Raw genomic sequence first — 57,671 nt, 5'->3', positions numbered from 1 at the left:
GCACCGGCAATTTCATGCTGCTGAACACCGGCACCACACCGGTGTTCAGCAAGCACGGCCTGCTCACCACGGTGTGCTACCGCCTCGGCGAGGCGGACGCGGTGTACGCCTTGGAGGGCTCCATCGCGGTCACCGGCTCGCTGGTGCAGTGGTTCCGCGACAACTTGGGCATCATCTCCGCCGCCGACGAGATCGAGCCGCTCGCCCGCAGCGTGGACGACAACGGCGGCGCGTACATCGTGCCCGCCTTCTCCGGGCTGTTCGCGCCCCGCTGGCGCCCCGACGCGCGCGGCGTGATCGCCGGGCTCACCCGTTTCGTCACCAAAGCGCACCTGGCCCGGGCGGTACTGGAATCCACCGCCTTCCAGACCCGCGAGGTGGTGGACGCGATGCGCGCGGACGCCGAGTCCCAGCGACTCGGCCTGGAACTGACCACGCTGAAGGTGGACGGCGGGATGGTCGGCAACGACCTGCTCATGCAATTCCAATCCGACATTCTCGACGTGCCCGTGGTACGGCCGGTGGTCAACGAGACCACCGCACTCGGTGCCGCGTACGCGGCCGGGCTCGCCGTCGGCTACTGGTCGGGCACCGACGACATCCGCGACAACTGGACCGCGGACAAGACCTGGACCCCCACCATGCCGGACGCGGACCGGGACGCGCACTTCGCCGCGTGGAACAAGGCGGTCGAGCGCACCTACGGCTGGGTGGACTGACCACGCCGGATCCGACGGCGACGACCACACGCGTCCACCGATGACATCGCACGGCGCGGTTGCCGCCGTGGACCCGTTCTCGCCGTAGATCCGGAGACAGAGATCGGGCCGGTTCGATATCGAACCGGCCCGATCGAGGTAGCCGTGATTCAGTTCCCGGCCGACGATTCGATTAGCTCGGATGACACCACGTCGTCACCGGCTGGCAGTGGTGTGCCGAAGCGACACCCGGCACCAGCGAAATCATGCCGGCGGCAATCACAGCGCTCGCAAGGAATTTCACGATCATCGAATTACTCCCCTCCTATTGGATGTCCGCAACCCTATCGGGCGAACCCACGCGCAGGCAACCGAAAGCCTTTGTGTGCGAGGCTATTCACCTATCGCACGCGCCAAGCGCGCGACCGCCTCCCGAAGCGTCGCCGCCTCGGAGGTGGTGAAGCACAGGCGCATCGAATTGCGGTGGCCGCCGGCCACCGCGAACGCATCGCCGGGAACGTAGGCGACGCCGAGATCGATGGCGTGGGGCAACAAGTCCACCGTGTCGGTCCCGTCGGTGAAGTCGACCCACACGAACATGCCACCCGCGGCCTCGGTGCTCACCAGCCGGTCGCCGAAGCGCGCGCGCAGCTCGTCCACCAGGACCCGGGCTCGCGCACCGTAGACGCGCCGGATCCCCTCCACCTGCGCCCCCAGCCAGTCGGCGTCGGCGAGCAGATCGGCGGCGATCTGCTGCGTCAGGGCCGAACCGCACAGGTCCGCGCCCTGCTTCAGCAACTCCACGCCCCTGCACACAGCGTTCGGCGCGGTCATCCAGCCCACCCGCAAGGTCGGGGCCAGCGTCTTGGACACACTGGACAGCCGGATCACGTTGGGCGAATACGTCGCGATCGGCTCCGGCGACGGCCGATCGAACCACAGCTCGCCGTAGGGATCGTCTTCGATCACCCAGAATCCGTACCGGTCGGCGAGTGCGGCGAGTTCACGTCGACGCTGTTCGCTCATGGTGACACCGCGCGGATTGTGGAAATTGCTCACCGTGTGCACCAGTGCGGGCCGCTCGCCGCTGCCGAGCAGGTCGGCCAGCTCGTCGACCCGCATGCCCTCGGCGTCCAGCGCGACCGTCACGATGCGCGCTCCGGCGGCGCGGAACACTTGCAACGCGCCGACATAGGCCGGATCCTCGACCACGACCAGCGCGCCCGGATCCAGCAGCACCTCGGCGAGCAGCGACAGCGCCTGCTGCGAACCGTGGGTGACGAACACCTCCTCGAGCGGCACCGGCCGCCCCAGCCGTACCGTCTCGCGCGCCGCGAGCACCTCACGCAGCGGGCCCCAGCCCGCCGACTCGGTGTACTGCAGCCGCGCGCGGTCGGCCAGCGCCGCCTCGGCCGCCTGCGCGATCCGGTCACGCGGCATCAGCTGCTCGTCGGGCAGACCGCCCGCCAGGCTGATCACGTCGTCGCGCGCGGCCACCTTCAGCAGATCGCGAATCGCCGAACTCGTCAGGCCGTCGAGACGCCGGGCCAGCGGTGGAGTGATCGGCGACAGGGACACCTCCGAGAAATGCGCCATAAGGCACTGTCGCACATTCATATCAGAATCTGAAATATGAATCTCACATTCTGAGAATCTCACTCAGTCGATGAGGTAGATGAGGGTCCGTCCGTCCAGGTTCACCGTCGTGATCACCGGGAAGTACCGGGCCTCGGTGCCATCGGGACGGCGCTCGGTGATCTCGACGTTGAAGCGATCGGGGGCCATCTCCGCGATCCGCAGGCAATAGGCCGTGCCCTGCGGGATGTGCCGGTCAATGGTCTTCTGCAGGTCCGCAGGCGGCTCGACGTTCGCGCCAGGGGCCACGAACGAGTGCGCGCGGGTAGCGCTGCGCTCGGAATAGTACGCATGCTCGAAACCGAGAATCGCCCGGATCCCACTGCTCGTATCACCCTCACCGTTGCCGAAGGTGACATTGCCCTCGGTGCGTGTCGGGCAGCTCATCGCCACAGCGCCGGTGGTGGCCGAAGCAGCCGTGCCGTCCTGGCCGTCCTCACTGCCGCTGGACACCAGAATGGTCACCGTCAGCGCGACCAGCACGACCACGGCCGCGAGCGTCCCCAGCACCACCCTGCGCCGCGAGGAGTTGCGCCGCGCGGGCGAGGGCGTCTCGGGAACGCCCAGCGCGAGCCGCATGGCGATCGGGTCCTCGGCCCAGGACAGGCTCGACTCGGAGGGCGGCGGAGGCTTCGGAACGCCGCCTTCCAGCGTCGGCCGGTTCCACCAGGAGTCCTGCTTGCCGTCCGTGGCTTGCGGGCGCACGGCCTCCGCGGCGGGAGGCTCGGGCTGGGCGGGCGCGGGCGGCGCGGGCGGCCGTTCGGAGTAGACCGTCGAATCCGGCGCGCGATATTGCGGGGGCGGTGCGGACATCGCCTCCGGCTCGCCTGCCGGGCGCCAGGTGAGTTCGGGGTGGTCGCTCGACTGCTGCGGCACCTGCCAGCCCGGGCCGGTGTCCGCGCCCATCGGCGGCCCGAATTCCGAAACAGGCGGCCCGAATTCGGAGATCGGCGGCCCGAACTCCCCCACTGGGGGACCGAACTCCGACCCGGACTGGTCGGATTCATTCCTCGCATCACCCTCGGAGGTCACACCCAATCCTTTCCCGTGACACACGTGTGGGGCGGTCGCGAACGACCGCCCCACCCGTCGGAATCAGCTCGTGTCAGTACTGGAGTGAACCACCCCACTGGGTGGTGACACCACCCACTTCGGCGGTTTGCGGAGCGAAGTCGCCCGGCTGAAGCGGAAGCTTAACCTGTGCGGCGGCTTCCAGGGCGGCCGCGCCGCCCGGCTGCTCGCGGATCCAGTCCTCCACCGCGGCCTTGGCCTGGTTCAGCTGGGTGGTGTCGAACACCGCGGTGGTGTTGTTCGAGGCCAAGCCCTCGCCACCGGTGTAGGTCGTCAGCTTGACGGTGTTCTTGTCGACGAACTCCACCGAGACGCCCGCTTCACCGGCACCGGTCGGCGTGCGGTAGCCGATGGTGCCGACGTAACCCGCCTCGTTGCTGAAGTGGTGGGTGTTGGCCACGTGGCCCGGCAGCAGGGTGCCGCCGTCGACGTTCGCGCCGATCTCCGCGTGCGGGCCGGTCATCTCGACGACCGGGGCGGCCGGGGCCGCCTCCAGACGCGGCGCCTGCCAACGCGGCTGTGCCTGTGGCTGCACCAGCGTCGAGCTCTCCGGCTGCCGCGCCTCGGCGTTGTCGTTCTCGGTGCCCTGCTGCGGGGCGGCCTGCCGGCCGGGCTGCGGCGCCGCCTGCTGACCGGGCTGCGGCGCGGCCTGATCCGGCGTGACCGCGGCCTGCGGGTCGCTCGGCTTCTGCTGGCCGGGGACCGGCAGCGGCGCGACACGCGGCGGGGTCACACCCGGCTGAGTCGGCTTGGACAGCCGCGGATCCTTCTGGTCCGGCATGGCGTGATCCGAGTCCGCGTCCGGTTCCGGAGTGGTGACGCCGGGCTGGCGCGGCGTCGGCTTGCTCTCCGGCTTCTGCGGATCCTGCTTGGACTCCGGCTTGTTCGACTCCGGCTTGTTCGGCTCCGGCTGCGTGGTCTCCGGGGTGCTCGGCGACTCGTTCACGCCCGGCTGCGCCGGAGCGGGCGTCGGCGGAGTGGTGGGCTGATCGTTGGGAGCCGCCCCCGCCGGCGCAGCGAAGAGCGTGGCCACTGCAGCCGCTGTGGCCAGTGGCAACGAGGTGCTCGCCATCGCTCGCTGCGCCCGACTCGGCTTACGATGTTTCACTTCCGCATTCCCTTCACGGGTGCGGCCCGGCAGGCCGCATTCAGTTGTCCCCTGGGTGAGACGCCTGATCATCGAACGACCTGGGCCGTTCGCTCGTGCCGATTTGGAAAGGACCATCCCCCCACACCGAACCCCGCGACCGCCCTCCGATCGCATCTCTGCCGGAAGTGAACCACATGTGCGCACGATGGGCAACGCGGCGAATAGCCAAGGGTGGCAAGACCGCCCGCCTCCCGTGCGCGCCCCGAGTTCGCAGTGCACGATGTCCGAGACCGGACACGGCACCGCATGCGCCAGAACGAGGTCAGTCCAGGTCGTCGTGGCGCATCAGCAACCGCGCCGCCTCGGTGACCGAACCGGTGAGCGACGGGTACACCGAAAACGTCTGGGCCAGGTCGTTGACCGTCAGATTGTTCTGCACCGCAAGGGCGATCGGCAGGATCAGCTCCGAAGCGATCGGCGCGACGACGACGCCGCCGATCACCACGCCGGTCGCCGGGCGGCAGAAGATCTTGACGAAACCGCGTCGCAGCCCGGACATCTTGGCGCGCGGGTTCGTGTTCAGCGGCAGCATCACCGTGCGCGCGGGGACCTCACCGTTGTCGATCGCGGTCTGGCTGACGCCGACGGTCGCGATCTCCGGGCGGGTGAACACCGCGGACGCGACGGTCTTCAACCGGATCGGGCTGACCCCCTCGCCGAGCGCGTGGTACATCGCGATGCGTCCCTGCATCGCGGCCACCGAGGCCAGCGGCAGCAGGCCGGTGCAGTCCCCCGCGGCGTAGACGCCGGGCACCGAGGTGCGCGAAACACGGTCCACCCGCAGGTAGCCGCCGCGATCGAGTTCGATGCCGACCCGCTCCAGCCCGAGACCGGCGGTGTTGGGCGTCGAGCCGACGGTCATCAGCGCGTGCGAACCGGAAACCGTGCGCCCGTCGGACAACTTGACCACGATGCCTTCGGCGGTGCGTTCCACGGCGTCGGCGCGCGCGTGCTTGACCAGTTCGACGCCGCGCTCGGCGAGCGCGTCCTCCAGCACCAGCGCCGCGTCGGCGTCCTCCCCGGGCAGCACGCGATCGCGGCTGGAGACCAGCTTCACCCGCACGCCCATTTCGGTATATGCGGAGACGAACTCCGCGCCCGTCACACCGGAACCGACGACGACCAGGGTCTCCGGCAGCTCCGCCAGGTCGTAGAGCTGACGCCAGTTGAGGATGCGCTCCCCGTCCGGCTCCGCGCCGGGCAGCACTCGCGGGCTCGCGCCGGTGGCGATCAGCACCACCTCCGCCTCGATGGTCTGCTGCGCGCCGTCGGCCAGCTTGGCCAGCACCCGGTGCGCGGCCAGCCCGCCTGCGCGATCGATCAGCTCGCCGCGCCCGGCCAGCACGGTCACTCCGACGGTCTGCAACTTCGAGCGGATATCGGAGGATTGGGCCAGCGCGAGCGCCTTGACGCGAGCGTTCACCTCGGGCAGCTGCACCTGCGCCTGGTTCGGGTCGAGAGTGATCCCGAGATCGCGAGCCCGGCGCAGGTCGGTGCGGACGCCGGTCGAGGCGATGAAGGTCTTGGAGGGCACGCAGTCCCACAGCACGCACGCCCCACCGATGCCGTCGGAATCGATCAGCGTCACCGACGCCCCGTGCTGGGCCGCCACCAGGGCCGCCTCGTAGCCGGCCGGTCCGCCACCGATGATCGCGATGCGGGTCATTGATACCTCCGCTCGTGCTTCGCACCGGGATCTCCGGCACGGGGTAAACGTTATCCGGGAACCACCTCGCACTACCGACCGCGTTACCGGTGCGCAACCCTTCCGCGCCGCGCGCCGCGCCGCAGGTGCGGCAATCGAACGCGGTCCCTCCCGGTTATTGGCTACCCTTTGCTGGTGCCGATCTATGCCGCCTATGGGTCCAACATGGACTCGACGCAGATGCTCGAGCGCTGTCCGCACTCCCCCATGTCCGGGACGGGCTGGTTGGAGGGCTGGCGGCTCACCTTTGCCGGTGACGACATCGGCTGGGAAGGGCCTCTCGCGACGGTCGTCGAGGACCCCGGTTCCCGGGTTTTCGTCGTGCTCTACGACGTATCCCCGGAGGACGAGCAGCGGCTCGACCGCTGGGAGGGCTCGGACTTCGGTATCCACAAGAAGATCCGTTTGCGCGTCACCCGCAACGCCGACGGCGGGGGTGAGCCCACGCTGGCCTGGCTCTATGTGCTGGACGCCTACGAGGGCGGGCTGCCGTCGGCCCGCTACCTCGGGGTGATCGCCGACGCGGCCGAAAAGGCAGGCGCGCCAGAGGATTACGTGCACGCCCTACGCACCCGCAACAGCCGCAACGTCGGCCCGGGCAACTTCGGCTGACCCGGGCGCCCGCACAGACGGCAGCGGCGTGGCCGACCCGAGGGTTCGGCCACGCCGCTGCCGGTGTGACGAAGAACGTCGGTGTGACTTAGAACTCAGCGCGCGTCGAGCACGAGATTGCTCAGCACCCGGACGCCGACCGCGAGCGCACGCTCATCGATGTCGAAGGTCGGCTGGTGCAGATCCAGCTGCTCGCCCTCGCCGGACCAGACGCCGAGGCGCGCCATCGCGCCCGGCACCTCCTCCAGATACCACGAGAAGTCCTCGCCGCCGCCGGATTGCGGGGTGTCCGAGAGGGCGTCGGGGCCGAGCGCCCGGATCGCGTCCTCGAACATGCGGGTGGAGTGCTCGTCGTTGACCACCGGCGGCACGCCGCGCCGATAGTTCAGCTGGTAGCGCACGCCGGTCGGGGCGAGCAGGCCGTCGACGATCTCCCGCACCATCGGCTCCAGCAACGACCAGGTCGCGTGGTCCCCGGTGCGGATGGTGCCGGTGAGCATGCCGGTTTGCGGAATGGCGTTCGGCGCCTTCCCCGCGCTCACCGCGCCCCACACCATCACGGTGCTGGTGCGCGGGTCGATGCGGCGGCTGAGCAGGCCGGGCAGGCCGGTGATCACCGAGCCGATCGCGTAGACCAGGTCGCTGGTCAGGTGCGGACGCGACGTGTGGCCGCCCGGCGAGTCGAGCACCAGTTCGATGGTGTCGGCGGCGGAAGTGATCGCGCCGACGCGGATGCCGACCCGGCCCACCTCGAGGCGCGGGTCGCAGTGCAGCGCGAAGATCCGCTCCACGCCCGTCATCGCGCCCGCGGCGACCACGTCGATCGCCCCACCGGGCATGACCTCCTCGGCCGGCTGGAAGACCAGCCGCACGCCGACCGGCAGCTGCGGCACCTCGGCCAGCGCCAGCGCCGTGCCGAGCAGGATGGTGGTGTGCGCGTCGTGACCGCACGCGTGCGACACGCCCGGCACGGTGGAGGCGAAGGGCAGTCCGGTGAACTCCTGCAGCGGCAGCGCGTCCATGTCGGCCCGCAGGCCGATGCGCGGCCCGTCGGGTCCGATATCACAGATCAGGCCGGTGCCGCCGGGCAGCGGCTGCGGCGTGAGCCCCGCCTTGGTCAGCCATGCCGAGACGAACTCGGTGGTGCCGAACTCGGTACGGGACAACTCCGGATTGGCGTGGATGTGCCTGCGCCACCCGACGAGATCGACCGTGTGACCGGCCAGCCACGACTCCACCGCTGCCCGCCCGGAACCCGCGGTCTCCGGCACTGCGAAGTTCCCCGGGTCCTGCGTGACCACACGGACGCCCTCTGCCGAGCCCGTCGCCGGAGCCGCCGAACGGCCGGTTGTGCTCACCGAATGTCCTCCTGTCGTTGAACTAGCCGTTGCAACAACCTGTCTCTATGGATGTCATCGCGGGCGACGGCGATCGCGGTACGCGCGAGCGCCAGCGCACCATCGATGACCGCGCGATCCGCCGAGGCGTTGACGCTGGCCGCGGCGAAGCCTGGCTGATGTGTCACCGCACCCCCGGCATCGATTCCGATGACCGGGTGGATGCCCGGAATGACATTGGTGACGTTCCCCATATCGGTGCTGCCCAGCGGCCGCTGCGCCTCGAACTCCGGAGCGAGCGGCACGCGTCCCGATCCGGTGATCTGCTCGCGGTAGACGAGCAGTAGCTCCGGATCCGGGGTCAGCTCGGTATACGTCGGCGCGAGCGTCCGGATTTCGTGGGTGCAGCCGGTCGCGAGGGCGCCCGCCTCGAAACAAGCCGACGCTCGTCGCATCAGATCGTCGAGGGATGCGGAGTCGACTGCGCGTAGGTAATACAGCAGTTCCGCACGTCCGGGCACGATGTTGGGAGCTACGCCACCGTCGCCGACTATACCGTGCAGTTGCTGGCCGGGCAGGAGATGCTGCCGTAGCAAGCCGAGGGCAACCTGCGCGACGGTCACCGCGTCGCCCGCGTTGCGGCCCTGTTCGGGGGCCGCGCTGGCGTGCGCCTCGCGCCCGTGGAAGACCACCGACACGTCGGCCAGCGCCAGCGAGCGGGCGCCGACGATGTCGAGCGGACCCGGGTGCACCATCATCGCCATCGCGACGTCGTCGAACACCCCCTGTTCCAGCATCAGCACCTTGCCGCCGCCGCTTTCCTCGGCGGGCGTACCGAACACCAGCACGGTGAGGTCGAGCGCGTCGGCGACCTCCGCGAGTCCGAGCGCCGCGCCCACCGCCGAGGCGGCGATGACGTTGTGCCCGCAGGCGTGCCCGATCTCGGGCAACGCGTCGTACTCGGCGCAGATGCCGACGGTCAGCGGCCCGCTGCCGTAGCGCGCGCGGAAGGCCGTCGGCAGTCCGGCGACGCCGGTCTCCACCTCGAAGCCGCGCTCGGCGAGCGGTGCGATGGTCTTGGCCGCGCTGCGGGTCTCCTCGAACGCGAGCTCGGGCTCGGCGTGAATCGCGTGCGAGAGGCCGATCAGGTCGGCGGACGCGGCCCGGATCGCGGCGTCACTGCGGGCGGCCGCGCCGACCTCGCGCACAGCGTTGCCGTCGTGCTGCGATTCCGGGCGCCCGCTGCGCGGTGATGGCATGTAACACAGTCTCGCACTGTGTTTGTTTTGCCGCGCCTTCGGCGCGGCCGGTTCGCGGCCCTCTTGTGGCTCGCGTCGGCGCGAGCGCCGCTTGCTCCTTCGTCGCTTGCGCGGCGGCCGCGCAAACGCGACGCTCGAAAGTGGGTCAGCCCGCGGCGAACGCCAGGTTCTCCGGGGTGGTGGGCACCGCGAGGCCGGCCAGCGCCTTCGCGTGCAGGGCGCGCTTGATCACGGGCAGGTTCGGCTTGCGGTTGCTCGCCAGCGCGGCTGCCCGCTCGACGGCGGTCGCGAGCAACTCGGCGGCGTCGGCCTTGCCGTCCACGATGCCCGCGGCGATCGCCTCGTCGGCCGCGTAACGGTGGCCGGTGGTCATCGCCTGCACGCAGACCTGGTTGGTCAGCCGCTCGGTGAGCAGGGCGTTCATCCCGATGGTGAACGGCATGCCCAGGTGCACCTCGGGCAGGCAGTAGAAGCCGCGATCGGCGCGCATCACCCGGAAGTCGTGCGAGGTGGCCAGCATGGCGCCCGCGCCGAAAGCGTGGCCGTTGATCGCCGCCACGGTCGGCAGCGGGAAGGCGAGCAGGCGGGTGTAGAGCGAGTGCACGCGGTCGAGGTAGCCGTGCATCTTGTCCAGATTGCCGAACAGCCAATCGGTGTCCAAACCGTTGCTGTAGAACTTCCCCGTCGCGGTGGTCACCAGCGCGGCGGGCCCCTCGGAACTCTCGACCTCGTCCAGCAGCCCGTGGAATGCGTCGATCCAGTCCGGGTGGAAACGGTTCTCGCTGTCCGTGGTTCCCTCGGCGCCGAGGTACACGACGAACACTTCACCTTGGCGTTCGAGATACGGCATGCGGTGCAGAGTAACGGGCCACGGCAGACCTACCTACTCACGGGTAGCAGTTGCCCGCACCCCACCCAAACCGAAATCGAGCCCGCCCACCCGGCGCACCCCATCACCCCTACCCAAGGTTTCGAGCGAAGCGAGACCGAGCATGCGCCGTTCGCGGCCACAAGGGGGCCGCGAACCCGCAGCGCCGCAGGCGCTGCCAAACAAACACAGCTATCGTGACGATCATGCTTGCCGAACAGGCCGCCGAGGCGATCGCCGAACGTACGGGAGTGTCACGCCACCGGGTCGCGGTGGTGCTGGGGTCCGGCTGGCAGGACGCGGCCGCGGAGATCGGGGCGCCGCGGGCGTCGGTGCCGATGCCGGAGCTGCCCGGTTTCGGGACGCCGACCGCACAGGGCCATGTCGGCGTGGTCCATTCCGTCCAGGTGGACGACAACGCGGTGCTGCTGCTGATGGGCCGCCAGCATCTCTACGAGGGCTACCAGCCCGCCGATGTGGTGCACCCGGTGTCGGCCGCCGTGGCGGCGGGCGCGGAGATCGTGGTGCTGACCAACGCCGCGGGCGGCATCCGATCCGGCCTTCGGGTGGGCGATCCGGTGCTGATCAGCGACCATCTCAACCTGACCGGTCGCACGCCGCTGGCGGGCGCGACTTTCGTCGACCTGGTCGACGCGTGGGATCCCGAGTTGCGGGCGGCGGCCAGGGAGATCGATCCGAGCCTGACCGAGGGCGTCTACGCGGGCCTCACCGGGCCGCAGTACGAGACTCCGGCCGAGATCCGGATGCTGCGCACGATCGGCGCGGACCTGGTCGGCATGTCCACTGTGCTGGAAGCCATCGCCTGCCGCGCGCTCGGTGCCCGGCTGCTCGGCATTTCTCTGGTCACCAACCTGGCCGCCGGGGTCACCGGCGCGCATCTGTCCCATGCCGAGGTGCTCGCCGAAGGGCACGCCGCGGCTCCGCGTCTCGGCAAACTGCTGCGCGGCGTGCTGGAACGGGTGTAGATGCTGCGCTTCGGCACGGCAGGGCTGCGCGGGCCGCTGCGTGACGGCCCGGACGGCATGAACGTCACCACGGTGAGCAGGGCGACCGCGGGAATCGTCGCGTGGCTGCGCGACCGCTGCCTCGGCGGCGGCGCGGTGGTGGTGGGCCGCGACGCCAGGCACGGCTCCGCGGAATTCGCCGCTGCGACCGCGGAAATCTTTGCGGCGGCGGGCTTTCCGGTGACGCTGCTGCCGCGTCCGCTGCCCACCCCGGTGGTCGCGTACGCGGTGCGCGAGCTGGGCGCCGTCGCGGGCGTCCAGATCACCGCTTCGCACAATCCGGCCTCCGACAACGGCTACAAGGTCTACCTCGACGGCGGGTCGCAGCTGATCGCCCCGGCCGACGCCGAGATCGAGCGCTGCATCGAGGCGGTGTCCGAGCCGATCGGCCGTACGCCGGTCGCCCCCGCGGATGACGACATGGTGCGGCGTTATGTGCGCCGGGTGGCCGAATTGCCCACTCGGATCGGCGGATCGGGCGAGCGCGCCGGGATCCGGATCGCACTCACCCCGCTGCACGGCGTCGGCGGCGATCTCGCGGTCGAAGCCCTCGGCGCGGCGGGTTTTCCCGACGTCCACGTGGTCGCGGAACAGTTCGAGCCGGACCCCGACTTCCCCACCGTCGCGTTCCCGAACCCGGAGGAACCCGGTGCGACCGACCTGCTGCTCGCGACGGCCGCCCGGGTCGGCGCCGACCTGGCGATCGCGCTGGACCCGGACGCGGATCGGTGCGCGGTGGGCGTGCCGCGGCGCGACGGCACCTGGCGGATGCTGCGCGGCGACGAGACCGGTGTGCTGCTCGGCGACTGCGTGCTACGCACCGCTGCGGCCGACGCACTGGTTGCGACGACCATCGTGTCCTCGCGGCTGCTGTCGAAGCTCGCTCCGGCGCGCGGCGGCCGCTACGCGGAAACGCTCACGGGATTCAAATGGCTGGCCCGTGCCGGCGACGGCTTGGTCTACGCCTACGAGGAGGCGATCGGCCATTGCGTCGACCCGGCGGCGGTGCGGGACAAGGACGGCATCTCCGCCGCCGTGCTCTTCGCCGACCTGGTGGCCCGGCTGAAGGCGGCGGGCCGCGACCTGGACGGCGAGCTCGACGACTACGCGGTGGAATTCGGCCTGCACGCGGGCGACCAGGTGTCGCTGCGCCTGGCCTCGGCCGCCGACGCCGCGGCGGTGGTCGACCGGCTGCGGGCGAACCCGCCGGGCGAGATCGCGGGCGAACCGGTGAAATACACCGATCAACTCCAGGTGCGGGGCCGGATGCGCACCGACGCACTGATCTTCGAGGGCGGCTCCTCCCGCGTGGTCGTCCGTCCTTCGGGCACCGAGCCGAAGCTCAAGTGCTATCTGGAGGTGGTCGAACCGGTCGGCTCGCACGCCGATCTCCCGGTCGCGCGTGAGGCTGCGCGCGTGCGTCTTTCGGCGCTGCGCGACTTCTGTCAGCGGTTCTGACCCGCCCGCCGCGGATCAGCGCGGTCCGAACTGCCGGTCGCCCGCATCGCCGAGACCGGGCACGATGTAGGCGTTCTCGTTCAGGCCCGCGTCGACGACGGCCGTGACCAGCCGTACCGGAAGTCCCGAGTCGGCCAGTGCCGCAACGCCTTCCGGAGCCGCAACGACACAGACCGCGGTGATGTCGGTGGCTCCGCGCGCCGCGAGCAGCTGCAGGGTGTGGCGCATCGAGCCGCCCGTGGCGAGCATCGGGTCGAGCACGAAGACCGGCAGACCGGCGAGATCGGCGGGCAGCGATTCCATGTACGGCACCGGCAGGTGGCTGTCCTCGTCGCGGGCCAGGCCGACGAATCCGATCCTGGCGTCCGGGATCAACTCGGCGGCCGCGTCCACCATGCCGAGCCCGGCGCGCAGCACCGGCACCAGCAGCGGCGGCCGGGCCAGCCGGATGCCCTCGGTCGGGGCGACCGGAGTGACGATCTCGAAACGCTCGACCTCCGCGTCGCGCAGCGCCTCGTAGATCAGGATCCCGGTCAGATCACGCAGTGCGGCACGGAAAGCCGGATTCGCCGTTCGCTCGTCCCGCATCGTGGTGAGCAGGGCGGCGACGAGTGGATGGTCCACGGTGTGGGTGCGCATGAGGGAACGATAAGGTCGGTCGCGGGCGCGCCGCCGAACGCCACCGGACTTTTTTGCGAAGCGACGGAACCGAACCGGAACCGCGCGCGTCGAACCAAGTGGATGACGTACTCTGCCTGGGAACGACAGATGGGGGAAGCTCTGATGCGAAAGATGTCGGCGGACACCGAGGGCATTGCGGCCTACGGCGCGACCGCCCACGTCATGGCGGGTGAGATGGCGACGGCGGGAGCGAGCGCCGCGGCGGCGGAGCCCGCGCTACTCGGTCCGATCATGGGGCTGATCGGCGGTGACTTCATGGCCGCCTACGCCGCGGCGCACGCGGGTCACGTCGCGGCGATCGGCCAGCTGTCGGCGGTGCTGACCAGTATGGGCGGCGCGGCCACCGGCGCGGCCACCGTTCTCACCGAGACCGACGCCGCCCACGCCGGCGCCCTGCGGAACGCGGCCGGCGAGCTGGAGTGAGCCTGTGATCGACGTCAACGCGCTCGCACAACCCATCCTCGACCTGCTCGCCAGCTTCGGCAGCGGCGTGCTGCCCACGGGCGGCCCCACCGACGCGCTACGCAGCACCTCGGCCGTTGTCGACCAGATCCATCAGATGGGCCGCGACAGCATCAACGGAATGAACGCCGCGTGGGACGGCCGCGCCGCCGACGCGGCCACCGCCAAGGCGCTGCGCGTGCAGACTTCCGCGGCCACCATCTCCGATCGCGGCAACGAGATGGCCACGGTCGTGAACCAGGCCGCGGGCGAGGTCGAGACGGGGCAGAAGGATCTCACCGACATCGCGCAGTCCTTCGTGAACACCGCGGCGAGCATGGGTCCGGTCCTGGCGACGCCGGAGGGGCTGACGGTGCTCGTCGGCTCGGCGATCGACCATCTCAACCAGGCGCTCAATGTCGTCGGCCGGGTCCAGAACGAATTGCAGACGCACACCGCGTCGATGAACGACCTGACCCCGCCGCCGACCACCCCCTCGCTCGCCGGTGTGCCCGCTGCCGGTGTGCAGCAAGCGGTGTCCACCGCATCCGGCGCGCTCACCAGCGCGGGCTCGTTGCTGAGCACCGTGATGGCCACACCGGTCCAGTCGCAGTCCTCGCGCAGTTCCCGCGGCACACCCGACACGTCGGGTACGCCCAGGCCGGACACCGGTTCGTCGGGGACGGCCGACGACGGCAAGGGCGTGAAGATCACGCTGCCCGACGGCAGTGTCGTGGAGGCGCCCAACGAGCAGGCCGCCACGGCGGTGCGGTCGGCGATCGGCGCCGTCGGCACGCCCTACGTCTGGGGCGGCAACAGCCCGGGTGCGGGTTTGGACTGCAGTGGGCTCACCAAGTACGCCTACGGCGAGGCGGGCGTCGACCTGCCCCGGCTCGCGGCCGAGCAGGGCAACGGAGCCTCACCGGTGTCGGCCGGTGATCTGATGCCCGGCGACCTCGCGATCTGGGACGGCCACGTGGCCATGGTGATCGGCAACGGACAGTTGGTCGAGGCGGGTGACCCGGTCCAGATCAGCTCGATTCGAACGGAGAACTCAGGCATGGACTTCTACGGCTTCTACAGGCCGACGACATGACCCGACCCCAGGTCCCCAACGTCACGGTCGCAGCCAGCAGCAATCGGTCGGGCACCATCTCGGTCCGCGCGACCGATCAGGGCATGCCGGTGGAGATCAAGTTCGAGCGCAGCGAATACCGTTACGGCGCACAGTCGCTCGCCAACGAGATCCTGCGGCTCACCCAGCGCTCCGCCATCGCGGCCAGGGCGCGGCGGCGCGAACTGCTCGCCGAGGCGGGCATGCCCTCGGACATCCTCGACCGGCTCGGCCTGCCCACCCGCCAGCAGGCGGTGGACGAACTGGACCGGATCGATGACGCGGACACGGGACCGACGAGCTGGATGAGGCCGGTATGAGCGCGGAGATGGACGCCCTGGTGGCGTCGGCTACCCAGAAACTGGAGGCGCTGGAAGCCGCGCTGTACGGGTTGAAGCAGGTGCGCGGGCGTTTCACCTCCGAGGACGGCGCGGTGAGCGTCGAGGTGAACAGCGACGGCGCACTGGTCGGCCTCAACCTGGCGGAATCGGTCACGTCGCTGCCGCCGGCCGAGGTCGGGCAGCTGATCGTGTGGGCGTGCAGGCAGGCCGCCGAGGACGCCGGCGCGCAGCGGTCCAAGGTCGTTGCGACACTGAACGAGTCATTCGTCCCGGCCGGACAGCCGCCCGCGGGAGCGAATGGGGGCGGGCCGGATAGTGCCTGACGCGGAAGGTCGATAGGCTTCCGCACATGGCTTCTGGAGACATCGTCCCGATCGAGCTCGGCCTGACCGACGGCGATCTCGTCACCTTGTGGGCACCGCGCTGGCGAGACGGTGACGACGAGTGGGAGGCGTTCCTCGGTCACGAGGACGCCCTCTACGGTTTCGAGTCCGTGGCGGAGCTGGCCGCGTTCATCCGCACGAACACCGACAACGACCTCATCGACCATCCGGCGTGGAAGGTGGTCGCGGGTCTCTCGGCGGTCGAACTGGAGCCGGAGGAGAATTTCTCCTTCGATCTGGTCGCCGTGCCGGAGCTGGCGGCCGGCGATCCGGACGTGGACACCGTCGCCGAGCTGGAGGACACCCTCGGCATGGTGCGCAACATCGGCGAGGTGTGCGAACTAGAGACGGTCACCAAGTTCTTCGGTTCCCATCCGGTGCTCGGCGCGCTGCCCGGCGGCGTGAACGCCTTCGTCGGTCGCGACGGCGAGGAACTGTGGGACCAGATCGGCGCCGCCATCGCCAAGGGCTGGGACGACGTACTGGACGCCATCGACTCCGTCGTGCAGACGCCCGAGGTCGACGCCAAGGCCGTCGCGGTCGCCGAAGCCGAACTGCTGGCCGCCGAGGAGAACGTCGTGGACGCCGACGACGCGGCCGACAGCGACGAAGACGAGGAGTTCGAGCCCGTCGACCTCGAAGCGGAAGACGACGAGGAGGACGACGAAGACGAGGACGAGTCGTTCTGGCACGAGGTCGGCATCGACCCGGTCAAGATCATCACGTCCGAGGGCAGCGTCTTCACACTGCGCTGTTACCTCGATGACGAACCGATCTTCCTGGGCACCAAGGGCGCGATCACGGTGTTCTCCTCCGAACGCGCGCTGGCCCGCTACCTCGCCGACGACCACGAGCACGATCTGGCCCGCGTGAGCACCTTCGCCGACGTGCAGACCGCGGCGGTGGACGGCTCGCTGGAGGTCGAGGTCACCGACGAGAACGTCTACGTGCTGCCCGGTCTGGCCGAGGACCTGGCCGAAGGCCCGGAGGCGGTCGACATCGAACAGCTCGACTTGGCGGTCGAGTTGTTCACCGACGCCGCCGACTACGCCGACGACGACACGGTGGAGCAGGCCCTGGCCCAATCCACCCCGCTGGGCTGGTATGTCTCCTACCTGCTGAACCCCGACCCCACCCGGTTGGCGCCGAACCCGCCGTTCACCGCCGAGGCCCAGGCCTGGCGCGAGCTGGAACGCAACCTGGAGTCCCGGCTCGACAAGCAGTAGTCACCCGAGCAGTAGTCCGTCACCCGAGCAGTAGTCCGTCACCCGAGCAGTAGTCCGTCACCCGAGGAGTAGTCACCCGAGGAGTAGTCACCTCAGCCGGATCCAGACCTGCTCGGCCTGCCCGAGCAGGCGTTCGTCGGCGCCGTAGACCGCGGTGGAGGCCCAGCACTTGCGGCCCTGCTCGCCGTGGAACTCGCCGACGACGACGCAGCGCTCACCGACCTCGGGCACATCGCGCACGGTGGCGGTCATCGAGCCCAGCAGGGCGGGACGTTCCAGCATGCCGGGCAGCGACCAGCCGCCGGGGCAGTCCATTGCGGCCCACAGCAGTGGCGGCCCCAGCGGGACGGTCTGGTCGGGAACCCACGGCGCGGCTACCCGGGCCTCGTCCACGCGACCGGGTTCGATGCGCAGCCCGTCGGCCCGCCCGCTGCCGCAGACGAAACAGGACGCGAACATCTCGATGCTCGTGTAGCCGCGCGATGCCGCTACCGCGTCGGCGAACGGAACAGCGTGCGGCGCGTCCCGCTCGAGTCCGCCGCTCTTCGACTCGGCGATCAGCGTGTCGTCGTCGTACAGCCGGTCCTCGCGCACGTCGAGCGGCGTCTCCAGCGGCGGGGGGCTGCGCAGGATCACGGTCGCTGTCGCCTCGTCGCGCTGCTCGGCGAGCAGACCGGCCACATAGCCGCCGTTGCCGGAGTCGGGCGGTCCGTTGAAACGGCGGGGAATACGCAAGGTCGCCATGTTCGTCACGCTAGCGAACCGGTTGCCGGGCGACCACAAAGCCGGACCGCCGATTCGCAGCTTTCCGGCACGTCCGGCTCGGCGGTTTCTTTCGATGCCGAACCCGGCAATCGGCCGCGAGGACGGGTTCCCCGCTACCCGATGAGCACCGCGTATCCGGGCTTGATGATGTCGTCGATGATCCGCAGCCGCTCGGGGAACGGGATGAACGCCGACTTCATGGCGTTGATGGTGAACCGCTCCAGGTCGCTCCAGCCGTAACCGAACGTCTCGACCAGCTTGAGCATCTCCTGGCTCATGCTGGTGTCGCTCATCAGCCGGTTGTCGGTATTGACCGTGACGCGGAAGCGCAGCCGGGCCAGCAGGTCGAACGGATGCTTGTCCAGCGACGGCACGGCGCCGGTCTGCACGTTCGACGACGGACACAGCTCCAGCGGGATGCGCATGTCCCGGACGTAGTTGGCGACCAGGCCGAGCTGTGCGTCCTCGACCGCGCCGGGCACGCTGATGTCGTCGGTGATCCGCACGCCGTGGCCGAGCCGGTCGCACCCGCAGAACGCGAGGGCCTCGTGGATGGACGGCAGGCCGAACGCCTCACCCGCGTGGATGGTGAAGTGCGCACTGTTCGCGCGCATGTACTCGAACGCGTCGAGGTGCCTGCTGGGCGGGTAACCGGCCTCCGCGCCCGCGATGTCGAAGCCGCCCACGCCGCGATCGCGGAAGCGCACCGTCAGTTCCGCGATCTCCCGCGAGCGCGCCGCGTGCCGCATCGCGGTGAGCAGACAGGTCACCACGATGGGGTGGCCCTGCTCGGCGGCGGCCGCCTCCCCCTCACGGAATCCGGCCAGCGTGTGTTCCACCACCTCGTCCAGCGTCAGTCCGCGCTCCAAGTGCTGTTCGGGGGCGAAGCGCACCTCCGCGTACACGACGCCGTCGGCGGCGAGGTCCTCGGCGCATTCGCGGGCGACGCGGCGCAGGCCCTCCGGGGTCTGCATCACGGCGACGGTGTGCGCGAAGGTCTCCAGGTACCGTTCCAGCGATCCGCTGTCGGCCGCGTCACGGAACCAGGCCGCCAGCGCGGCCTCGTCGGTGGCGGGTAGGTCGTCGTAGCCGCTGTGCGCGGCGAGTTCGAGCACCGTCGCGGGCCGCAGTCCACCGTCGAGGTGATCGTGCAGCAGTGCCTTCGGCGCTTGGCGGATCGAGGCGAGAGTGAGAGGCATCGGTCCAGTCATGTATCGACGGTAGCCGCACGGCGCCGAAACGGCAGCCGAGTCCGGCCGTGGCAACCATCTCGTTGTCCGCCGGATGCGGGCCGGTAGGCCGCGCGACACCGCCCGGACCTTCGCCACACGATCCGGCAGGGTCACCCGGTGTAGCTACGAGTGCCGCCGCCTCACCGCGACACCAGCCGTGAATAGGGACGGCTCGGCCCGGGCGGGCCGCTGTCCTCGCCCCTGTGATCGCCGGAGGGTCAGGAGACGATTCGGTCGAGGATCAGTGGGGCGGAGGTGAGCGAGGCGTCGGTTTCGATGGTGACGGCATCGCGCAGGGCCGCCGCCGCGCCGGTGAAGGCGTCGGGGGTGTCGGTGTGCATGGTGAGCAACGGCTGCCCCGCGGTCACCGCGTCGCCCGGTTTGGCGTGCATCTCGATGCCCGCGCCGAACTGCACCGGATCACCCTGACGTGCGCGGCCCGCGCCCAGGCGCCAGGCGGCGATACCGACACCCAGCGCGTCGAGCCGGGTCAGCACGCCGTCGGCGTCGGCGCGCACGGTCTCGGTGTGTTTCGCGGTGGGCAGCGGCGCGTCCGGGTCGCCACCCTGAGCGCGGACCATCGCGCGCCAGTGGTCCATCGCGCGGCCGTCGGCCAGCGCCTCGGCGGGGTCGGCATCGAGACCGGCCAGCGCGACCATCTCGCGAGCCAGGGCGATGGTCAGCTCGACGACGTCGGCGGGCCCGCCGCCCGCGAGCACCTCCACCGATTCCGCGACTTCCAGAGCGTTGCCCGCCGTCCGGCCGAGCGGGATGTCCATGGCGGTGAGCAGCGCCACCGTCCGCACGCCCGCGTCGTCGCCGAGTTCGACCATCGCCGTCGCCAGCTCCCGCGCCCCGTCCAAGGTCTTCAGGAACGCGCCGGAGCCGACCTTGACGTCGAGCAGCAGCGCCGCGGTGCCCTCGGCGATCTTCTTGCTCATGATCGAGCTGGCGATCAGCGGGATCGATTCGACCGTGCCGGTCACGTCGCGCAGGGCGTAGAGCCGCCGGTCCGCGGGTGCGAGGTCGGCCCCTGCCGCGCAGATCACCGCGCCGATGGCAGGGTCGGTCAGCAGGTCCCGCATTCGCGGCGCCGGCACGTCCGCCTGCCAGCCGGGGATGGACTCCAGCTTGTCCAGGGTGCCGCCGGTGTGCCCGAGGCCGCGCCCGGACAATTGCGGCACCGCCGCGCCGCACGCCGCGACCAGCGGCGCCAGCGGCAGCGTGATCTTGTCACCGACGCCGCCGGTCGAGTGCTTGTCCACGGTCGGCCGTGGCAGGTCGGTGAGGTCCATGCGCCGTCCGGAGGCGATCATCGCGGCGGTCCATCTGGCCGTCTCACGCCGGGTCATCCCCCGCCAGAAGATCGCCATGGCCAGCGCGGACATCTGCTCGTCGGCCACCACACCGCGTGTGAACGCGTCGACCACCCAGTCGATCTGCGCGTCCGACAGCTCGCCGCCGTCCCGTTTGGTGGTGATGATCGAAACCGCGTCCAGAGCCGTCACGGTCGCCAGTTTGGCACGAGCCGACAGGACCCGGTTCTCGCCGATGGGACGGAACCGCCTCGCGGTAGCGCCTCGGATGCTCGCGCCTGAGCCGAGGAACCGGCTACAGCTGTCCCGCGTCCAAGTCGTCCGGACCGAACGCGTCCGGCAGCAGGGTGCGCAACGGCACCGCTCCCGCCTTGTGATCGATGAGCAGATCGGCCCCGCCGTGCTCGTAGAGCAACTGTCTACAGCGACCGCATGGCATCAGGATTTCGCCGCGAGAATCGGTCACGGAGACCGCCGTGAGACGCCCTCCACCCCCCGAAATCAAGTTACCGATGAGTACACATTCGGCACACAGGCCCAATCCATATGAGACATTCTCCACATTGCAACCGCTCACAATTCGGCCATCGGCACTGAGAGCCGCGGCGCCGACCGGAAACCGCGAGTACGGCGCATAGGCATTCTGCATGACTTGAAATGCGTTGTCGCGCAGTAATTTCCAGTCGATTTCCGGCATGGGGAACCTCTCTCGGACCGACCCGATCACGGCCGCGCAAGGGCCACGACGCAACCCCGCACACATCAAGAAAGGTAAGCCTAACCCGATTGGATGTCGCGCAACGCACGGTACGCCGAATTAGTTCCGGGATTGCTGGGGGATTAGAGTCCAGAACAGATCGGTTCAGGTTTCCCCTGCGACGGGCCGGAGTACAGCCACCTGGGCATTCGCCCCCAACGCCGTCGGCGTCGGACCTGCAACCGGGGTCCATCAACGACGTTGGAGGCATCGCACTCTATGACCACGATTGAAGCTCCGGCCCAGCCGAAGCGGAAGACGCTGTACCGAGGCGACCCCGGAATGTGGTCGTGGGCGCTGCACCGGATCACCGGCGTCACCATCTTCTTCTTCCTCTTCGTCCACGTGCTGGACACCGCCCTGGTGCGCGTGAGCCCGGACACCTACAACGAGGCGATCGAGACCTACAAGACGCCGCTGGTGGCGTTGATGGAAATGGGCCTGGTCGTCGTCGTGCTGTTCCACGCGCTCAACGGCGTCCGCGTGATCCTGGTGGACTTCTGGTCCAAGGGACCGAAGTACCAGCGCCTGATGCTCTGGATCATCCTTGCGATCTGGTTCCTGCTGGCCGTTCCGGCGATCGGACGCCAGTTCTTCTACCTGTTCACGGAGCACTGACAATGAGCGCACCTGTTCTCGGTAAGTCTTACGACCGGCCGGCCAGCCTGGATCTGCCCCGCTCGCCGCGCGCGCGCTCGAGCAACAACTTCGAGAAGTACGCCTGGCTGTTCATGCGCTTCTCCGGCCTGCTGCTGATCGTGCTGGTGCTCGGCCACATGACGATCATGCTGCTGCTCGACGGCGGTGTGAAGCGACTCAACTTCGCCTTCGTCGCCGGGCGCTGGTCCAGCCCGTTCTGGCAGTTCTGGGACCTGAGCATGCTGTGGCTGGCGCAGTTGCACGGCGGCAACGGCCTGCGCACGGTCATCGACGACTACTCCCGCAAGGACTCGACCCGGTTCTGGCTCAAGACCCTGCTGGCCATCTCGATGATCCTGATCATGGGCGTGGGCACCTACGTCATCTTCACCTTCGACCCCAACATCAGTTAGGAACAGGCCCCCTCGCATGAGTGAGCGCAGCGAACGAACCATCGGGACCGGGGAATCTCGGCCTGTCCAGGAGCACCGCTACGACGTCGTCATCGTCGGCGCGGGTGGCGCGGGCATGCGCGCCGCGATCGAGGCAGGCCCGCGGGCTCGGACGGCGGTGCTGACCAAGCTGTACCCGACCCGCAGCCACACCGGCGCGGCCCAGGGCGGCATGTGCGCCGCGCTGGCCAACGTCGAAGAGGACAACTGGGAATGGCACACCTTCGACACGGTCAAGGGTGGTGACTACCTGGTCGACCAGGACGCCGCGGAGATCATGGCCAAAGAGGCCATCGACGCGGTGCTCGATCTGGAGAAGATGGGCCTGCCGTTCAACCGGACGCCCGAGGGCAAGATCGACCAGCGGCGCTTCGGCGGCCACACCCGCGATCACGGCAAGGCCCCGGTCCGCCGCGCGTGCTATGCCGCCGACCGCACCGGCCACATGATCCTGCAGACGCTGTACCAGAACTGCGTCAAGCACGACGTGGAGTTCTTCAACGAGTTCTACGTGCTCGACCTGGTGCTCACCGAGACCGAGCGCGGCCCGGTCGCCACCGGCGTGGTCGCCTACGAGCTGGCCACCGGTGAACTGCACGTTTTCCACGCCAAGTCGATCGTGTTCGCCACGGGCGGCTCGGGCCGGATGTACAAGACCACCTCGAACGCGCACACGCTGACCGGCGACGGCATGGCGATCGTGTTCCGCAAGGGCCTGCCGCTGGAGGACATGGAGTTCCACCAGTTCCACCCGACAGGCCTGGCCGGCCTGGGCATCCTCATCTCCGAGGCCGTCCGCGGCGAGGGCGGCATCCTGCGCAACGCCGACGGCGAACGGTTCATGGAGCGCTACGCCCCCACCATCAAGGACCTCGCGCCGCGCGACATCGTCGCCCGCTCGATGGTGCTGGAGGTGCTGGAGGGCCGCGGCGCGGGACCGAACAAGGACTACGTCTACATCGACGTGACCCACCTCGGCGAGGACGTGCTCGAGGAGAAGCTGCCCGACATCACCGAGTTCTCCCGCACCTACCTGGGTGTGGACCCGGTGAAGGAACTGGTGCCGGTGTTCCCGACCTGTCACTACGTGATGGGCGGCATCCCGACCCGCATCCGCGGCGAGGTGCTGCGCAACAACAGCGACGTCGTTCCCGGTCTGTACGCCGCGGGCGAGTGCGCGTGTGTCTCGGTGCACGGCGCCAACCGTCTCGGCACCAACTCGCTGCTGGACATCAACGTGTTCGGCCGCCGCGCCGGCATCGCCGCCGCGGAGTACGCGCAGCGCAGCGAGTTCGTCGAACTGCCGGAGAACCCGGCGCAGATGGTGCAGGACTGGCTGGCCCAGCTGCTGAGCGAGCACGGCGACGAGCGGGTGGCCGACATCCGCACCGAGCTGCAGCGGTCGATGGACAACAACGCCTCGGTGTTCCGCACCGAGGACACGCTCAAGCAGGCGCTCACCGACATCCACGCGCTCAAGGAGCGCTACGCGCGGATCACCGTGCAGGACAAGGGCCGGCGCTACAACAGCGACCTGCTCGAGGCCGTCGAGCTCGGCTTCCTGCTCGAGCTGGCCGAGGTCACCGTGGTCGGCGCGCTCAACCGCAAGGAATCGCGCGGCGGCCACGCTCGCGAGGACTACCCGGACCGCGACGACGTGAACTTCATGCGGCACACGATGGCCTACAAGGAGGGCTCGGATCTCCTCTCGGACATCCGCCTGGACTTCAAGCCGGTGGTGCAGACCCGTTACGAGCCGATGGAGCGTAAGTACTGATGACTGCTGTTGCCGAAGCACCCTCTTCGCAGAAGCCCGCTCCGGTCCCCGAGGGCTCGGTGATGATCACCGTCAAGGTGGCTCGCTTCAACCCGGAGGACGACAAGGGCGCGCACTGGGAATCCTTCCAGGTGCCGGTCCTGTCGACCGACCGCTTCCTGAACGTGCTGATCTACATCAAGTCCTACCTGGACGGCACGCTCACCTTCCGCCGTTCCTGCGCGCACGGCGTCTGCGGTTCGGATGCCATGCGGATCAACGGTGTCAACCGGCTGGCCTGCAAGGTGCTGATGAAGGACATGCTGCCCAAGGGCGGCAAGTCGATCACCGTCACCGTCGAGCCGATCCGCGGCCTGCCCGTGGAGAAGGACCTCGTGGTGAACATGGAGCCGTTCTTCGACGCGTTCCGCGCGGTGAAGCCGTACCTGATGACCTCGGGTAACGAGCCCACCCGCGAGCGCATCCAGAGCCAGGCCGACCGCGCCAGGTTCGACGACACCACCAAGTGCATCCTGTGCGCCTGCTGCACCACCTCCTGCCCCGTGTACTGGAGCGACGGCAGCTACTTCGGCCCGGCCGCGATCGTGAACGCCCACCGCTTCATCTTCGACAGCCGCGACGAAGGCGCCCGCGAGCGCCTCGACATCCTCAACGACGTCGAAGGCGTCTGGCGCTGCCGCACCACCTTCAACTGCACCGACGCCTGCCCCCGAGGCATCGAGGTCACCAAGGCGATCCAGGAAGTCAAGCGAGCCCTGCTCTTCACCCGCTGACCCCCGGCTAGCCGAAAGCGAAGGCCGCCACCATCCCAAGATGGTGGCGGCCTTCGCCATTCGCGACCTCAGCAGAGCAGGCAGCAGTAGATCACCGAGTGGGCCGCAAGCGGCGTTCCCGCAGACGGGAACACCAGCGAACGTCGCTTATGCTTCGGCTCGGGTCGGCCTGGCGCGTGGCCGGTTCGCCGATGCGCGACGTCCCGTTCAGCAGCCGAAGACGGCCGGGCCGTCTCGATATCGACCTAGGGGGTCGCGTGGCCGAACCACTGTCGGTCGACCTGGCCCAGCTGCGCGAATCGGCGGCGGAGTTGCGGCAGGCGGCCGAAGACGCCGAACGGATGGCGAACGAGCTGAAGGCGGCACTCGCCCACGAGGGTGAGTTCTGGGGTGACGACGAAGCCGGCGAGACGTTCGCACGCACCTACAAGCCCGGTGCCGACCGTACGTTGGAGGGGTTCGACGACCTCGTCGCGGACATCCGGGCGATGAGTTCCGCGATGAAGCATGCGGTCGATGCGTTCGAGGACGGGGACCGCTACGGCGGAAGAAACATCCGAAACTCGGCCCACGATGGCATCCCGCACACGAACGCACCGAGCCAGAACCGGTCGGCAGGACCAATTCCGCAGGCGATGTCAACCGAATCCCCCAGCACCACAGACGATTCCGCACGGCCGCCGGGCACGTCCGATCGCCCGGCGAACGGAGACTCCGTCCGTCCGCAGTCGGACACCCCGAACGACCGCGGCAGCGTCGATACCCAGCAACCCCCGGCATCCGGCCGGCAGCCCGCGGAGTCCGGACAGCAACCTCCGGAATCCGGACGGCAACCTACGGAATCCGGACAGCCGGACGATACGACGGACAATGCCCCGGAAACCGAATCGCCCGATGACACATCCGGCGACCAACCCCCGGCAGCCGAGGCCAGATCGCCGGTGACGCCCGGTAACGGCGCAGAGCGACAGGGCGCGCCGGCGAATACACCGACGGGGAAGCAGGAGGGTCCACAGACGATGCCGGGCGGCCGCAACGGCTCTGGCAAGCCGTCGGCGGATACGCCGTGGTCGCGGAACGGGTCGGGCACCCCTTGGGCAAAGGCTCCGCGCCCCTCCGGCGCGCCGGCGAACGAAACCCCGCCTCGGGTATCCCCTCCACGCACCCCGGACCGCCCGCCCGCGGGCAAGAAGCCGCAGCCGGCTCCGAAACGTCCCGAGCAGAAGCGGCCCCCGAAACAGGCAGGCGTGCGTGCGAGCCGAGCAACCGATGCCGAGGCCATACGGATCGCTCGGGAGCTGGCCGCTCGGCACAACATCGAGATCGTCGGATTCGACGCGGCGGGTATCGCCGCGGCAACGGTCCAGGACATCGCCGATGCTGTCGACACCGTCCTCCCGCGGATGCCGGCCGTGCTGCGCGGCATCGAGATCCGGGATATGACGGGTTCGCTATCCGCGGTCGAGAATCGCAGCACGGCAGAGGAATCGGGGGAGGTGGCGCCGTGGATCGTGCTGGCTCGCACTGCTGTGATCGATCCTCGGATGTTGACCGGCGGTTCCCGGGCGACTACCGGATCCGGTCCCCCACGGCGACCGATGTATGCCGCGATCCTGCGGGAACTCGGCGCCGCGGTCGACCTCACCGGCGGGTTCCGGGCACACAGGGAGGCGCAACGCGCGCTCATCACCGAATACGTGCGGATCAACGACCCCCGGGGTGAGACGCTGAGCCGGGTGGTCGCCGGCTACAAGCGATGGCGGGCGCAGGTCGGCGACAACTGTTTCGAGCAGGGTCTGTTCGTTCCGGGCAGGGCGCTGGCCGAGGGATTCGCCGCGGTCGAATCGAGTGAGGACGAGGCCAACGACCCGCAGAAGGTGCTGGGTCGGCTGCTGGTGGTGATGTCGCGTGCGGCGTTGCCGGACCGGCAATGAGACCCGTTTCCGCCGCCGGAACGGGCGGCGTCTGGTTCGTCCCCCTTCCCACCAGCGGTGAGAGTTGCCACGCACCTGTCGGTCATCATTATGGGCACGTTCGGAGGTCCGCGGTCGTCGCTGTCCGCTGAGGGTTTCGAGTCGGAAGGTTGTCGGCATGGATCGATGGGAGCGCGAAGGCCTGCGCTCGGCCAACTACGGCATGCGCAACCAGCTCGAACATCTCCTCAACTCCTTCGAACGTCAGCAGGGCCGACTCGCCGATGTGTTCCGAGAACTGGAAAATGCTCGTACGCAGACGAGTTCTCCCGACCAATCGGTAGAGGTGACCGTGGACGCCGCCGGAGTGCTGACCGACCTGCGCCTCACGGCCGCGGCAATGCGCCAGACACCGGAGCAGTTGAGCAGGGCGATCGTAGACGTCGCTCGGGCCGCGGCGCGCCAGGCGCAGCAGCAGACCGAGGCCCTCGCCGCACCCGTCGACGCCGAGTTCGACGACCTGCCCGACCTGCCCGATATCTCGCCGGATGCCCCCAGCCTCAACGAGATTCGCGCTTACTTTCGCGGGGACAACGAAGATTCCCCGAGGTAGTACCCGGGCCGCGTAGTGCAGACGATGCTGCGTAATTGCCGACGACCGGAGAGGAACTTCCCGCCGGCGGGAGGGCATGGGATTCGGGTGCGACCGTGCGATGCCGGCAACCGTAGCGTTCACGGAGCCCCTTGCCGGATACGCCTCGACGAACGCGAGCGCACATGACGCTACGTTTGCCGGACTGGCTCCCCCCGGCCGTAGTGATGTGTGTCGCCGGGCACTTCCCTCTGGGCGACGAGGACGCGGAACGACGCGCCGCCGATGCCTGGTCGGATAAGGCCGAATGGTGTCGTGAGCAGGCTGAATATCACGAAGCCAAGGCAGTGCCGCCCGAGGGCTCACACGGTGACACCGTCGCCGCGATCGCCGACAATCACCGGCGCACGGCCGATCGCTTCCGACAGCAGGCCACCAACTGCGACAGCCTCGCCAGGCAGCTCTACGAGAGCGCCAACGCGACCGAGCTGCAGAAGATGGTCATCATCAGCATGGCCGTGATCCTGGCCATCCAGCTGGCCCGGTGCGCACTGATGTTCGCGGCCGGTGGTCCGATCCAGGCCGCCGTAGCACAGATGGCGACCCGAACCGCGGCGCAGCGCGCGTGGATGAGATTCGTGGCATTCCTTTCCGGACGCGGTGCGGAACTTGCCGCGGAACGCGGCTCGATGGTGCTGCTGCGCAACGGAGTCGCGATCGGGGTAGCACTGGGCGGCGGCACCCAAGCCGGCGCCCAGGCGATTCAGGTCGCCAAGGGCGACCGCGAACAGATGGATTGGAAGTCGGTCGGCGTGGCAACGGCCGCAGGCGGTGTCGGTGGCTTCCTCGGCATGCTGTTCGGACTCTGGGCCGGGCCGAAGGTCGCCACCATCGGCGCGAACGCCAACAGCACCGCGGGACGGGTGGCCCGGCAGCTCGCCGGCACCACCATGGTCGGCGCCGGAGCCGGAGCCGTCGGCGCTCTCGGCGGCACCGCGGTCTCGCTTGTGCTGTCGGATCAGCCGTTCAGCCGCAAGGCCTTCACCGAGGGCCTGATCCCCGGTATCGGTAGCGGATTCATCGGCGCGGCAGGTTTTGCGGCACAGGGGATGCGCAGCCGGGCACCACTTCCCGACACGACTGCCGAACCCGCTGTCGCACCGGAGGTCACCACGGCCGAAGCGTCGCCTGGTGCGCTCGTCGACGCACTGCGCTCGCATGGCATCGTCACCGCCGACTTCGATCCGAACAACCCCTCCCCGGCCCATCAGCAACAGCAGATCGACAATCTTGTGGCGCTGCTGCGCCAAACGGGGGCCATCGCGGACGGGCCGGCCCGTCCTGCGCTCCCATTGAACAGTGCCGATTGGCAGCCCTCGAATCTGCCGAACGCATTGGCCGACAACCTCAACCCGGTCAAGTCCGTCAAGCCTCCCTCGGACGCGATGGCCACACCTGCGGATCCGGCCCCTGCGAGGACAACGCCGGACTCCGACGCAGGCCGTCAACCATCTGATGTGTCGCCGTTGAAGGAGCACAAGCCGCGCCCGGAGCAACCGTTCTCCGTCCCGAACAACAGCATGGACTGGGAACCCACAGGCGTGCCCGGCGTGCTGGTCGACAACGTCAATCCGGTCAAGAACGTCACCTTCCCGGCCGCCGCCATCCCTACCACCGTCAACCCGGTCGGCGTGCCGAGCATCGGGACGGATCTGGCGCCTGCGGAGGCTCCGGCGTCACGGAATGCTCCTGCCGCACAGACGGATTCCGAGGTAAACGGCGCCGCTAAGGCTCCTACCGACGGTGAACTGCCACCGGCACCGCGCGACTCGGACAACAACGCCGCCGAGAACGCGGGCACGGCACGGAAGACCACCGAGCATGATCACCGTGTAGCCGGCCCTGACGACTCCACGCGGCCGCACCCCACGGATACCGGCGAAGGCAGCCCTCGACCTCGACCGGCCGAGGCCACGCCCGGGTCGGCTCACGGCGACCGGCATCGGGTCGTCTCCGAAAACACGTCGCCGGTACCGCAGTCCACGCCGGAGCACGCCGCGGTGCCGGACAACGCCGCCGCCTCGGCCCGGCCACACCCCAGCGGCCGGGACACGGCGGGTGAGGGGCCGAGCGGGCGACGCCGCGCCGTCGCGGATGCCCGCAGCGACGATCCGGCAGCCGGGCCGTCGGAACCGGTTCGGCATCGAGGTGTCGCAGCGGACGAGGAATCCGGTCCGCAACCCGTCACGACCGACCCGCACGACGCATCGGCGCAACGCAGTCCGATCGCGTCGGCGACCGAGGACCAAGGAGCACAACGGGTTCCTGACGCAGCCGCCGAACCCGAACCGGCCGTATCCGAGCTGGTACCGGCGGCGGCGCACAAGGATTCGGCCGACGGCGGCCTGTCATCGGACCACGACGTGTCCCCGGGAATGACGGTCGTCACCGACCCTGCCCCCGCTCCACACCGCGGCGATTCCGGTCCGCGTGCCCCCGGCGCGGACAGGCTCGCGGACGCGGCCGGGCAGCAGCGGCAGACCGCGCAGCCGACGGGCGGCCCAGCGCGACCGGCCGCTGGTGTCCAGCCCGGCGCACCCGCTGCCGGTGGTCCGCCCGCTGCTGCCGGAGGCAATCGGCCGCCACGCGTCTCGGCTCCGAAGAATGCTGCTGCAGAGCGCCCTCCGGCCGTCGAACCGGCCGAAGGAGCGCGCGGGCATGCCGAGGACGGCTCGGCACCACCCGGATCGACGACGGCTCACGCCACCGAGAATGGCAACCGGAACACGCCGCCCGCGGCAGGCAAACCGGAATCGGAGCACGGCCGCACGGCCGACGGCGGCACGAATGAGCAACAGGTCAAGGCTCATTCCGACGACGCGGACGCACCAACACCCCAGTCCGAACCCGAGCACCCTCGCGCACAAAATGACTCGGAGGCGCCGCCCGCCGCTCGCGATGAAGACCCAGCCGCGGCCGCACGCGCCAAGGCGAGAGCCGAAGTAGAGCAGCGCATCGCGGCAGAGCGCGAGCAGAACGAGCTCGTGCGCGAACACCACCGGCAGCGTGTCGAAGCGGCGGCCGAGCGCGAGCAGGCCGCGCATGCCGCGCTGAAGCGGCAGGAGGAAGCCGTACGGGTGGCGGAGGAGCATGAGCGGGCCACCCGCCTCGGCCTCGGCGACAAGATGCGCGATCTCTTCGGGCGGGGCACGGCGGAGGATCGAGTGGCCGTCGAAGCCGCGCGGGCGGCTCAGGAACAGCTCCGGCAGGCTCGGACGAAGTTGGCCGAGTGCCAGGATGCGTATGACGCGTCGGTGGCCCAGCACGACGCAGCGGCGCAGGCGAGAGCCCGTGACCTGGTGGAAATCTCGGACAACGCGGGCCTTTCGCTGATGAACGACTACGAGGCTGGGGTGCTCACCGATCGCGGCGCCGTGTTCGACGTCGTTGCCCAGGAGCGAGTACGCGCGGCCCTGGATGCCGGTCGCGCCATCGGGGCGTTGCGAGAGCCGGGCAGCGCGGCCGACGGTACGAGCCCGCTGGCGAACGCATCACCGGAGTCGTTGGTCGACACGATGGTGCGGGGCTCCAGGGAGGATCGCGTCGCGGCGATGACGGAATGGATTCGCCGGGGTGACGACCGGCATCGGCTGGTCCGGGAGACGCAGGCCGCGGCGTTCCTGCTGCTGGAGCACGGTCCGGTCGATATGAAGACCGGCGAGGGCAAGACCATCGTCATGGTGATGAAGAAGGTGGCCGACGCCATCGATCACGGCACCGCACATGCATGGACCAGCAGTGACCTGCTCGCCGGTGAGCTGGCCGGTGAGCTGGAGGCGTTCGTGGCGCGGCCGGAGTCGGATACGGGAATCGATGTGGTCCGGATGGATCAGGACGGCCCGCTGCCGGATCCGGTGCCCGGCCGTAGCCGGATCGTCGTGGGCACGAAGGAGGACTACCTGTTCCGCGCGTTGAAGGTCGCGGATTCGATGATGAACGACCTCGCAGCCAGTGGCATGTCACACCAGGAGGTGACGACACTGCGGGACTTCCTCAACACGAAACCGTCGATCGATCTGATCAAAGAAAGGCTGGATACCGCGGCATCCGACCAGGGCCTGGACATCCGATACGATCCGTTCCCGGCGGGCAAGCTCACCATCGACGAGTTCGACACCATCTTCGACGGCAATTCCGAGTGTGTGCTTTCCCCCGGCGCTGCGAAGGAAGCCACACCCGAGGTCGTCGCCGAACTGCAGGGGGTTTGGGATCGATTGATAATCGCAGAACGTGAGCACGGTCTGACGGCTGCGGATTTCAACAGACCTGAGAACACCCGGGGAATGTGGGCAGCGGAAGCGACCCTGGCAGCTGTCGCCAAGCTCGACAAGGTGGCGGGTGAACCCGTCACCGTCTCGGAGCTGAAGCTTTACGCCGATGCCGCCAACGCACGCTGGGGCCTCGAGAAGGGGACACACTACGTCACGAGGGCGGACGAGGGCGAGGGCGCGAAGATCGGTATCCTCGCTCACGAAACCAACGACAAGGCGATGTGGGACAGGACGAAATCGACCGAAGTGCGTTGGCAGGACGTCGGCCAGTTCGTGGATCTCAAGGAAGGTCTGCCGGTCCGGGCGAATCAGGAGCATTCGTTGCGGATGTCGGACCAGCAATTGATCGGCAGCGCAATGCTGTTCGAGCCGTCCGGTTTGTCGGGGACGTTGAAGGGTGTCGAGGGCATCACCTATGACCTGTACGGTGTGGGGCCGGTGCCGGAACTGCCGACCTTCTATACATCGCAACGGATCGTGGAACCACCGAAATTCTACGAGAATACCCACGCGAAACTCACGCAGCTGGCTCGCGACATCCTGACGGATGCGAGGGTTGTCGACGGGGAACAAACGGGTCGGGCGCAGTGGATCGTGTGTATGGACAACGGCGAAATCCGGGGCGACCCGCAAGCCGGACGGATCGGATTGGTCGACCTGCTCCGCACAGCGGCGAAGGAAGAACACGGCCCGGAATTCGAGCTCCAGTTCGAGGTGGTCGATGCGGAGTTCTACGCCGAGCACGGCGGTAGCAATGCCGACGCCGAGGCCCTCGTCCGGCAGAAGATCGACGAATTCGGGGACAAGGGCACCATCTATATCACCAACAAGGACGGCGGCCGCGGCGCCGACCCGACACCGTCGAAGGATGTGATCGAGCTCGGCGGTGTCGACGTCAAGGTCAGCGGCGGGCCGTCGTACTCCGAGCGGGTCAACGATCAGGTCGATGGTCGCGGCGCCCGGGGCGGATCCGGTGACGACCGGGAGCACGGTGGCACCCCGGGCTCGGCAGTGCACTACGTCTCCCCCGAGGACTTTCTGGGCCGCGTCACCGACCACGGCGTCACGCAACAGATCGTCCAGTACAAGGAAGCCGTCAAGGCGCACCGAGCCGCCCAGGAACAGCACGAAGCCCTCGGCACCGCGGCCACCCGCATCGAACTCAACAGGGCCGAAACGGCGCTGCGAAACGCTGAGTCCGACTTGTGGAAGCACGCCGTCCCGGCGATGAAGGACGCCGTCGAGACGAATCAGCTGGCCTCCAAGTACGCGAGCGCCAACCGAGCCAACGCCCCGCCCACCGACGCACATGGCACTGCGACCCAGCAACCCCAGCATCCCCCTCCCCAGACCGCAGGTACGGCGGCTCCGCATGCGACCGGTCCACATGCGACCCCGCACACACAGCACGCCCCTGCCGCCACCCACAACGGCACCCCCGTCCCGACCGCCGCCGGCCTCGCTGCCGGAGCCACATCCACCCTGGCTTCCGGTATCCCACCGGTCGCGCCCAACCTGCGTGACGAGCACGGCGACAGCACCCTCCGCCACCTCCTGGAGCTGCTGGACGCACCCGGCGGACAGGCGGCCGCGCCGTTGCTGCCGGTGGCGCAGGCGATCCGCGACGCAGCGTTCGATCAGGTCGAGTCGCAAGGGATCCCCATCGGGACCGACGTCGCCGACCACTTGCGCGAGACCGCACGAAATCTGCTGGACACCAGCCTGAATCAACTCGATCCGGCGCAGCGTCGGTTCGTCACCGATGCCGGGACGGCGTTGCAGCAAGGACGTCGGCTCGAAGACGCGCAAACCGCAGCCGTCGCCCAGTTGGTTGCGCAGGTGCCGACCGCCCAGCCCCTCCTCGCGGCAGCTCCGGGTACCACCGTCCCGTTCGACCAGTTGCCCGCCAGCGACCGCACCGAGATACTGCAACGGGCGCAGCAGGGAGACCGGTCCGCCGCGCAGACATTGGACCGTCATTTCGGCCCCGCCACCGCCCAGGCCATGGGTACCGTACTCAGCCGGGATGCGGAGCAGGGCACCCCACCCACGCGAATCCAGCTCCTGGCGCACGCCGTCGCCCGTGCCACGCTCGGCGCCGCCGAAGCCGGTGGCTGGCAAGTCCCCCCCGGCGTCGACATCGGCGACTGGCTGCTCGGCGAAGCGCAGGACACGTGGCTCGACAGCCTCAATCAACTGAATCCCGCGGTACGTCGACTCGTCAACGAAGCGCTCGATTCCAAATCCCGCAGCAACGACCTCACCGACGCTCAGGTCGCCCTGTTCGGGTGGGTCGCGCAGGAGATCGCAGCACGGGCGGCCGATTCGACGACCCGGCACCGGAAATCCTCGGCCGAGAACCGCGACCGAGCGAACCCTGCGAGAACAGCCGAGGCCGATCGAAAAACCAAGCAAGCCATCGCCCGGCAGTTGTTCGAGACGTTCGACATCGAGGTGCTCGGACTGGACAAGCCGGAGATCTCCGTCGACACGGCCCTGTCGATCAGGAATGCGATCGTCGATGGTTTCGCCGCGGACCGCTCGATCGACCTCGACGTCATACTCATCGCTCCGATGCGCGGCAATACGGGCGCCTGCATCTGGACTGCCGATGGCGTCGACGCGACCGCCCCGATCTGTATGGTGCTGAACGAGAACCTCTTCGGGGACATGGAGCATTTCCGGGCGACCATGCACAACGCTGTGCAGGCGGGCCGACTGAATGCCCCGACCGGCGATCCTGCGTACGACGCCATCAGCCATGAGATGGCTCACCTGCGAGACCAAAACGCCCGGAAGGGCCTCTATGACAAACGGCCGATGGACCATGCGCGAATCGGACCTATCCAGGAAGAGAGCTCCAGGGACTCGAAAGAGGCACGGGCCTTCGGTTTCCTGTACACGCATTTCGCTGAACTGAAAAGATTCGGTTCGCTACCGCCCGAAACCGAATTCGATGATTGGCTGGGGCAGCTCGACGCGTACAGCAGCAGCCGGAAGAAGCCGCGGGATGAAGAGGAAGACCGCCTGTTCAGGGCCTTCGAATCGTGGTTGAGCCGATTCGAGAGTCGCGCGGACTTCGACGCATGGCTGCGGGAATCCGGAATCTCACGCAGCGACGGCGCCGAGGTTCCGGGTGCGCGGCGCCCGGCCGACCGCGCTCGTGCGGAAGCCGACGACGAAGCGGGCTGGGTCGACCTCGAGACCGTATACCACGTGTGGTTGCAGCAGCTCGATGACACCACGAACCAGCGAATACGCAAGGGCGAGGTGCGCATACGGTCTCGCACCGGTCCGGACCCGGATGCGGCGAGGCTCGGGCTGGATGCAGAGAAGCTCGAACTGGGCGCACTCAAAGTATTCAACCCAGCGGAGGCGCTGGCCGAGGCGAGCAATGCGTTCGGCCGGAGCGCACCGGCGGACCCCACACACCCGGTCTACGCACTGCAGGCATTGCTCCGGGGAGTTCCGTTCGCCCAAGTCCTGCAGGACGCCACACAACGCAACGCCCTGGCAACAGCCAACTACCGCGGGCCGGTCCCGGCCGCCTCCGAGTTCCGCCCGAGCATCGCCGCGCAGGGCCGGGCCGCATCCCTGGCCGCGGGATGGCGCGCGAAATCCCCCGCTGCCCGCGCCGCCTACGCGGAACGGCAAGTCGCGTACTTGAACCCCGACAGCGGTTTCGTGCTCGACGAGCTGGCCCGGCTCCAGGCGCAGCAGCGCGCCACCGTCGCATCGTCCCCGGATCACACCGCACAGGCTCCCGAGCAGACAGCGCCCCAAGATAATTCAGCAGCAGCGGTGGCAGCCGGACGAGCCGGCCACCGGTCGGTGTTCCCGCCGGCGTTCTGGCAGCAGCTCGGTGAGCCGCGCGCGCGGGCGGCCGCTCCTGCGCCGATCCACCTCGATGATCCAGACGATGCGCGGCCGGGCTCGACGCAACCCGGCCCGGACTTGCCGACTCCTCGCTCGGCTCCGACGTCGCGGCGTGCTTCTTTCGACAGCTTCCGGCAGCAGATCTTGGCGATCTACGTCGCTGGTCCATCGACCGAACGGAATAATGCGGTAGCCCGCGCGCTGGCCGACGCCGCCCCCGAGGATCTGCAGCGCGCTCTCCGCGAGGCCGGGCTCGACCGGAACCAGCAGCAAGTACTCCGCCAGTTCTGGCCAGGCCAATCGGACCGGACGGCCGAAGCAGTGCTACCGGCTCCCGGCGAGGACATGGACCCGCTGCTGTGGGCTCCGATTCGCAAATTCGCCTCGGCAGTCGCTCAGGTCCGGGCGGCCGGGGAATCTCCCGCACAGGTGGCTCCGGAATCGGATCGAACCGAATCCGACGATCCGATCCCGGGCAGCGGCGGACTGACCCCCCGGGAACTCGAGGTGTTGCGCCTGAGTGCACGCGGGCTCTCGTACCGCGAAATAGGCCCCCTGATGGGGATTTCGGACAAAACCGTCCAGAGCTACGCCCGGCATGCTTGCGCCAAACTCCACTGCCCGAGCTTGATTCCCGCGGTCCTCGCGGCAGATCGAGAGGGATGGCTGGACGAACCATCCGGCCCGCACATCGACGTCGAATTCGCCCCGGACGAGGTCGCCATCCTCCAGCTGGCGGCGAACGGCCTGGACAATCGGGACATCGCTACCGAGCTGGAGACGACTCGGTATCGAGTGCGGACATTCATGGCCGCGCTTCCCGGCCGGTTGGGCGTCGAGGGCAGGCTGCCCGGTCTGCTGGCGGCGCAGCGGCAGGGGGCGTTCCAGCCCGGCGATCCCCACTCCGCGGCAACGCGGAACCACGTCGATCTGTCTCCCCGCGAACGCGAGGTTCTCGACCTGCTGGCGGACGGTCTCACGGATCAGGCGATCGGTGACCGGCTGGGAGTTACGGCATCGACGGCACGGGGCTATCGGATCCATATCCAAGCCAAGCTGGGCACCTCGGATCACGAGGAACTCGCGGCCCGGGCGCGCAGCCTCCGGTCGCCGGCCGCAGCGGCGCGGACTGTCGAGCTGAGCGAAGCCGAGGCGCTCCTTCTGAACCTGGTCACGAAGGGAGTGCCGTACGAGGCCCTCGCAACAGCGCTCGGTTTGCCGATCCGTGGTTTGGACCCCGTGCTGGCACAGTTGGCCGACAAGATCGGCACGCGCGGCCGGATTCGGGTGTCGGCGGATCGACCGGAACCGACATCGCAGCTCGAGCGGCTCGAGACACTCGCCGAGTCGCTGCCGGGCGCGAGCGGTGATCCGACAGCGGTGTCCTGGGCCACGGTGCGGGCCTTCCGATCTCGGATCGCCACCCAATCGTCCGAACTGACCGCGCGTGAACCCGAGGTGCTGCGGCTGGCCGCACAAGGCTTGTCACTCAAAGCGATCGCTCGCACGCTGGGCGGATCGCATGCCACCGTGATCAGCGAACTCGACAGCATCGCGGTGAAGCTCGGAACCCCTGATCGGGCCGTGCTACTGATGGCGGCACAGCGGGCATGGTCGGCCGACCACCCGGAACCGATACCCGAACCAACGGTCGACGTCGGTCTGACATCGCAGGAAACCGAGGTCCTGCGCCTGGTGGCCCAGCGGTTCACGAACCCGGCCATTGCGGCAGAGCTGGGCATCTCGGTGCCGTTGGTGAAACACATCCGGATCGGCCTTCGTACCAAACTCGGTATCAACGACACCGCCGGGCTGGTCGCCTGGGCACTGCACAGCGGTATCGCCGTCGACGATCCCGCGGACGCCCCGGACCCGGAGTTGCAGGCGCGCGTCACGGACGCGCTGCGACGGGCAATGGGGACTGATACCGACGATGTCCGAGACGAGTCGACACCCGACTCCCACGAGGCCTCGCCCATCCCCGCCGACATCGACGGATCCGGCGAGGCACAATCGGCCAAGCCCGCCGAAGCGGCCTCGGACCCGGCCCAGACCGCGCTGGCCGAGCACCTCGGGCTGCCACCGGGTGCGATGACGCGGGGAGCTGTACGCCTGGCCCTCGCCCTCGTCGCGGAACAGACACACGCCATGCCCACCGCCTTGACCGGCATCGACGGTCAGGCGCTGAGTCGGTGGATCCGAGCCCAGCTCGAACTGCATGCGGATCAGGAAGCGGCCACTCGCGAGGGCGCGCTTGCCGAGCTGGAGCGGCGCGACGGCGAAGAATCCGGTCTCCGGGATGCGGCCGACCCTGAGGCCGATCCGTTGAACCAGAACGGTTTCGACAACCGGCGCCGGGCCCTCGACCAAGAATTGCGGGCACTGCTGGGGTTGCAAGACCTGAGCCCACCCCAGCCGATGACAACGGGCGAGGTGCTGGCCGAGCTGTACTGGCTCACAAGCCTGACGGACTCGCCGGATCTGGAACACCTTGTCGCCGCGAGTGAGACCTTCCTGTGTGCCCCTCTCGAACCGTCGGCGGCAGTCCCGCTGGACACGGTCCGGATTCACACGCTGCGCAACCAGCTGGCGCAGCAGCTGGGCGTCGCCGCCGACGAGCTGACCCGCACGCACGCCGAAGTGCTGGCCGCCGACGAGACCGTCGCGCCGCAGACGCGCCGTCTGGCGGAGCTCTACCTCACCCTCCGCCCGGGCCGAGCCGCGCAGCAACCGACACGCGCCGATATCGCCCGGCTGGCAGATGTGGGCGAGCCGTACGTCAGCAGTGTGTTCAACGGACGGTTCGGCGCGAAGAAGCCGTGGCACGGCGAGACCACGCAGCGCGTACTGGCCGCGGCCCACCGGTTGGGTGTACCGCCGGGCCGCGCGGACATCGCAGCCCTCACCGATCCGAACTTCGTGGCGCGTCGCGTTCGTCCGGCGCGCTGGATCGGCAACGAGTTCGTCCCCGCGCATATCAAACCGCAGCCCTCTCGCGAGACGCTGGCCGAAACAGCGGGCACGGCCAAGGCCACGGTCCGTGATGCGGTGAAAGGCTCGGGCACGAACGAGGACATGCGGCTGGTGCGCAGGGCGGCCGACGAGGCCGGGTTCTGGTATCACCCGGACGGGCCGATGGGGACGGTCGACGCGATAGCACTGTCGGAGGGCGAATTCTACGTCCTGCGCCTGGTCGCCGACGGCATCGCCGAAGATTCCCTCGCAGCTGCGCTCGGGTTGACGCCGGACCAGTCGAACCGGCTGCTCGTCCGACTGGCCGAGAGGGTGGGATTCGAAGGGCCCGTCCGGATGCCAAGGGGCGCACAACCGAGCGGGTTGCCCGACGCCGCCGTGCCGTCGTCCGCGGAGCAATCCGGTCTGTCACCTCAGCAGGTCCAGACCCTGCGACTGGTGGTGGCGGACTTGCCGTATATCCCCATCACAGGCACGGTCCCCGCGGACATCGTTCAGGCGTTCCGTTCCACACTCGCGGAGCGGCACCCCACCGTGCCCACCCGCCGGGAAAGGGAAGTACTCGCACTGCTCGCCGAGGGCCTGACGGCCGGACAGATCGCGGCCAGGCTGCAGCTGTCCCGCAACACGGTGAACGGGTACATCGCGCGCGCGGAAATCAAACTGCACACCGATGGGCTGCGTCCCACCGTGCAGGCGGCACAACAGCACGGATTCGTCGGAGACGCCGACATCGGTGTCAAGCAGGCGATCGCGGCGCAGCTGTTCACGATCTTCGGCATCGAGGTCCTGGGGCTGGACAAGCCGGGGATCTCGGTCGAGACGGCGCTGTCGGTCCGGAACGCGGTGATCGATGGCTTCGCCGAGGATCCCACCATTCGGCCCGCGGCGATAGTCGTCACACCCATGTCGGACGGAGCCATCGCCGCCGCGGATTGGATGCTCGGCGAGCAGGAGTTCGTCCTGTTCCTCAACGAGAATTTCTTCACCAACAGGGAATACTTCACCGCCGCGATGGAGGCGAGCTTCCGGCGCGGCATGAAGACAGCGCCGACCGGTGACCCGGTATACGACCGTCTCCGGCACGAGCTGGCACACCTGCGAGACCCGGCCGAACTGCTGTCGCAACACGCTCCACCGCTCAGCGCACCTCGTTACGCCCGCCTCGCGGAGTTGCGAGCCGCGGGCGAACTCCCCGCGGACGCCCGCTTCGATCGACGGCAGGACTACCGGGACCAGCTGGCGCCCAGGGTGTTCGGCTATCTCCGTGAGTACTTCGTGGCGTTGCGCGCCAAGGGCGACCTGCCATCGGATGCGCGGTTCGATGAATGGCTGAAACAACTCAACAGTGACAGCCGCGAGAAGAAACAGGAACCCGCGCAGAAGCCGGGAGAGCCCAGAGTCGCTTTCCTCCCCGAGGACGAGGTCGACGCGGATTGGGATTGGTGGGGCGTGGAGACAGTCCTCAATCCTGCGGAGGCGCTGGCCGAGGCCAACAATTCGTTCGGTCGGAGCGCCCCGGCGGATCCCACACATCCGGTGTACGCCCTGCGGGGATTGCTGAACGGCCTCACGGTGACGCAAGCACTGGAAACCGACGGGCCCGCGAATGCCGCGACCCGGCCGTACCAGCGTGGTTCGGTCCCGGCCGCTTCCGGATTCGTCGCAAGCATCGCGCCGAACGGTCTGGTCGCCACGCTGGCACGAAAGTGGCGCGGGATGAGCGCCGAGGCCCGAGCGACCTACCGGGGACAGCTCGAGGCGGAGCTGACATACGTCGCCGCCGACGGCTCGTCACACTTCGTTCTCGACGGGTTGACCGCACTGGTCGACCAGCAGCAGGCCGGAATGCCACGCGCCGAGAGCAATACCGGAGACGAGCCTCCGTACCTCCCCGACGGCAACCGGGGCACCGCGAGATACTCCAAGGTCGATCCTTCGGACCAGGCATCGCAGCGCGCCCGGCAGGGGGATCCGGATGCCGCACCAACCCGCGCCGCACTGACCGACCGCCAGCGGGAGATACTCGTCCTGGTCGGCGCCGGACGAACGAACCAAGAAATCGCGACACTCCTCGGCATCTCGGTGCGGACCGTGGAGAAACACCTCGACAATCTCCGCACCGTCTACGGGCCAGGGTCGCGGTGGCACCTGGTCTCGGCCGCCGAACAGGACGGCGCCATTCCTGTCACCGCACGACCCACGCGAAATCCGGCGTCCGCCACCCAGAATCATCGAGCGTCGAAGCCCGCGGCGCCCCCGGCCGACCCCAATGCGCCAACGGCCCGCCAGCAGCAGATACTCGCGCTGGTCGACGCAGGCCTGACGAACCACGAAATCGCCACCGCCCTCGACGTATCGAAGCGGACCGTGGAAAAGCATCTGGACAACATCCGCAAGCTGTACGGGCCCGGTTCACGCGCGCGACTTGCCGCCGTCGCCGAGAAAGAAGGCGCCCTTCCTCGAGCCGGGGATTCCACAGAGCAGCACGACTGGACCGCACAGGATCCGAACGAAAAGCGTTCGGAGGGGCCGAGAGCGAAGCCGCCCGCGCCGACAGCCCGCCAACTGGACATACTGGCGCTGGTGGCCGCCGGCCGAACGACTCGGGAGATCGCGGCGATCCTCGGCATCACGCCGCAGACGGTGAAAGCACATCTGGATAATGTCCGCGAGGTGTACGGTCGTGGTTCACGCGCCCAGCTCGCCGCAATTGCCGAAAAGAATGGTGACCTTCCGTGGGTCGCTCTCTCCGGCAGCGAACACGAGTTCCTGGAGTGGTATCGAGTACGGCGCGCCGACAGATCCGGTCGACCGATCCAAAGTCTCACCGATTACGCCGAGATGAATCTCCTCGAGCCGGCACAGTTGCACCGCTGGCTCGAATATGCCGGAATCGACCCGAACGGCAATGACACAGCCCCGGCGGGGCGGGTTCCGCAACCCGAGGGGGACACGACAAACTGGCACATCGAGTTGCGCCGGTTCCTTGCGGCAACACCAGCCCGGATGGACGAGTTGGTGGGCGCCGCCCACGGCACCTGGGAGGCGGTGGAACGGGGAGAGCGCTTGGAAGTCCGGCATGTTCGAGCAGCCCTGCGCCGGATTCCCGGCGCTCGCGCACTGTACCTGGATGCCGCCCGGTTCTATCCGGCTCTGCTTACCCCGGATGGCGCGCCCGCTTATCCCGAGGGGTATTCCCGCATCGGCGACTATGTAGGATTCCGTCGAACATTCCACAATCTGAAGCGGTCACAGCTCACCAGCCGACTGAAGATGGGAAAAAATACGGTCTCCCGCTGGGAGTCCGAAGAGAGCAGACCCACAAAGGATGACGTAGCTGCACTGCTCGAGGCCACAGCGACCGAAGACGATGTCCTATACGACGAGATCTCGGAGTGCTACTCATATCTACCCAGAGGTACAATTCTTTATCCCAGCCCATTCGACTCGGAATCTCTCGGCGCGTATTTGCGACACTTCCGGCACGTGAACAGGCTGTCCTGGTCGGAAGTCGGGAACATATTCGGCATCTCCGCCGGTGCGGTCCAGAGCCTGGAGACCGGCGTGCGAGATCCACTCGACCTCACCGTGGTGCGAATCTACCGTCACGCCTTGCATCGCGCCGGTAGCTGGAGTGATGTCGCCACCGCATGGGGATTCCACCACCTTCCGGACCTCGACAGCGGATCGGTCCCCCATCCCACCGACTTCGATTCCATACATGATTGGATTCGAAGCGTTCGAATATTTCGGGGAATCCCACCGCTCGAACTGGCCACGAGAATTGGCAGATCCGACGCGTGGATCGAATTCACCGAACATTACCACAAGCCCGGCGTCGAAGATCTCCGGCGAATTCGGGATGCACTCGAAATACCCAATGAAACACTCGTATCAGCACTGGCGACCTACTACTCCCGCACGGACGCCGAGGAGCGCGATCCGGAGGAAGAGCGGCTCTTCTGGGATCTGATCGCAACGCGACCGGGTTCCTCCGAGGAAAAGAGTATCCGGAACAAGATATTCGAACGATACACACGGCTCGTGGACGAGGTCGCCGCCCGCCGGTCCATCCCGGCCGAACACCGCAACGAGTATGCCCAACAGGCAGCCATAGCAATTCTGCTCGCCACTCGAAACTTCGTCCCACCTGGCAGTTTCTTTCCAGCCGCCTTGATGGCCGCTCATTATTCCGTTATCAGGACGCGCCTGGATCTGCGCTATCCGGGCATGAAGCCGCAAGCGCAAAGCATTCTCGCGAAAGTCGATAAATACATTCGCGCGAATGGCGTCGCCACCAGCAATCCCGACATTGCCGAGATCAGCTCGGCATTGAATCTCACCCGCGAGGAGGTGATCACCGCCCTTCCGCTCCTCCGACAGGTCTCGAAGGATGCTCCGGTCGAGGGCAGGTCCGGCCCGGGCGATGTAAATCAGACCGTTGAGTCCCAGTTCACCGATGTGGAATTCGCAGACAAGTTCGACCGAGCACTGTCTGGTCTCGAGAACCCCCGACTGGCCAAACGCATTGTATTTCTGGTTCGCTCGGCCGATTTGTCGACCGAGCAGGCCGCCGCCAGGTTGGGGATCACAACCCAGCTCGCCGATAAATACCTTGCCGAGGCCGAGGAAAGGATCCGAGCAGCATTCGCCGACGAATTCGGTGTGGCTGACGAGCCGGATGGTCCGCGCAGTCCCGCGCCACCGTTGACAGTCACCGCGACGGCAGCCGCAAAGGCATCGCCGGCCGCGACGGCGAACAATTACTTGGGCCGGGCAAGAGTATGGAAATCCGGCCCCGACACTGCGTGGAAGGATTATTCCGCCGCCGCACTGCCCGAATCTCCGGCAATGAGTGCCGCTTCGGATGCGGAGCGCAGCGTGAAACAGGCGATTGCGGGAGATCTCTACTCGACCTACGGCATCGAGGTGCTGGGACTGGAGAAACTCTCCGTCGACATGGCGATGTCGGTTCGGAAAGCGATATTCGACGAGTTGGAGGAAGCCGACGCCATCTGCCCCGACGCGGTGGTGGTCCTGCCTCTGGAGAGTGATACGTTCGCTGCCGCTGGGCGGATTTTCGGTGACGAACCAGAGAACTATGTATTGCTCAACGAAACCTACTTCGGGAATCCGGAGTATATTCGAGAGCTGTTCGAGCGAAATTATAGGTCCGGCCGACTCAACGCGCCGACCGGAGACTCTGCCTACAATATTGTCCGGCACGAGCTTGCGCACCTGCGGGCGCCGAAAGACAGCCCGCGGGAGGACGGAAACTTCCGGTACGAGCACCTCGCGGAGCAGCGGCAGGCGGGCGCCCTGCCCGGGCATTCCCGCGTCGACCGGAGGCATGACTACACCGACTGGTTGGACGCGAAGGCATTCGGGTTTCTGTATCAGCATTTCACCGAGTTCCGGAGGGCCGGTGCGCTACCGCCGCTGACCCGATTCGACGATTGGTTGGGACAGCTCAATGGCTACAGCCGCGTCGAGCAGACGCGGCGCGACGGAGACCGCCTGTTCGCAGCATTCGACTTCTGGTTGAACGGATTCGAGAGCCGAGCGGCTTTCGATGTATGGCTACGACAGTCCGGACTCTCTCGGAGAGACGATGGCGGGGTTGCCCGCGCGCGGCGGCAGACCCACCACGGTCCATGGGATGCGGAAACCGGCGACACGGGCTGGGTCGACCTGAAATCCGTATACGACGCCTGGCTCGAACGGCTCGACAGCGATACCCGCAGCCGGATCGTTGCGGGTGAGGAATACGGACAAGAACGCACCCAGCTGAACCTGGGCACGGTGGACTTCGGCCTGGGCGGGAACGCGGTTTTCAACCCGACGGAAGCCCTGGCCGAGGCCAACAATGCGTTCGGCAAGAGCGCGCCGAAGGATTTCACCCATCCGGTCTACGTATTGCAAGCACTCCTGCGGGGCATCCCGCTGGCACAAGTATGGCGGGACGTGCAGATTCGCACCGACCGCGCGAACGACCGTGAGCCGGTCCCCGCGGCATCCGGCTTCCACCCGAGCACGTCACCGGACGGCGTGCTGGCGCGGTCGGCGCGGAAATGGCGCGATATGCCTCCTGATGAGCAAAGGGCCCTTGAAGCCGCGGACACGCTCGTGGTGGTTACCGGCCGCGACGGCCGGAAGCTCTGCGCATTCGATGAGCTGGCCCGGCTCGTGGAACGTCAACAGGCCGAGAGGTACGGTGCCACCCCTCGCAGCCACGAAACGGCCGCTGTCGAACCACTGCCGGGATTCGCGGAGTGGGAGCAACCGCCCACTGGCGAGCTGGGGCAATGGACTCACCATATTTCCGTCCTGGCCGCGCAGCGGGCCGACCTCCTGAACGACGTCAGACGGCTGCTGGTGCAGACCGACGGCCTAGCCGAGCTCCTCGGCCTCGGCGCCTGGGCCGCAACCGGAGCAGGCCAGGCCTATCTGGATGTGGCCGACCTGTTCACCCGGATTCAAGATGCGCAGACCCGTCCGGGGATGGACAGCGAGAGGGCGGCCCGGCTGCAGACGTTGCTCGACCATCTCGAGGCGGTCGAGCAACGGTGCGAGAGTCTCGACACCGATTTGAGCCTCGCACGCGCACAAGCGGAGCAGCTGGCGGTCAGCGAGGTCGCGGCCGCCCGGGGCGGTCTGCAGTTCGGTCCGCGTGGGCGGATCATCGACGGAGTCCGGCTGGAGGTGTTCGAAGCCCCCTACCAACCCGTCTCCCTGGCCGAGGAATTGGGGGATGAACTGCGGCAGCGGGGCATTCCGATGATCACCAGGCAGGTGCGGGTGGACCCGACCGGCAGGATCCTGGTCGAGGAACTCCCGGAAGCGGTACGCGCGGCGACCACCCAGCGCCAGGATCGACTGTGGCAGCTGAGCACCGCCGAACCGGCCGTAGTGCCGTCGGCAGTGCAGCCCGCCTGGGGTGCGCGGATCACCGCCGTACAGGACAAGCTCGCCCGCACGTCCGCAGTCCGGGCGCGACTGTTCCCCACTCCGGTCGACCCGGACAGGATGACGCCGGCCGACGAGTCCAGGCAGCGAAAGCTGCTCGCGCGCTTCGAAATGCTCACCGAGGAGCTGCGATCCCTCCGAGAGCAGGCCACGGCCGCCGCCGTCGAGCCCCACGCAGCCACCGGCGAGCCAGGCGATCGAATCCCATTGCTGGAGTTGCTCGATCGGCGCGATGCCGTGGTGACCGCGCGCGAACGTGCGCGAGTCGCAGGAGACCGGTGGCGCGACGAACGCGACCGACTGGCCGCTCTGATCGACTCCGCCACCGACAAGTCGAAATCGGGAGTCCAGGCGGCGCACGTTTTCGCCACGGACAACACCGCGCGACTCACGCGGGAGTTCCATCGGCTGGGCGAGGAATCGGCACGGCTCACCCGGCTCGTCTGCGATGCCGCCGATGCGGATTCACCCACACGGGATCGCCGAGAGTCGGCCCAGGGCCTGCTGCGCGCCGATGTGAAAGCACAGAGTCTGGTAGGTGCGGCGCAGACGCCCGAACTGCTGCGGGTACTTCGTGAACTGCTCTTGGACCGTCTCCGGGAGAAAGCCGGGCAACGGCGGTCATCCGTGATACCCACTCCGGAGCTGCGCGAGACAACCACCGAGTTGGTGGAGGCGTTGCAGGACGTCAACGCCCACCGAGACGCGCTGTCGCCGGATCCGGATCCGACACCCGTCGGCACCTCCGGTTTCGGGGCGGTTCAGCCCGATCCGCGCAACGGTGCCGCACCATCTGCCGGCTCGAGCAGGCTGCACAGAAGCGCTGCGCGCCCGTCCGGCACACCGAACGAGCCACCGAACAACCCGCAGGCATCTTCGACCGACCGCACAGGAAAATCCGCTTCCGGCGCACAGATACCGGACGCTGATGAAAGCGCGACGGCCGCACCGCATACCCGCGCGGACGTAGCCGCGGCCCTGCAGAACAGCCTGCCCGGTGCGGTCCAGCAGGTCCTCGACCAGATCGATGTCGAACTGCGATCCATGACCGACACCGAGCGCCGCGCCGCCACCGACCGAGCCGACCTCACCCGGCTCCCCGGCTGGGTGGTCGACCGCCTCGCCCACGAAGCCGAAGCCCAGCAACTCGCCCGCCGGACAACCACCTCCGACCAGCGTGCCCAATGGCAAAGCCGGGCAGAACGACTCGACCACGAACTCGCTCACATCCTCGGCCTGCCCGAGCCGAGAACGGGATGGACCGACCGCATCAGCAGCGACCCGCTGCACCACCTCCGCGCACTCACGCGCCGCCCGGACGCTCCCGCCGAACTCCGTCACCTGGTCGACACCGCCACCCGATGCCTGAATCTGCAGGACATCGCCGCGGCCGTCGAACCGCTGCACGGGGCGCTGGCCGACTGGCCCATCGCCGAACACACCGACCAGGCCGCCGCCATCACCTGGGAACTCGCGCTGCAAGCTCGCGCCGACGGCGGCGGGACACCCGACATCTCCGCTGCCATCCACGGGCAACCAGGTCAACGCTGGATCGAGATCCATGTCAGCGACAACAGCCGCACCCTGCCTGCGCGGGAGAGCGTCAGCAGCCCCGGGTGGCGCGCCGTCGACCTCCTCGACACGCACACCGAAACCTGGGGATGGGAGCTCCCCCACGACAGCGGAAAACAGGTCTGGTTCAAGCTTTTCGAAACCTCCGACACCAACGACCCCTCGCAAGCACCACAGGAACTCATCCTCGACCTGCCGATACCGCAGGACTCGCTGCAACAAGGCCCGGGCCTCGCGCGGCGAGCCGTACGACAGCGCTTGCGACAGGCCGGCCACCCGGATCCCTACGAGGTGACCGTCCTGGTATCCGACCTCGTACAAAATGTCTACCGCTATGCCGACCAAGGCGACGCCCGGGTACGAATCTGGCTCGGCGAAAACACAATTCGTATTGCCGTCACCGATACCAGCCGCGACCTGCCCGCACGACAGGAGGCAACCACTCGAGGCACCGTCGACGCCACCGGCTTCACCGACGACCAAGCCGCCGAATGGGCCGAAACCGGAATCGTCGCCGACACCCATGGCTTCTTCCTCGGCATGCTCGAAACAATGGCCTCGTCCTGGGGCGTCACCTTGGAACGCGCCGGCGGCAAAACCATCTGGTTCGAAGAACAGCAACCGACCAGCGACCGTGAGGCGACATCCGGCGTCCACATCGATCCTGTCGCGATCGACCTCGGCGATCCCGACGAGCCGGACGCCGTTCTGCGGCGCGCGCGCCAGGGGGATGCGACTGCGTTCAACGAGCTACGCGAGCGATACGGCCGGGCCTCACTCCGGGAAGTGCTTGCCAGGCTCGGGGTCCCGGCCGCGCCGACCGGCCGCGACTTGCGGCCGCTCGTACAGGTGGCACAGGAGCTCAACCGCATGGCATTTCGGATCGCGGAGGCGCACCGATGGCGTGCCGATGCGGGCACGGATCCCAGCGAATGGCTGCACAGCATCGTGGGAGGTCTGGTAGACGGCTGGTTCGGGTTGAATGCCACGCAGCGCAAACACGTCACCGAGGCGGTGGACGCGATGCGGCGTGGCGCAGCGATCAGCTTGGTGCAAAGAGGTGCGCTCAACAGATTGGTCGACGTCGGCGAGCAGGTGATAACAGCCGCCGAAACGCACGCGACCGACTCGTCACAGCAGACGGACAGTGGGCTCACCAAACGTCAGTTCGAGGTGCTCGAGTTGATGGCCGCGGATATGACGAGCCGCGAGATCGCGGAGGAGTTGGGGTTGTCCGCGGGGACCGTCAGCATCTACGCGACCCAAGTTCGCCACAAGCTCGGTGCCCGGAACCGGACCGAAGCGGTGTACCTCGCGCTGAGCACCGGAATTCTCCCCAGCAATACCTCCGCCGGCGATGAGACGCCCAGCAGCCACGATCGCAGGCTGACCAGTCAGGAAATCCACGTACTCGGTCGGATCGCGAACGGTGACACCAGCGACGACATCGCACAAGACCTCGAGATCCATCCGAGAAGCGTGGACCAGCTGGTGTCCCGAGTCGGCCGAAAGCTGGATGTCCACAACCGTCCGGGAATCATCGCGGCTGCGGTACGCACCGGCGACCTCCCGCTCGCCGACCCTGCCGACGCCGTCCCGGGCACCGGCCGCATATGGCTGGCCGATTACGAAATCAACGTGGTCACTCGGATCGCGAACGGCGAGACCAGCAAAGACATCGCGCAGGCGCTGGGCCTGTCCTCGCTCACCGTGGACGACTACCTGATGCGTGTTTGCCGCAAGCTCCGCTCGCACAACCGGGCGGCGATGGTGGCCGTCGCCATCCGCGCCGGACTCCTGCCGGGGACTGCCCGGACCGCCGTGGAAGTTCCCGAGTTGACCACCGCCGAAATCGATCTGATCACCCGGATCGCGAACGGCGACACGAACGCCGATATCGCGGAGGATCTCCAGATTTCCGCGAGCGCGGTGGACAAGGCGCTCGCCCGTGTCCGCGAGAAGCTCGGTACCCGCAACCGGCCGCAGACGGTGGCAGTGGCTCTCCGTGCCGGCATCCTGCCCGGCGCCGATACGGTCGAAGCAGTTCCCGCCGCTCCCACAAACCCGGCGGAACTGAGGGAACAGCATGGGCTCGACACGTTCGGATATGCGCTGTCGCTGCTGGGGGTATCAGCGAGGGGCGGGCGGCGAAGCGAACGACTCGCGCGCGCCGTGCAATTGGCGTTGGAGATCAATGACGATGTATTCCGGCTCTCGGACTCGAGCTCGGGCGGCGACGTCGTCCAGCGATTGCGCGATTCTGCGCGGGAAATGCTGGAGCACAGATGGTTCCACCCGCTCCGCGCGAAGATGCTGGCGGTGCTGCGCTCCGATGGCATAGCCGAATCGGATCCCCGGTACGGCCGCCTCGCCGAATTGACCGTCACCGAACTCCGGGGGCACCTCGACCGGATCGGTGCCACCCCGCGTTGGGTGTTTCTCGAGCTGGCGGACAGTCTGCATCGCGACCGGGACATAGGTTCGTTGTCGCGGCAGGAAAAGAACAGTGTGCTGCGGATCGCGGAGATACCGCGTGCGGAAGAGGTCTCGCCCCCGCTGCCGAACGCCTCGCCACACACCGCCTCCGGAGCCTCGCGGACCGGTCGGGAGGAACCCGAATCATCAGCCACCGCCAACCGAACGCCCTCTGGTACCGAGCATTCCGGCGTGACCGATCGCGAAATCGACATGCTCGCACTCGTTGCGAAGGGTCATTCCCACCGCGAGATCGCCACAATGCTGGCACTTTCGGGCCGCGAGGTCGGCGCCGCCATGCGCTCGGTGGCGGCGAAGTTGGGAACCGCTCACTGGGCGGAAATGCTGGAGGTGGCTCGGTGCAGAGGGATCGACCTGAATGTCGGCAGTCCGGCCATTCCCGGGCGCGACCGGCCCCGAGACGATGCTGCGGCACGATTCAACGTCTATCGCTCCGCACTGGCGAATGCCTTGGTGGCAAGGACCGGGGAGTTGGGTTCTGCCGCAGTGCTGGCCGCGGCCACCCCTGAACAGATCGCGAAGGCCAGCAACCAACTATCCTCCGCCGAGCGAGAAACGCTGGCGAAACTGCGATCGCGACGACCGATTCCGCGGGAATCGGCCGTCCGGCCTGCTGTCGCCGCTGCTCGACGTCTGGCTTCGATTCTCGTTGCCGAGCAGCACAGATTGGATGTCCAGCTGGCACGGGCGCTGGCCGAAGCTACCCCGGTCCAACTGGAGGAATCGCTCGGCACGCTCACGGACCGGCAACGGAAGATCATCCGCGCTGTCTTCACACGCAGGCTGTCCCTCGAAACCATGGTGTCCGGTCTCGGGTATCGGAATGAGGCGACAGCCAAGTTGTTCGTGGTGAACACCGTCCGGCAACTCGGGGAGCACCTGGCCGGATTACCGGTCTCCACGCCGCTGAGTGAGATACGGCCGAGTGGCGCAATGGCATTCGGACATGATCATATGGCTGGACGAAGCACAGTCGCCCAGGCACCACCCGGCGAAACCGCCTTCGAGCGCGGTCGTCGTGAGGCCGAGGAGGAACGCAGGGCCGCTGCCTCAGGCATCAGCGAAGCCGAGATCGACCTGCTCAACAAGGTTCTGTCCCGCCTGGATCAACTCGCACCCACCACCGGTCGTACGTCCGGTCCCGACCCTGTCGCTATCGACCTCGGCGATCCCGACGAGCCCGACACACCCGGTTCGTCCCCTGACCGCCCCACCGAGTCGGCCGATTCGTCGACGAACCCGAGCGAACACGATCCGGCCCCACTGCCCACAACCCAGGAACTGGTCGCGGATCCGGGAAGACTGAAGACGTTGCGGCAGGAAGTCGACGCACTGCGGCGGCAACTCCTCGAGCTCAGCAAGGGGCGCGCAGATCTGTCGACCGCGGCAGCGGTCGACAGGTTGCTGGGGGCGCTGCTGCATCTCGAGCGAGAAGGCAAGCTGAACCCCAGCCAGGTCCGCGCCCTGCCGCTGGTCGAGGAGTATCGCGAGAAGTCCGGTCTCCTCGACGACGCCGAACGAGTCCGCGGCCAATATCGGGAGCACAAGGCAAATGCCGCCGGACGGACGGATCAGCCGGAAAGTGCCAGCCCGACCAGCCCCCACGGACCCGACCCCGTTGCAATCGACCTCGACCCCGACGAAAGCTCACCCGCAGACCGTCAGCCCGACAACGCGCAATCCGGTGACATAGAACAGTTGCGGGCACTGCGTGCGGCGGTCGCTGCGCGACTGGCAGGCGCAGCGGACGTTTCGAACGATCCCGTGCTGAATCGCGCACCCGCTCTGATCGATGAGCTGGTGACCGCTCGGCGGGAGCCGAATATGCGGATTCCCGCGGAACGGCTGCGGCTGTTGGAGCAGTTCGCGCACCAGATGTCGGCGTGGTCGGCCTTCGCGGACGAAGCCGCCGAGGCGAACGCCGCCTACGAGCAAGGCCTGCGCGAAGGGACGTCGGCCGTCCTGCAGGCCCGGCAGGACGCCGCGGAGATTCGGCTCGGCTCGGCCCTCGCCGCCGTCGCGGAGGTCTGGGCGCAGACCCACCCGCACACCGACACAGCGATCCGGACCCGGCCCGCGGATCATCTCCGGCCGGGGGAGACCGAGCGGCTGCGCGACGTGGCCGAAACGATCTTCGCGGAGATGGTGACCGCGGGGGCAGCGGTCGATTCGGTGAGTACCACCGACCGACAACAGCTCGCCGAGGCCACGCGACGCTTCGACGCGCTGCGGGATATGTCGCAGTGGCTGGAGGAACTGCTGGCCTTCGCGGAGCAGTGGGATATGGCACGGATAGGCCGGGAGCGCCTCGCGTTCCTGATCGACCATTTCCGCGCGATCTCAGAGCTGTTGACGGCGACCGAGCTTCGCGACAATGCCGCCGCCGCCCTTGCCGGGGCGACCGATCGAGAACGACGACTCGCGCAAGCCGCCGAGAACTACGGCACGGCCGACCGCGCGGTCCGCCAGATCGTGGGGATGCTGCGCGAACCGCGGAATCACGCGACGACCACTCCTCCGGCAGCGCAACCCGGCGCGTCCGTCGTCTGGCCCGGCGCAGCTGGACAACCCGACTACATCGCACGAACCCAGCCCCGGCAGCACGATCTCACCGAGCCCGCGGCGTCCGATCCCGGCGGGTCGGCGACGCCCGGTCGGGCCGCCGAGGACCGCGCAGCGCAGCCCGGATCGGAACATCGACGGGGACAACATGGTGCGGACCCCCACGGCTCCGCGGAAACCGCACCGCGGCGCTTTGTCGAAGAGAACCTGACGGTCGAAGATCTGGGTCCCGTTGCGGCAGCCAGCGATCGGGGCAGCCACGCGATCAACGAGGATGCCTTCGCCCTGATCAGAACGAATGTCGGTGGCGAAGAGGCCACCGCACTCATCGTGAACGACGGCCTCTCCAGGCCGAAGGGCGGTCACCGCGCCTCCGCGGCCGCCAAAGCAGCCGCTCACGATTTCGTGGCAGCGGCGCTGCGGCAGGCCGACCGAGACGGCCGGATCGATCCGGTGGCCGTAGTCGAGGGCGCGGTGGCCGCCGCCCAGGAGGCGGTACTCGCCTTGCCGCCGGAGTCGCCCGCGGACAGACCCCCCGCCACCACGATCGTGGTCGCGTTGATGGTGTCGGGACGGCTCACCGTCGACTGGGTAGGCGACAGCCGGGCGTACTGGATTCCACTGGACGACAGCCCTCCGATACAGCTGACCAGGGACGACTCGAAGGTCCAGGACGTTCTGGACGTCTTCCACGACACCACTCGTGAAGAAGCCGAACACTCGCCGATCGGCGGCCCGGGTCTCACCCACAACCTGGGCCGGTCTCTGGACGGGCTGAAACCGCGCGAAAAGGCTCGAAGCGTACGCGGCGAAGGTGTCGTCCTGGTGCTGACGGACGGCGTGTGGGAACCGATCAGCCCGGACGACCCCGAACCCATCGCAGCCATCGTCCGGCATTCGCTCGCCCAGACCCCGGGCGATCTCGGCGCCGTCACCCGCGCATTGGTACAGGCCGGCATCGAAGGGGGCACAGCCGACGATGTGACCGCCGCAGCGGCCTTCCTATCTGCCGCGAAGGACACCCCCGCGAATACACCGACAGACCACGAGGGGCCAGCGACCCCGGCCGATCGCGGCCCTGACCCCGTCGCGATCGACCTCGATCCGGACGAAGCCGATCCCGCGCCGGTCGGGTCACAGTCACCGGACACCACCCCACTGCGGGACTCGCCGGATCGCGCTGCGGCACAGCGGAGCCCACAGCACGACGGCACGGCTCGACAGGCGAACACCGCTGGGAGGGTCGGCACCCCCTGGGACAGCGCAGCGCGGCTCCGGCAAGTGCTCGAGCAGCACGTCGCCAACGGACGACCGGAGCTCGCGACCGCCCTGCTCCGACGACGTTTCGAGCCCGAGATGCCGCGCCTCGCAGAGAATTTCGGTCGGCAGGCAGCACATCACATCGCCGACGAGGTATGTGCTACGGCGATCGCGGACCTCGGACGGCTCGGTAACCGGAACATCGAGTCGTGGTTGAACAACATCGCGCGAGAGGTCATCTGGAAACATCGCAGATTCGCGGGGCCCTGGCACAGCATCCGGGAGTTCGTTGCCGAATGCGCACAGCTCGAGAAATCCGACCCACTGGTCCGGCTGCTGGCCGAAACCCGAACCACGGATGTGCGCCGGATACTGGAGGCATTGCCGAGTCACCGGCGTGACCGTTTGATCCGAGCCTTCTGGCCCGCACGTCCCGGCACATCGCCGACAGCGGCCGACGGCACCGAATCCGATCCGCATGCGCTCTGGGTCGCAGCGCGCCAGTTGGCCACAGCGGTGGCGGCCGCCGCGAATTTCCCCGCTCAGCTACCGGTTCGGGCCGCAAGCACCGCAGCTCGGATCGACCGGCCCAGCAGACCGTCCACAACGACGTCCTCGCCCTGGCTCACCAGCAGGGAACTCGAGGTGCTCAACCTGATCTACCAGAGTTTGACCCGTGAGGAGATCGGGCGACGGCTGAGCGTCGATCCGAGCGCGGTCACGAACTACCTGAGCAGTGCGGCCAAGAAGTTCGGTACCACCGGCGCCATCCAGACGGTCCTGGCGGCCAAGCGGCAGGGATTCGTCCACGACGGGGACCGACCACAGGCCGGTACCGTGCAACTTTCCAGAGCGGAACGACAACTCCTCCAATTGATGGCCGACGGCCTCACAGATGAGGCCATCGCCGCGCAGCTCGGCGTGGCGACATCAACCGTCAAGGGCCGCCGAGCCCGGATCGGTGCCGTACTCGGCGAGAATAAGCGAACTCCCCTGCTGATGAAGGCTGTGCGGCTGGGAGCCTTCGACGTACCGGCGGACGAAGACACAACACCGAGTGCAGCTCACAGACCGGGCCCGGTCGCCATAGAGCTCGATCCGGAACCGTCCGAGGCAGCACCGACGCCGTGGCGCAAGAACACAGCGTCCACCGGCGATGCACGATCACACCCGGGAACCGCAGCGCTCAATGTGCGCGTTTCACGGCCCGGTCCTCTGCTGCATCGAGTCCAGGAGGCGGAGCTGGCCCGGTACCTCTACGGTCGGCCGGAGGTCAAGGCTGCGGCGGTGGCGGTGCTGGACCGACTGGAGACGGTGATCAGGGGCCTGTTCGAGGACGTGCTCGAGGATCTGCCCGCGGCGGCCCGGGACGAGCGGATCCGAGCAGTCTTCGACGCGTCGGCGAGGCCGCGGTGGGGCGGCATGGTGCTGCCGTCGGTGCCGATGGACGAGCTGAAGCGCGACGGAAACCTGCGCGAACTGTTGTCGGCCATGCTCAACGCAATGATCCGCAATGCCGAGCTGGGAGAAGCAAGCGTGGGTCTGACGTTGGACCAGGGCATCGCCCGGTACATGAATCAGACCGAGGCGTGGCGACGGAACAAAGCGGGCGAGCTGGGGCTGGACTTCGACGCACTGGAGGCGGTTCGCGCGGCCGTTCTCGAGGACAAGCAGGCCGGAGAACCGGTCACCTGGAAAGACCTCAACTCGGTCAAGTACGTGCGCAGGCACGGCGACACCGCCGATCGGGCCTACACGGAGTACGAGCGAAGAAAGCTGGCATTCCCCGAACGAAATTCCGACGTACCACGTCTGACTCCCACTTCCCGAACTGCCGCCGCGCTGGGCATGCCGCTGTCGCTGCGCGAATTCGCTGCGCTGCCGGAGCGGAGAGTGCTGCGCATCAGCAAACTCGAACTCGAGGACGGCGTGGCAATCCCGCGTCTCGAGGACGGCCGCGTCGATACCTCCCGGTTGGAAGCCCAGCTGAGAGCACACGACAACACTGTCGCCTATGTCGCGCCCACCTACATGCTCGACCCACGCGGACAGCGAATCGTCGACGAGAAAGGTTGCCGCATCGCATCGATCCGCGTCTATCACGACGAGGGCACAGTCGATGCCGAGGAAGCCTTCGCCCTCGACCACTCCGAACGGGTCATCCAGCTCCCGTGGCGACCGGGATACGTCTACGTCGCCCCCGACGAAAGCAACGACGACATCCGCAGGCTGGCCGAGCAGGAAATCCCCTCGAACGCCGGCATTTCCGGCACCGCCACCCGCATGCTCGCCCGCTTCGACTGGCTGCGCCCGCCGGGCGTCTCCCGGCACGATTTCATCGCGGCGTTGATCGCCTTCATGCTTCCCCACCAGCACACGGTGTACGAGATCGTGCGGGGCTTGGAGATGGCGGGCGAGCGTTTGGGCGACGACTCGGAGTCGATGTACCGCACGATCATCGAACAGTTCGGCCCCGGGCGGCAGCTGCCCGACCGCCCGCCGCATGCCGAGCCGAGTGATACAGAACGGCAGCCGGCACGGACACCGTGGCAGCCATCCGAATCTCCATCCACTGCTCGACCCGATCCGACCGCATCGGAGCCTCGAACAGACGGTTGGACACCCTGGAAGGACGGAGCGTCCCTCGCCGAGGCCGCGCGGAATGCTGGCAGCACTCGCAAAGACGTCGTGCCACACGCTCGGTCGGGTCCGCAGGCACCGCCGACCACCGGGCGTACCGATTCGTTCGACGAATGGATCCAGGAGCTTCGGGACCTGGGAGTCGACACCGAACAGATGATGTCGGATCTGACGGCAATCTGGGACTACCTGCGCCTCGACCCGAAAGTCCACGCGGCGTTCGCGAACAAAATTCAGCAGCTCATGGATGAGTTCCCGGATGCTTCGAGGCCCAACGAAAACGAGCACATCGGCATGGTTACCGCACCCGTGTCGATGCCCAACTTTCTCCGCTACGGCCTGCCGGACATGACCAGGCGGGAGCTCGTGTCCGCCATCGCGAACGAGGTGCGGGGACTCATCGAGACACCGGCGCTGGGACACAGCGTCGAGCGAGAAATACCCGATAGCGTACGCATCGCTTACCAGAACGTGGCCGGTTCGCTCGAACTCGCCCGTATCGGGTCGACCCGACAAGAGTTCCGGGTGCTCACGCGACTTGCGCAAGGCAAGACATATAGAGAAACCGCAGCGGAACTCGAAATAACGCCGTGGGCGGTGCAGAAGCACGCCACGTCGATCTACGCCAAATTCGGCATCGAGGGGCGCAACGAGCTGGAAGCAGCAATCCGAGCCCGCCACGCCGCCGGCACCGCCGCGGCCGCCCCGCGCAATCCGGCCGCGCCGATCGAGACCCCCGCTCGGACACCGCAGACCGACACATCAGCGCGCCGCCCCGGGGGCATCGACCCCGTCGCGATCGACCTCGGCGATCCGGACGAGACAGCGGCGGGCAACGAGCCCGCTGAGGGGCCCGCCGCCACACCACAGCAACCGACCGATCCGCCCGCCGAGAAGTCGTTGTCGACCAGAGAGCTGCTCGTAGTCAACAAACCGTTCGCACACCTACTGCTGGGCAAGTGGTATCTCCCGGCAGAAGTCGGCAACATCTTCGGCACCAGCCTCGCAACGACTGCCGCACCCTATGCGCTGATGAACGCGGGCCAATCACCGGCGGCCGCCGCCATAGCCGCCGCCGCGGGGTGGCTCGCGAAGGGCGCCGAGCCGTTGGCCGGCCGCACCGCCGACCGTTCCGATCGGCGAAGAATTATGCTCCGGGCCCAAGCGATCGGCGCGGCGGCTGCTGCCACCACCACCGGTTTGATCCTTTTCGATGCGCCGAATCTCGCCCTTACGGTGGCCGCGGCATCACTGGTCGAAGGCACTGCGGCGACCTACTATTTCCGCGCCTTTCAAGCCGTGAACGGCGACCTTCTACTCACCGATGCACAGAAGCAAACAGGCAACGACCTGAGGAACGTCACCGGATCCACGGCATCTGTCACCGGACAGGCCCTGGGTCCCGGCCTGGCCGGCATCGCGCCCGCGGCGCCATTCGGCCTGAACACCCTTTCCTATCTGACGAATTGGGTGAACATAAAGAACTTGTCATTGCCGCCCCAGACCTTCAGCGCGCCGCAGTCCCTGTTCCGTGATATTGCCGCCGGTGCACGGACACTGTGGGACGACGAGTTTCTGCGTGAATACACCGCAATCTCCGCGATAAATAATGCCGCGTTTGCGATGATGGGCTTCCGCACCGCCACCGTAGTGGAAGCCTCCGACCTGGGCTGGGCAGCAGGAGCGGTGGTCGCCGCGCCTGCCATAGGTGGGATAATGAGCGGCGTTCTCTCGAAGGTGACTCGCAATGTAAAGACCACCACCTTTTACCC

28 protein-coding genes (2 of these 28 only partly in view) are annotated in these 57,671 nt (G+C 68.0%); 16 read left to right on the top strand and 12 right to left on the bottom strand.

Features of this window, described 5'->3' with window-relative positions; all coding sequences use genetic code 11:
- A protein-coding gene (gene glpK / locus IU450_RS16495) for a glycerol kinase GlpK (RefSeq protein WP_195150656.1) crosses the window boundary here: on the top strand, positions 1 to 719 show its final stretch. Its footprint begins 781 nt before the window's first position; 719 of the gene's 1,500 nt are visible here — the last part of the coding sequence; its start codon lies beyond the left edge, outside the window; its stop codon occupies positions 717 to 719.
- Positions 720 to 1,091: 372 nt separating this feature from the next.
- Here the strand turns inward: glpK and IU450_RS16490 are convergent, their stop codons facing one another.
- The 4 genes from IU450_RS16490 to IU450_RS16475 all read right to left on the bottom strand — a co-directional run bounded on the left by IU450_RS16490 (position 1,092) and on the right by IU450_RS16475 (position 6,220).
- Entirely contained in the window at positions 1,092 to 2,315 is a 1,224-nt protein-coding gene (locus IU450_RS16490) for a PLP-dependent aminotransferase family protein (RefSeq protein WP_228834653.1), read from the bottom strand.
- A 42-nt stretch (positions 2,316 to 2,357) separates the two neighbouring features.
- Entirely contained in the window at positions 2,358 to 3,365 is a 1,008-nt protein-coding gene (locus IU450_RS16485) for a hypothetical protein (RefSeq protein ID WP_324197695.1), read from the bottom strand.
- A 73-nt stretch (positions 3,366 to 3,438) separates the two neighbouring features.
- Positions 3,439 to 4,437, bottom strand: coding sequence for a hypothetical protein (locus tag IU450_RS16480; RefSeq protein WP_195150654.1), 999 nt, complete (start codon positions 4,435 to 4,437; stop codon positions 3,439 to 3,441).
- Between the two features lie 379 nt (positions 4,438 to 4,816).
- Positions 4,817 to 6,220, bottom strand: a complete 1,404-nt coding sequence (locus tag IU450_RS16475; protein WP_195150653.1) for an NAD(P)H-quinone dehydrogenase — start codon at positions 6,218 to 6,220, stop codon at positions 4,817 to 4,819.
- Positions 6,221 to 6,394: 174 nt separating this feature from the next.
- Between IU450_RS16475 and IU450_RS16470 the strand changes: the two genes are divergently transcribed.
- Entirely contained in the window at positions 6,395 to 6,871 is a 477-nt protein-coding gene (locus IU450_RS16470; RefSeq protein ID WP_195150652.1) for a gamma-glutamylcyclotransferase, read from the top strand.
- A 95-nt stretch (positions 6,872 to 6,966) separates the two neighbouring features.
- On the opposite strand, the gene IU450_RS16465 is transcribed toward IU450_RS16470, so the two are convergent.
- The 3 genes from IU450_RS16465 to IU450_RS16455 form a co-directional block, all read right to left on the bottom strand.
- The gene (locus tag IU450_RS16465) at positions 6,967 to 8,109 is read right to left on the bottom strand and encodes a M20 family metallopeptidase (RefSeq protein ID WP_324197707.1); all 1,143 of its coding nucleotides are present in this window, start codon (positions 8,107 to 8,109) and stop codon (positions 6,967 to 6,969) included.
- Positions 8,110 to 8,225: 116 nt separating this feature from the next.
- A complete protein-coding gene (locus IU450_RS16460; RefSeq protein ID WP_195150651.1) occupies positions 8,226 to 9,467 on the bottom strand; it encodes a M20 family metallopeptidase in 1,242 nt (413 codons plus the stop codon).
- Positions 9,468 to 9,612: 145 nt separating this feature from the next.
- The gene (locus IU450_RS16455; protein WP_195150650.1) at positions 9,613 to 10,317 is read right to left on the bottom strand and encodes an enoyl-CoA hydratase-related protein; all 705 of its coding nucleotides are present in this window, start codon (positions 10,315 to 10,317) and stop codon (positions 9,613 to 9,615) included.
- Between the two features lie 224 nt (positions 10,318 to 10,541).
- Here IU450_RS16455 and IU450_RS16450 point away from each other — a divergent pair, with 224 nt between their 5' ends.
- On the top strand, positions 10,542 to 11,321 hold the full coding sequence (locus IU450_RS16450; RefSeq protein ID WP_195150649.1) for a purine-nucleoside phosphorylase: 780 nt from the start codon (positions 10,542 to 10,544) through the stop codon (positions 11,319 to 11,321).
- On the top strand, positions 11,322 to 12,818 hold the full coding sequence (locus IU450_RS16445) for a phospho-sugar mutase (protein WP_195150648.1): 1,497 nt from the start codon (positions 11,322 to 11,324) through the stop codon (positions 12,816 to 12,818).
- A 15-nt stretch (positions 12,819 to 12,833) separates the two neighbouring features.
- On the opposite strand, the gene upp is transcribed toward IU450_RS16445, so the two are convergent.
- Positions 12,834 to 13,457, bottom strand: coding sequence for a uracil phosphoribosyltransferase (upp, locus tag IU450_RS16440; protein ID WP_195150647.1), 624 nt, complete (start codon positions 13,455 to 13,457; stop codon positions 12,834 to 12,836).
- A gap of 144 nt (positions 13,458 to 13,601) precedes the next feature.
- On the opposite strand from upp, the gene IU450_RS16435 reads away from it, so the two are divergent.
- From IU450_RS16435 to IU450_RS16415, 5 genes are read left to right on the top strand one after another with little or no spacing between them, the layout of a single operon-like run.
- On the top strand, positions 13,602 to 13,922 hold the full coding sequence (locus IU450_RS16435) for a type VII secretion target (RefSeq protein WP_195150646.1): 321 nt from the start codon (positions 13,602 to 13,604) through the stop codon (positions 13,920 to 13,922).
- 4 nt (positions 13,923 to 13,926) lie between these two features.
- Positions 13,927 to 15,036, top strand: a complete 1,110-nt coding sequence (locus IU450_RS16430; protein ID WP_195150645.1) for a C40 family peptidase — start codon at positions 13,927 to 13,929, stop codon at positions 15,034 to 15,036.
- A complete protein-coding gene (locus tag IU450_RS16425) occupies positions 15,033 to 15,374 on the top strand; it encodes a hypothetical protein (protein ID WP_067803443.1) in 342 nt (113 codons plus the stop codon). Before IU450_RS16430 ends, IU450_RS16425 begins: the two co-directional genes overlap by 4 nt.
- A complete protein-coding gene (locus IU450_RS16420) occupies positions 15,371 to 15,718 on the top strand; it encodes a YbaB/EbfC family nucleoid-associated protein (protein ID WP_043687880.1) in 348 nt (115 codons plus the stop codon). Before IU450_RS16425 ends, IU450_RS16420 begins: the two co-directional genes overlap by 4 nt.
- Positions 15,719 to 15,744: 26 nt before the next feature.
- The gene (locus IU450_RS16415) at positions 15,745 to 17,004 is read left to right on the top strand and encodes a primosomal protein (RefSeq protein WP_195150644.1); all 1,260 of its coding nucleotides are present in this window, start codon (positions 15,745 to 15,747) and stop codon (positions 17,002 to 17,004) included.
- Between the two features lie 87 nt (positions 17,005 to 17,091).
- Here IU450_RS16415 and IU450_RS16410 read toward each other — a convergent pair whose 3' ends face one another.
- From IU450_RS16410 to IU450_RS16395, 4 genes are all read right to left on the bottom strand, one after another.
- Entirely contained in the window at positions 17,092 to 17,748 is a 657-nt protein-coding gene (locus tag IU450_RS16410; protein WP_195150643.1) for a hypothetical protein, read from the bottom strand.
- Positions 17,749 to 17,882: 134 nt separating this feature from the next.
- Complete coding sequence (locus IU450_RS16405) at positions 17,883 to 18,980, bottom strand: adenosine deaminase (RefSeq protein ID WP_181725564.1); 1,098 nt, start codon at positions 18,978 to 18,980, stop codon at positions 17,883 to 17,885.
- Positions 18,981 to 19,219: 239 nt separating this feature from the next.
- Positions 19,220 to 20,509 carry a thymidine phosphorylase gene (locus IU450_RS16400; protein WP_195150642.1) on the bottom strand — a complete coding sequence of 430 codons (1,290 nt, stop codon included), beginning with the start codon at positions 20,507 to 20,509 and terminating at the stop codon, positions 19,220 to 19,222.
- A gap of 103 nt (positions 20,510 to 20,612) precedes the next feature.
- Positions 20,613 to 21,014, bottom strand: a complete 402-nt coding sequence (locus tag IU450_RS16395; RefSeq protein ID WP_195150641.1) for a cytidine deaminase — start codon at positions 21,012 to 21,014, stop codon at positions 20,613 to 20,615.
- A 279-nt stretch (positions 21,015 to 21,293) separates the two neighbouring features.
- Here IU450_RS16395 and sdhC point away from each other — a divergent pair, with 279 nt between their 5' ends.
- The 7 genes from sdhC to IU450_RS16360 form a co-directional block, all read left to right on the top strand.
- On the top strand, positions 21,294 to 21,692 hold the full coding sequence (sdhC, locus tag IU450_RS16390) for a succinate dehydrogenase, cytochrome b556 subunit (protein WP_181725561.1): 399 nt from the start codon (positions 21,294 to 21,296) through the stop codon (positions 21,690 to 21,692).
- A 2-nt stretch (positions 21,693 to 21,694) separates the two neighbouring features.
- Positions 21,695 to 22,126 carry a succinate dehydrogenase hydrophobic membrane anchor subunit gene (locus IU450_RS16385; RefSeq protein ID WP_043687868.1) on the top strand — a complete coding sequence of 144 codons (432 nt, stop codon included), beginning with the start codon at positions 21,695 to 21,697 and terminating at the stop codon, positions 22,124 to 22,126.
- 16 nt (positions 22,127 to 22,142) lie between these two features.
- Positions 22,143 to 23,942 carry a succinate dehydrogenase flavoprotein subunit gene (sdhA, locus tag IU450_RS16380; RefSeq protein WP_195150640.1) on the top strand — a complete coding sequence of 600 codons (1,800 nt, stop codon included), beginning with the start codon at positions 22,143 to 22,145 and terminating at the stop codon, positions 23,940 to 23,942.
- On the top strand, positions 23,942 to 24,715 hold the full coding sequence (locus tag IU450_RS16375; protein WP_195150639.1) for a succinate dehydrogenase iron-sulfur subunit: 774 nt from the start codon (positions 23,942 to 23,944) through the stop codon (positions 24,713 to 24,715). Before sdhA ends, IU450_RS16375 begins: the two co-directional genes overlap by 1 nt.
- A 257-nt stretch (positions 24,716 to 24,972) precedes the next feature.
- On the top strand, positions 24,973 to 26,649 hold the full coding sequence (locus IU450_RS16370; RefSeq protein ID WP_195150638.1) for a WXG100 family type VII secretion target: 1,677 nt from the start codon (positions 24,973 to 24,975) through the stop codon (positions 26,647 to 26,649).
- Between the two features lie 157 nt (positions 26,650 to 26,806).
- Positions 26,807 to 27,241, top strand: coding sequence for a YbaB/EbfC family nucleoid-associated protein (locus IU450_RS16365; protein ID WP_195150637.1), 435 nt, complete (start codon positions 26,807 to 26,809; stop codon positions 27,239 to 27,241).
- Positions 27,242 to 27,405: 164 nt separating this feature from the next.
- Positions 27,406 to 57,671 carry the 5' portion of a LuxR C-terminal-related transcriptional regulator gene (locus IU450_RS16360; protein ID WP_195150636.1) on the top strand. 20,173 nt of this gene lie beyond the right edge of the window, so 30,266 of the gene's 50,439 nt are visible here — the first part of the coding sequence; its start codon is at positions 27,406 to 27,408; its stop codon lies off the right edge, out of view.

It is taken from the genome of Nocardia abscessus (genome assembly GCF_015477775.1).
Classification (GTDB): domain Bacteria; phylum Actinomycetota; class Actinomycetes; order Mycobacteriales; family Mycobacteriaceae; genus Nocardia; species Nocardia abscessus_A.
Note: the sequence above shows the minus strand (reverse complement) of the source record. Positions and strands in the feature narration are given on the sequence as shown.

Coding starts and splice junctions, on each gene's coding strand:
- IU450_RS16450 (WP_195150649.1), top strand. CDS start 10,542: ATGCTTGCCGAACAGGCCGCCGAGGCGATCGCCGAACGTACGGGAGTG.
- IU450_RS16445 (WP_195150648.1), top strand. CDS start 11,322: ATGCTGCGCTTCGGCACGGCAGGGCTGCGCGGGCCGCTGCGTGACGGC.
- IU450_RS16455 (WP_195150650.1), bottom strand. CDS start 10,317: ATGCCGTATCTCGAACGCCAAGGTGAAGTGTTCGTCGTGTACCTCGGC.
- sdhA (WP_195150640.1), top strand. CDS start 22,143: ATGAGTGAGCGCAGCGAACGAACCATCGGGACCGGGGAATCTCGGCCT.
- IU450_RS16460 (WP_195150651.1), bottom strand. CDS start 9,467: ATGCCATCACCGCGCAGCGGGCGCCCGGAATCGCAGCACGACGGCAAC.
- IU450_RS16365 (WP_195150637.1), top strand. CDS start 26,807: ATGGATCGATGGGAGCGCGAAGGCCTGCGCTCGGCCAACTACGGCATG.
- IU450_RS16405 (WP_181725564.1), bottom strand. CDS start 18,980: ATGACTGGACCGATGCCTCTCACTCTCGCCTCGATCCGCCAAGCGCCG.
- IU450_RS16375 (WP_195150639.1), top strand. CDS start 23,942: ATGACTGCTGTTGCCGAAGCACCCTCTTCGCAGAAGCCCGCTCCGGTC.
- IU450_RS16425 (WP_067803443.1), top strand. CDS start 15,033: ATGACCCGACCCCAGGTCCCCAACGTCACGGTCGCAGCCAGCAGCAAT.
- IU450_RS16490 (WP_228834653.1), bottom strand. CDS start 2,315: ATGAATGTGCGACAGTGCCTTATGGCGCATTTCTCGGAGGTGTCCCTG.
- IU450_RS16435 (WP_195150646.1), top strand. CDS start 13,602: ATGCGAAAGATGTCGGCGGACACCGAGGGCATTGCGGCCTACGGCGCG.
- upp (WP_195150647.1), bottom strand. CDS start 13,457: ATGCGCACCCACACCGTGGACCATCCACTCGTCGCCGCCCTGCTCACC.
- IU450_RS16385 (WP_043687868.1), top strand. CDS start 21,695: ATGAGCGCACCTGTTCTCGGTAAGTCTTACGACCGGCCGGCCAGCCTG.
- IU450_RS16420 (WP_043687880.1), top strand. CDS start 15,371: ATGAGCGCGGAGATGGACGCCCTGGTGGCGTCGGCTACCCAGAAACTG.
- sdhC (WP_181725561.1), top strand. CDS start 21,294: ATGACCACGATTGAAGCTCCGGCCCAGCCGAAGCGGAAGACGCTGTAC.
- IU450_RS16415 (WP_195150644.1), top strand. CDS start 15,745: ATGGCTTCTGGAGACATCGTCCCGATCGAGCTCGGCCTGACCGACGGC.
- IU450_RS16410 (WP_195150643.1), bottom strand. CDS start 17,748: ATGGCGACCTTGCGTATTCCCCGCCGTTTCAACGGACCGCCCGACTCC.
- IU450_RS16395 (WP_195150641.1), bottom strand. CDS start 21,014: ATGCCGGAAATCGACTGGAAATTACTGCGCGACAACGCATTTCAAGTC.
- IU450_RS16475 (WP_195150653.1), bottom strand. CDS start 6,220: ATGACCCGCATCGCGATCATCGGTGGCGGACCGGCCGGCTACGAGGCG.